The organism is Streptomyces sp. NBC_01214 (assembly GCF_026340975.1).
Classification (GTDB): domain Bacteria; phylum Actinomycetota; class Actinomycetes; order Streptomycetales; family Streptomycetaceae; genus Streptomyces.
In genome coordinates this window covers 2,117,350-2,172,415 of sequence record NZ_JAPEOS010000002.1, presented here as the reverse complement: position 1 = coordinate 2,172,415, position 55,066 = coordinate 2,117,350, and the positions used below count along the sequence as shown (strand labels likewise).

Annotated in this window: 55 protein-coding genes and 1 pseudogene (2 of these 56 running past the window's edge); 21 read left to right on the top strand and 35 right to left on the bottom strand. The window is 71.2% G+C overall.

Annotation, left to right across the window (positions count from 1 at the left end):
* From OG594_RS34575 to OG594_RS34565, 3 genes and pseudogenes are all read right to left on the bottom strand, one after another.
* Nucleotides 1-67 carry the 5' portion of an IS701 family transposase gene (locus tag OG594_RS34575; RefSeq protein WP_266601835.1) on the bottom strand. Its footprint begins 1,199 nt before the window's first position, so 67 of the gene's 1,266 nt are visible here — the first part of the coding sequence; its start codon is at nucleotides 65-67; the stop codon falls past the left edge of the window.
* An 86-nt stretch (nucleotides 68-153) separates the two neighbouring features.
* Nucleotides 154-982, bottom strand: a pseudogene (locus tag OG594_RS34570) (IS5 family transposase).
* Nucleotides 983-1,027: 45 nt separating this feature from the next.
* Nucleotides 1,028-1,279, bottom strand: a complete 252-nt coding sequence (locus OG594_RS34565; RefSeq protein WP_266606319.1) for a helix-turn-helix domain-containing protein — start codon at nucleotides 1,277-1,279, stop codon at nucleotides 1,028-1,030.
* 64 nt (nucleotides 1,280-1,343) lie between these two features.
* Between OG594_RS34565 and map the strand changes: the two genes are divergently transcribed.
* Complete coding sequence (map, locus tag OG594_RS34560) at nucleotides 1,344-2,111, top strand: type I methionyl aminopeptidase (RefSeq protein ID WP_266606318.1); 768 nt, start codon at nucleotides 1,344-1,346, stop codon at nucleotides 2,109-2,111.
* Between the two features lie 20 nt (nucleotides 2,112-2,131).
* On the opposite strand, the gene ggt is transcribed toward map, so the two are convergent.
* Complete coding sequence (gene ggt / locus OG594_RS34555; RefSeq protein ID WP_266606317.1) at nucleotides 2,132-3,931, bottom strand: gamma-glutamyltransferase; 1,800 nt, start codon at nucleotides 3,929-3,931, stop codon at nucleotides 2,132-2,134.
* A 101-nt stretch (nucleotides 3,932-4,032) separates the two neighbouring features.
* Here ggt and OG594_RS34550 point away from each other — a divergent pair, with 101 nt between their 5' ends.
* The gene (locus tag OG594_RS34550) at nucleotides 4,033-4,758 is read left to right on the top strand and encodes a hypothetical protein (RefSeq protein WP_266606316.1); all 726 of its coding nucleotides are present in this window, start codon (nucleotides 4,033-4,035) and stop codon (nucleotides 4,756-4,758) included.
* Here OG594_RS34550 and OG594_RS34545 read toward each other — a convergent pair.
* The 6 genes from OG594_RS34545 to OG594_RS34520 form a co-directional block, all read right to left on the bottom strand.
* Nucleotides 4,718-5,977, bottom strand: a complete 1,260-nt coding sequence (locus OG594_RS34545) for a cytochrome P450 (protein ID WP_266606315.1) — start codon at nucleotides 5,975-5,977, stop codon at nucleotides 4,718-4,720. The genes OG594_RS34550 and OG594_RS34545 overlap by 41 nt on opposite strands.
* 69 nt (nucleotides 5,978-6,046) lie before the next feature.
* Complete coding sequence (locus tag OG594_RS34540; RefSeq protein ID WP_266606314.1) at nucleotides 6,047-6,586, bottom strand: hypothetical protein; 540 nt, start codon at nucleotides 6,584-6,586, stop codon at nucleotides 6,047-6,049.
* Complete coding sequence (locus OG594_RS34535) at nucleotides 6,583-8,028, bottom strand: HAMP domain-containing sensor histidine kinase (RefSeq protein ID WP_266606313.1); 1,446 nt, start codon at nucleotides 8,026-8,028, stop codon at nucleotides 6,583-6,585. Before OG594_RS34535 ends, OG594_RS34540 begins: the two co-directional genes overlap by 4 nt.
* A gap of 6 nt (nucleotides 8,029-8,034) precedes the next feature.
* Nucleotides 8,035-8,718, bottom strand: coding sequence for a response regulator transcription factor (locus tag OG594_RS34530; protein ID WP_266606312.1), 684 nt, complete (start codon nucleotides 8,716-8,718; stop codon nucleotides 8,035-8,037).
* A gap of 30 nt (nucleotides 8,719-8,748) precedes the next feature.
* Nucleotides 8,749-10,359, bottom strand: coding sequence for a murein biosynthesis integral membrane protein MurJ (gene murJ / locus OG594_RS34525; protein WP_266606691.1), 1,611 nt, complete (start codon nucleotides 10,357-10,359; stop codon nucleotides 8,749-8,751).
* 95 nt (nucleotides 10,360-10,454) lie between these two features.
* Nucleotides 10,455-11,564 (bottom strand): peptidoglycan bridge formation glycyltransferase FemA/FemB family protein, encoded by a 1,110-nt coding sequence (locus OG594_RS34520; RefSeq protein WP_266606690.1) that lies wholly within the window; start codon nucleotides 11,562-11,564, stop codon nucleotides 10,455-10,457.
* A 283-nt stretch (nucleotides 11,565-11,847) separates the two neighbouring features.
* Here OG594_RS34520 and OG594_RS34515 point away from each other — a divergent pair, with 283 nt between their 5' ends.
* Nucleotides 11,848-13,041, top strand: a complete 1,194-nt coding sequence (locus OG594_RS34515; RefSeq protein ID WP_323185378.1) for an Ig-like domain-containing protein — start codon at nucleotides 11,848-11,850, stop codon at nucleotides 13,039-13,041.
* 151 nt (nucleotides 13,042-13,192) lie between these two features.
* Nucleotides 13,193-14,776: a CocE/NonD family hydrolase gene (locus OG594_RS34510; protein WP_266606311.1), complete on the top strand. Its 1,584-nt coding sequence runs from the start codon at nucleotides 13,193-13,195 to the stop codon at nucleotides 14,774-14,776.
* Between the two features lie 3 nt (nucleotides 14,777-14,779).
* On the opposite strand, the gene OG594_RS34505 is transcribed toward OG594_RS34510, so the two are convergent.
* From OG594_RS34505 to OG594_RS34465, 9 genes are all read right to left on the bottom strand, one after another.
* Complete coding sequence (locus OG594_RS34505; RefSeq protein WP_266606310.1) at nucleotides 14,780-15,523, bottom strand: amino acid ABC transporter ATP-binding protein; 744 nt, start codon at nucleotides 15,521-15,523, stop codon at nucleotides 14,780-14,782.
* A gap of 124 nt (nucleotides 15,524-15,647) precedes the next feature.
* Entirely contained in the window at nucleotides 15,648-16,088 is a 441-nt protein-coding gene (locus tag OG594_RS34500; protein WP_266606309.1) for a DUF6278 family protein, read from the bottom strand.
* 81 nt (nucleotides 16,089-16,169) lie between these two features.
* Nucleotides 16,170-16,955, bottom strand: coding sequence for an exodeoxyribonuclease III (locus OG594_RS34495; protein WP_266606308.1), 786 nt, complete (start codon nucleotides 16,953-16,955; stop codon nucleotides 16,170-16,172).
* A 30-nt stretch (nucleotides 16,956-16,985) separates the two neighbouring features.
* Nucleotides 16,986-17,618 carry an MBL fold metallo-hydrolase gene (locus OG594_RS34490; RefSeq protein WP_266606307.1) on the bottom strand — a complete coding sequence of 211 codons (633 nt, stop codon included), beginning with the start codon at nucleotides 17,616-17,618 and terminating at the stop codon, nucleotides 16,986-16,988.
* A 29-nt stretch (nucleotides 17,619-17,647) separates the two neighbouring features.
* Nucleotides 17,648-18,238 carry a hypothetical protein gene (locus OG594_RS34485; RefSeq protein WP_266606306.1) on the bottom strand — a complete coding sequence of 197 codons (591 nt, stop codon included), beginning with the start codon at nucleotides 18,236-18,238 and terminating at the stop codon, nucleotides 17,648-17,650.
* On the bottom strand, nucleotides 18,235-19,407 hold the full coding sequence (locus tag OG594_RS34480) for an ROK family glucokinase (protein ID WP_266606305.1): 1,173 nt from the start codon (nucleotides 19,405-19,407) through the stop codon (nucleotides 18,235-18,237). Before OG594_RS34480 ends, OG594_RS34485 begins: the two co-directional genes overlap by 4 nt.
* Entirely contained in the window at nucleotides 19,404-20,384 is a 981-nt protein-coding gene (locus tag OG594_RS34475) for an ATP-binding cassette domain-containing protein (RefSeq protein WP_266606304.1), read from the bottom strand. The genes OG594_RS34480 and OG594_RS34475 overlap by 4 nt, the downstream gene beginning before the upstream one ends.
* A complete protein-coding gene (locus tag OG594_RS34470) occupies nucleotides 20,351-21,394 on the bottom strand; it encodes an ABC transporter permease (protein WP_266606303.1) in 1,044 nt (347 codons plus the stop codon). The genes OG594_RS34475 and OG594_RS34470 overlap by 34 nt, the downstream gene beginning before the upstream one ends.
* Nucleotides 21,391-22,371, bottom strand: a complete 981-nt coding sequence (locus OG594_RS34465; RefSeq protein ID WP_266606302.1) for a substrate-binding domain-containing protein — start codon at nucleotides 22,369-22,371, stop codon at nucleotides 21,391-21,393. Before OG594_RS34465 ends, OG594_RS34470 begins: the two co-directional genes overlap by 4 nt.
* A 321-nt stretch (nucleotides 22,372-22,692) precedes the next feature.
* On the opposite strand from OG594_RS34465, the gene OG594_RS34460 reads away from it, so the two are divergent.
* On the top strand, nucleotides 22,693-23,706 hold the full coding sequence (locus tag OG594_RS34460; RefSeq protein WP_266606301.1) for a Gfo/Idh/MocA family oxidoreductase: 1,014 nt from the start codon (nucleotides 22,693-22,695) through the stop codon (nucleotides 23,704-23,706).
* 63 nt (nucleotides 23,707-23,769) lie between these two features.
* On the opposite strand, the gene OG594_RS34455 is transcribed toward OG594_RS34460, so the two are convergent.
* Entirely contained in the window at nucleotides 23,770-24,726 is a 957-nt protein-coding gene (locus OG594_RS34455) for a DMT family transporter (RefSeq protein WP_266606300.1), read from the bottom strand.
* 132 nt (nucleotides 24,727-24,858) lie between these two features.
* Here OG594_RS34455 and OG594_RS34450 point away from each other — a divergent pair, with 132 nt between their 5' ends.
* The gene (locus tag OG594_RS34450) at nucleotides 24,859-25,227 is read left to right on the top strand and encodes a hypothetical protein (RefSeq protein ID WP_266606299.1); all 369 of its coding nucleotides are present in this window, start codon (nucleotides 24,859-24,861) and stop codon (nucleotides 25,225-25,227) included.
* 25 nt (nucleotides 25,228-25,252) lie between these two features.
* Entirely contained in the window at nucleotides 25,253-25,705 is a 453-nt protein-coding gene (locus OG594_RS34445; protein ID WP_266606298.1) for a hypothetical protein, read from the top strand.
* Nucleotides 25,706-25,736: 31 nt separating this feature from the next.
* On the opposite strand, the gene OG594_RS34440 is transcribed toward OG594_RS34445, so the two are convergent.
* Both OG594_RS34440 and OG594_RS34435 read right to left on the bottom strand, forming a co-directional pair.
* A complete protein-coding gene (locus tag OG594_RS34440; RefSeq protein ID WP_266606297.1) occupies nucleotides 25,737-26,354 on the bottom strand; it encodes a dihydrofolate reductase family protein in 618 nt (205 codons plus the stop codon).
* 205 nt (nucleotides 26,355-26,559) lie between these two features.
* Complete coding sequence (locus OG594_RS34435) at nucleotides 26,560-27,051, bottom strand: hypothetical protein (protein ID WP_266606296.1); 492 nt, start codon at nucleotides 27,049-27,051, stop codon at nucleotides 26,560-26,562.
* 234 nt (nucleotides 27,052-27,285) lie between these two features.
* Here OG594_RS34435 and OG594_RS34430 point away from each other — a divergent pair, with 234 nt between their 5' ends.
* Nucleotides 27,286-28,023, top strand: coding sequence for a 3-oxoacyl-ACP reductase family protein (locus OG594_RS34430; RefSeq protein WP_266606295.1), 738 nt, complete (start codon nucleotides 27,286-27,288; stop codon nucleotides 28,021-28,023).
* 203 nt (nucleotides 28,024-28,226) lie between these two features.
* On the opposite strand, the gene alc is transcribed toward OG594_RS34430, so the two are convergent.
* Both alc and allB read right to left on the bottom strand, forming a co-directional pair.
* Nucleotides 28,227-29,345: an allantoicase gene (alc, locus tag OG594_RS34425; RefSeq protein ID WP_266606294.1), complete on the bottom strand. Its 1,119-nt coding sequence runs from the start codon at nucleotides 29,343-29,345 to the stop codon at nucleotides 28,227-28,229.
* 3 nt (nucleotides 29,346-29,348) lie between these two features.
* Complete coding sequence (gene allB, locus OG594_RS34420; protein WP_266606293.1) at nucleotides 29,349-30,692, bottom strand: allantoinase AllB; 1,344 nt, start codon at nucleotides 30,690-30,692, stop codon at nucleotides 29,349-29,351.
* A 328-nt stretch (nucleotides 30,693-31,020) separates the two neighbouring features.
* On the opposite strand from allB, the gene OG594_RS34415 reads away from it, so the two are divergent.
* Entirely contained in the window at nucleotides 31,021-31,824 is an 804-nt protein-coding gene (locus tag OG594_RS34415) for an IclR family transcriptional regulator (RefSeq protein WP_030010955.1), read from the top strand.
* Between the two features lie 164 nt (nucleotides 31,825-31,988).
* Here the strand turns inward: OG594_RS34415 and OG594_RS34410 are convergent, their stop codons facing one another.
* On the bottom strand, nucleotides 31,989-32,693 hold the full coding sequence (locus OG594_RS34410; protein WP_266606292.1) for an ABC transporter ATP-binding protein: 705 nt from the start codon (nucleotides 32,691-32,693) through the stop codon (nucleotides 31,989-31,991).
* Nucleotides 32,690-33,778 (bottom strand): ABC transporter permease, encoded by a 1,089-nt coding sequence (locus tag OG594_RS34405; protein ID WP_266606291.1) that lies wholly within the window; start codon nucleotides 33,776-33,778, stop codon nucleotides 32,690-32,692. The genes OG594_RS34410 and OG594_RS34405 overlap by 4 nt, the downstream gene beginning before the upstream one ends.
* 134 nt (nucleotides 33,779-33,912) lie before the next feature.
* On the opposite strand from OG594_RS34405, the gene OG594_RS34400 reads away from it, so the two are divergent.
* From OG594_RS34400 to OG594_RS34390, 3 genes are all read left to right on the top strand, one after another.
* Entirely contained in the window at nucleotides 33,913-35,172 is a 1,260-nt protein-coding gene (locus tag OG594_RS34400) for a sensor histidine kinase (protein WP_266606290.1), read from the top strand.
* The gene (locus tag OG594_RS34395) at nucleotides 35,169-35,804 is read left to right on the top strand and encodes a response regulator transcription factor (RefSeq protein ID WP_266606289.1); all 636 of its coding nucleotides are present in this window, start codon (nucleotides 35,169-35,171) and stop codon (nucleotides 35,802-35,804) included. Before OG594_RS34400 ends, OG594_RS34395 begins: the two co-directional genes overlap by 4 nt.
* 112 nt (nucleotides 35,805-35,916) lie before the next feature.
* Complete coding sequence (locus tag OG594_RS34390) at nucleotides 35,917-36,390, top strand: hypothetical protein (RefSeq protein WP_266606288.1); 474 nt, start codon at nucleotides 35,917-35,919, stop codon at nucleotides 36,388-36,390.
* Between the two features lie 40 nt (nucleotides 36,391-36,430).
* Here the strand turns inward: OG594_RS34390 and OG594_RS34385 are convergent, their stop codons facing one another.
* On the bottom strand, nucleotides 36,431-37,918 hold the full coding sequence (locus OG594_RS34385) for a PLP-dependent aminotransferase family protein (RefSeq protein WP_266606287.1): 1,488 nt from the start codon (nucleotides 37,916-37,918) through the stop codon (nucleotides 36,431-36,433).
* Between the two features lie 237 nt (nucleotides 37,919-38,155).
* Between OG594_RS34385 and OG594_RS34380 the strand changes: the two genes are divergently transcribed.
* The 4 genes from OG594_RS34380 (at nucleotide 38,156) to OG594_RS34365 (ending at nucleotide 42,805) form a co-directional block, all read left to right on the top strand.
* Nucleotides 38,156-38,791: an NTP transferase domain-containing protein gene (locus OG594_RS34380; protein ID WP_266606286.1), complete on the top strand. Its 636-nt coding sequence runs from the start codon at nucleotides 38,156-38,158 to the stop codon at nucleotides 38,789-38,791.
* A 252-nt stretch (nucleotides 38,792-39,043) separates the two neighbouring features.
* Entirely contained in the window at nucleotides 39,044-40,663 is a 1,620-nt protein-coding gene (gene aceB, locus OG594_RS34375; protein ID WP_266606285.1) for a malate synthase A, read from the top strand.
* A 190-nt stretch (nucleotides 40,664-40,853) separates the two neighbouring features.
* Nucleotides 40,854-42,131 carry a GDSL-type esterase/lipase family protein gene (locus tag OG594_RS34370; RefSeq protein WP_266606284.1) on the top strand — a complete coding sequence of 426 codons (1,278 nt, stop codon included), beginning with the start codon at nucleotides 40,854-40,856 and terminating at the stop codon, nucleotides 42,129-42,131.
* 176 nt (nucleotides 42,132-42,307) lie between these two features.
* Nucleotides 42,308-42,805, top strand: a complete 498-nt coding sequence (locus OG594_RS34365; protein WP_266606283.1) for an SRPBCC family protein — start codon at nucleotides 42,308-42,310, stop codon at nucleotides 42,803-42,805.
* Nucleotides 42,806-42,832: 27 nt separating this feature from the next.
* Here OG594_RS34365 and OG594_RS34360 read toward each other — a convergent pair whose 3' ends face one another.
* Nucleotides 42,833-43,222 (bottom strand): VOC family protein, encoded by a 390-nt coding sequence (locus OG594_RS34360; RefSeq protein ID WP_266606282.1) that lies wholly within the window; start codon nucleotides 43,220-43,222, stop codon nucleotides 42,833-42,835.
* 127 nt (nucleotides 43,223-43,349) lie between these two features.
* On the opposite strand from OG594_RS34360, the gene OG594_RS47180 reads away from it, so the two are divergent.
* Entirely contained in the window at nucleotides 43,350-44,321 is a 972-nt protein-coding gene (locus tag OG594_RS47180; RefSeq protein ID WP_323185377.1) for an MTH938/NDUFAF3 family protein, read from the top strand.
* Nucleotides 44,322-44,408: 87 nt separating this feature from the next.
* On the opposite strand, the gene OG594_RS34345 is transcribed toward OG594_RS47180, so the two are convergent.
* From OG594_RS34345 to OG594_RS34315, 7 genes are all read right to left on the bottom strand, one after another.
* Nucleotides 44,409-45,806: a nucleobase:cation symporter-2 family protein gene (locus OG594_RS34345; protein WP_266606687.1), complete on the bottom strand. Its 1,398-nt coding sequence runs from the start codon at nucleotides 45,804-45,806 to the stop codon at nucleotides 44,409-44,411.
* A gap of 381 nt (nucleotides 45,807-46,187) precedes the next feature.
* Complete coding sequence (locus tag OG594_RS34340) at nucleotides 46,188-47,591, bottom strand: 8-oxoguanine deaminase (protein WP_266606281.1); 1,404 nt, start codon at nucleotides 47,589-47,591, stop codon at nucleotides 46,188-46,190.
* Between the two features lie 190 nt (nucleotides 47,592-47,781).
* The gene (gene pucL / locus OG594_RS34335; protein WP_266606280.1) at nucleotides 47,782-48,705 is read right to left on the bottom strand and encodes a factor-independent urate hydroxylase; all 924 of its coding nucleotides are present in this window, start codon (nucleotides 48,703-48,705) and stop codon (nucleotides 47,782-47,784) included.
* Between the two features lies 1 nt (nucleotide 48,706).
* Nucleotides 48,707-49,096, bottom strand: coding sequence for a hydroxyisourate hydrolase (gene uraH / locus OG594_RS34330; RefSeq protein ID WP_266606279.1), 390 nt, complete (start codon nucleotides 49,094-49,096; stop codon nucleotides 48,707-48,709).
* Between the two features lie 2 nt (nucleotides 49,097-49,098).
* Nucleotides 49,099-49,620: a 2-oxo-4-hydroxy-4-carboxy-5-ureidoimidazoline decarboxylase gene (uraD, locus tag OG594_RS34325; protein ID WP_266606278.1), complete on the bottom strand. Its 522-nt coding sequence runs from the start codon at nucleotides 49,618-49,620 to the stop codon at nucleotides 49,099-49,101.
* 154 nt (nucleotides 49,621-49,774) lie between these two features.
* On the bottom strand, nucleotides 49,775-50,173 hold the full coding sequence (locus tag OG594_RS34320) for a helix-turn-helix domain-containing protein (protein WP_266606277.1): 399 nt from the start codon (nucleotides 50,171-50,173) through the stop codon (nucleotides 49,775-49,777).
* Nucleotides 50,170-50,421, bottom strand: coding sequence for a thiamine-binding protein (locus tag OG594_RS34315; RefSeq protein WP_078913322.1), 252 nt, complete (start codon nucleotides 50,419-50,421; stop codon nucleotides 50,170-50,172). The genes OG594_RS34320 and OG594_RS34315 overlap by 4 nt, the downstream gene beginning before the upstream one ends.
* A 125-nt stretch (nucleotides 50,422-50,546) precedes the next feature.
* Between OG594_RS34315 and OG594_RS34310 the strand changes: the two genes are divergently transcribed.
* The 4 genes from OG594_RS34310 to OG594_RS34295 form a co-directional block, all read left to right on the top strand.
* The gene (locus OG594_RS34310; protein WP_266606276.1) at nucleotides 50,547-51,380 is read left to right on the top strand and encodes a TIM barrel protein; all 834 of its coding nucleotides are present in this window, start codon (nucleotides 50,547-50,549) and stop codon (nucleotides 51,378-51,380) included.
* A gap of 75 nt (nucleotides 51,381-51,455) precedes the next feature.
* Complete coding sequence (locus OG594_RS34305) at nucleotides 51,456-52,355, top strand: 2-hydroxy-3-oxopropionate reductase (protein WP_266606275.1); 900 nt, start codon at nucleotides 51,456-51,458, stop codon at nucleotides 52,353-52,355.
* Between the two features lie 217 nt (nucleotides 52,356-52,572).
* Nucleotides 52,573-54,030, top strand: coding sequence for a catalase (locus OG594_RS34300; RefSeq protein WP_266606274.1), 1,458 nt, complete (start codon nucleotides 52,573-52,575; stop codon nucleotides 54,028-54,030).
* 494 nt (nucleotides 54,031-54,524) lie between these two features.
* A protein-coding gene (locus tag OG594_RS34295) for an SAM-dependent methyltransferase (RefSeq protein ID WP_266606273.1) crosses the window boundary here: on the top strand, nucleotides 54,525-55,066 show its 5' end (the start). It continues 592 nt past the right edge of the window; only the first 542 of its 1,134 coding nucleotides appear in the window; its start codon is at nucleotides 54,525-54,527; its stop codon lies off the right edge, out of view.

The following is a 55,066-nucleotide window of genomic DNA, read 5'->3' as shown; positions in this document are numbered from 1 at the left end:
GCTCGAAAACCTCCGCCGCAAAGTCCTCCAACTCGCCACGTACAGATGCAATTTCCTCCGGCGTCACACGTCTAGAACGACACACCGAGCCCTTAGGACACGCAACGCCAGCCCCAACCTGACCAAGCCCTACTAGGAGTTGTCGTCAAAGTGTCACGCCCACATCAGGAGCGAGGCGAGGGTGACGGCTGCTTGGTAGGCCTGGGCGGTCTTGTCGTATCTGGTCGCGATGCCGCGCCATTGCTTGAGTCGGTTGAAGCACCGTTCCACCACGTTGCGGTGCTTGTAGACCTGCTTGTCGAAGGCCGGCGGCCGGCCGCCCCGGCTGCCGCGCCGCGCACGGTTGCGGACCTGATCGGACCGTTCCGGGATCGTGTGCGTGATGCCGCGGCGCCGCAGCCAAGTACGGATGGCCTTCGAGCTGTAGCCCTTGTCGCCGATGACGTGGTCGGGCCGGATGCGCGGTCGGCCCGGTCCGGTCCGGGGCACTCGTATCGCGTCCATCACGGCGGTGAACTGGGTGCAGTCGTTCGTGTTCCCACCGGTCAGGACGAACGCGAGGGGTCTGCCCGTGCCGTCGCAGGCCAGGTGGATCTTGCTGGTCAGTCCGCCGCGGGACCGGCCGAGGGCCGGGCTGCGGAGCCCCTTTTCGGGCCCCGGCCGCGTGCTGGTGGGCACGGACAACGGTGGAGTCCACCGAGACCAGCCACTCGATGTCGCCTGCCGCGTCTGCTTGCGCCTGCGCGGCCTGGAGCATCCGATCGAAGGTTCCGTCAGCTGCCCACCTGCGGAAACGGGTGTGGAGGCTGGCCCACGACCCGTACCGGTCAGGCACGTCCCGCCAGGCGACCCCGGTCCGGAACTTCCACACGATCCCGTTCAGGATCGTCCGGTCGTCCAGCCGCGGCCGCCCCAGCACAGGCCGAGGCAGCAACGGCTGCACCAGTTCCCACTCGGCGTCCGACAGTTCATGGCGACGTATCACCCAACCATGATCCACAATGCAAGATCACTTTGACGACAGACCCTAGGCCGGGACGGCGGCGCAGCGGCGCAGCAGATCGTCCAGGGAGAGGCCGAGCGCTGCGGCGAGGGCGGCGACCGTGAAGAAGGCGGGGGTGGGTGCCCGGCCGGTCTCGATCTTGCGCAGGGTCTCGGCGGAGAGTCCGGCGCCGGCCGCGACCTCGACCATGCTCCGGTCGCCGCGGGCCTCGCGCAACAGGACGCCGAGCCGCTCGCCGCGCTCGCGCTCTTCGGGGGTGAGGGGGGTACGGACCATGCCGCCATCCTACCCCGCGCACCAATAACTATCCCGTTATTTTTATACCGGTATAGTTATTGGCATGGTGAAACTGAAGACGGATCGAGAGATCGACGAGATGCGGGCCGCGGGCCGGGTGGTCGCCCGCGCCCTGGCCGCCGTACGGGAGGCCGCCGACGTGGGGGTGTCCCTGCGGGACCTGGACCGGGTGGCCCGGGAGGTGCTCCGCGAGGCCGGCGCCACCTCGCCCTTCCTGGGCTACCGGCCACCGTTCGCACCCGTACCCTTCCCCGCCGTGGTGTGCGTCTCGGTGAACGACGCGATCGTGCACGGCATCCCCGACGACTACCGGCTGCGGGACGGCGACCTGGTCAGCGCCGACTGCGGGGCGGAGCTCGGCGGCTGGACCGGGGACGCGGCGGTCAGCTTCACCGTCGGTCCCGCCCGGCCCGCCGACCTCCGGCTGATCGAAACCTCCGAGGCGGCCCTCGCCGCCGGCATCGCCGCCGCCGTGCCCGGCAACCGGATCGGCGACATCGCCCACGCGATCGGCACCACCTGCCGCGCCGCCGGGTACGGGGTGCCGGACGGCTTCGGCGGCCACGGCATCGGCCGCACCATGCACGAGGACCCGGGCGTGCCCAACGAGGGCCCGCCGGGACGCGGCATGAAGCTGCGCCCCGGCCTGGTCCTCGCCATCGAGCCGATGCTGATCGCGGGCGGTACGGACGACTACGCGTGCGACGCGGACGGCTGGACCCTGCGCACCGTCGACGGCAGCCGCGCCGCCCACTCGGAGCACACGGTCGCGATCACCGCCGACGGCCCGCGGATCCTCACCGCGCTCTAGACACCCCCCGGGGAGTGGCGCTACGGCTTCCCGTGCGGGTGGACCACCATCGCCGAGCCGCCTCCCCGGCGGCTGGTCTCGGCCGCCGCCAGCCAGCGCCCGTCCGGCAGCCGCTGCACGCCGGTGGCCGCACCGATCTCCGGGTTCTGCCGGAAGCCGTGGCCGATCGCCTCCAGCTGCGCGCGCAGCGGGCTGTTCCACAGGCCCGGCTCCAGCTCGGTGGTGGTCTGGTTGCGCTGGCTGGCCCGCGGCGCGGCGATCGCGTCGACCAGCGGCAGACCCCGGTCCAGATGGCCGATCAGGGTCTGGAGCACGGTGGTGATGATGGTGGCGCCGCCCGGGGAGCCCACCGCGAGCACCGGGCGGCCGTCCTCCAGCACGATCGTCGGGGACATGGAGGAGCGCGGCCGCTTGCCGGGGCCGGGCAGGTTCGGGTCCGGGACCCCGGGCGCGGCCGGGGCGAAGGAGAAGTCGGTCAGCTCGTTGTTGAGCAGGAAGCCGCGTCCGGGAACGGTGATGGCGCTCCCGCCGGTGGACTCGATGGTCAGGGTGTACGAGACCACGTTGCCCCAGCGGTCGGCGACCGTCAGGTGCGTGGTGTTCTCCCCTTCGTACGGGGTCGGGGCGGCCTGACCGGAGCCGCCGCAGGCCACCGGGTGGCGCGGGTCACCGGGGGCCAGCGGGCTGGTCAGCGTACGGTCCGGCGCGATCAGGCAGCCGCGCGAGTCGGCGAACCGCTGCGAGAGCAGCTCGCGCGTGGGCACGTCCACCGCGGCCGGGTCGCCGACCCAGCGGCCCCGGTCGGCGAAGGAGATCCGCGAGGACTCGATGAAGCGGTGCAGGTACTGCGTCTCGGACAGCTTCGAGAGGTCGGTCCGCTCCAGGATGTTCAGCGCCTCGCCGACCGTGGTGCCGCCGGAGGAGGAGGGCGCCATGCTGTAGACGTCCAGGCCGCGGTAGTGCACCTGGGTCGGGTCCTGCCGCTTGGTCGCGTACGCGCGCAGGTCGGCGGTGGTCAGGTCGCCGGGGCGGACCTTGCGGGTGGCCGCCGGGTCCACCGGGGGTGTGCGCACGGCCCGGACGATGTCCTCGGCGAGGGGTCCGCGGTAGAGGGCGCCGGTCCCCTTGCGGCCGAGTTCGGCGTAGGTGGCGGCCAGGTCCGGGTTCTTGAAGGTGGAGCCGACCACCGGCAGGGCGCCGCCGGGCAGGAAGAGCTTCGAGGTGGCCGGGAAGTCCTTGAAACGGTCCTGGTTGAGCTCGGTCTGGGCCCGGAAGGTGCCGTCCACCGTGAAGCCTTCGCGGGCCAGTTTCTCGGCGGGTTTCAGCAGTGCGTCGAGCGGACGGGTGCCCCAGGCGTCGAGGGCGCTCTTCCAGGTGGCGGGGGTGCCGGGCACGCCGACGCCGAGGCCGCTGGTCTGGCCCTCCGCGAAGGGGATGGGGAGGCCGTTCTCCTGGAAGAGGGTCTCGGTGGCCGTGGCGGGGGCGGTCTCGCGGCCGTCGATCGTGTGCACCCGGCGCGAGCGGGCGTCGTAGTGGACGAAGTAGCCGCCTCCGCCGATGCCCGCCGAGTAGGGCTCGGTCACCCCGAGCGCGGCGGCGGTGGCGATCGCCGCGTCCACGGCGTTGCCGCCGGAGCGCAGGACGGCGATGCCCGCGGCGGAGGCGTCGGCGTCCACGCTGGCGACCGCCCCGCCGTAGCCGGCGGCGACCGGTACCTTGGCCGGTGGGGCGACCGCGGTGGGCGGGGCCGCGGCCCCGGTGGAGACGAGCGCCCCGGCGAGGGCGACGAGCGCTAACTGACGTGCGGCGCGAGCACGCATCCGGTTCCTCCGGTCAACGGCCTGTCAGGTCTGGTTCGCGCAGCGTAACTTCACCGCACCCCCCGCGTCAGGAAGGCGGCCCGGCCGCTACCATCCGCCGCATGAACGACGACGTGCGCAACATCGTGCTCGGGGTGATAGCCACCGCCCTCAGCGGCGGCTTCGGCTGGTTCGCCCGGACCTATCTGTGGCGCCGCACGCTGCGCCGCAAACAGGCGTTCTTCGGACTGCCGGCCGGCGCCGAGTGCCTGTTCGTGGTCAACCGGCAGATGGGCGGCAAGGAATCGTCGGTGCACCGCAACGACGCGTTCGCGCTGCTGGAGATCTCCGCGCTGATCAAGGACTGCGGGGCGAACGTCCAGATCGTCACGCACGACGAGGCGCGCCAGGGCTTCGGTGACCGCGCCGAGTTCTGCGTCGGCGGCCCGACGTCCAACACCCGTACGGTGGCGCACCTGGCCTCGATGCTGCCCGGGGTACGGGTGAACGTCGACACCCAGGAGCACGAGGACCGGGGCGCGATCCAGGTGGGCGGCGAGAGCTACCGGTGGGCCAAGGGGCAGGTGGAGTACGTACTGCTGGCCAGGCTGACGGGCGCACAGGGCGGCCGACCCGTCTTCCTGCTCTCCGGGCAGACCGCGGTCAGCAACCAAGCCGCCGCCCGCTATCTCGCCCGTCACCACGAGCGGCTGGCCCGCACGTACGGGAAGGATCCCTTCTGCCTGGTGCTGAAGGTGGTCAACTCCGACGCTTACGGCCCCGATGTGACCGAGCTCGCGGCCGATGTCACCCGGGCCGCCCTGACACCCGAACCGGTAGCCGTGTGATCCCGTTGATGAAGTTGGAGACCAGCCGGCGCGGCGGTCCCGCCAGTTCCGGCACGGGCATGGCCGCGCACCACTCCTCGTAGAGGATCCGCAGCTGGAGCCGGGCGAAGTGGGCGCCGAGGCAGACGTGCGGGCCGTCCCCGAAGGAGACGTGCGGGTTGGGCGTCCGCGCCAGGTCGAGGCGGCCGGGGTCGGTGAAGACGCGCTCGTCGTGGTTGGCGGAGGCGTGGAAGACCACCACCTTGTCGCCGGCGCGGAGGGACCGCCCGGCCAGTTCGGTGTCGACGGCGGCCGTGCGGCGGAAGCTGAGCACCGGCGGGTGGACGCGCAGGAGTTCGTCGACGGCCCGGTCGAACGGGACGGATCCCTGCGCGAGCCGGCGGTAGGCGTCCGGGGCCCCGGCCAGTGCGAGCAGGCCGCCGGGGGCGGCGCTGCGTACGGTGTCGTTGCCCGCGACGGTGAGCAGGAAGAAGAACATCTCCAGTTCGGCCGGGTCGAGCCCGGCCCCGGCCAGTGCGGTCAGCACGTCGTCGCCGGGGTGGGTGCGCTTGTGGTCGGCCAGTTCGCGGGCGTACGCGAACATCTCGCCGAGCAGGGCCGGGGAGCGCGGGTTGAGCGGGGTGCCGTCCGGGCCGATCAGCGGCGCCGGGGCGTCGTCGGGGTCCTGGTACCCGATGATCCGTACGGTCCACTCCAGCAGCAGGGCCCGGTCGGCGGCCGGGATGCCCAGCAGGTCGGTGAGGTTCAGCAGCGCGTACTCGTCGGTGACGGCGCGTACGAGGTCGACGGCGCCGTCCTCGGCGTCCTGGCGGGCTGCGGCGAGCAGGGCGCGGGCGCGCTCCCGTACCCGTCCGGCGAAGGCGTCGACGCGGGCGGGGGTGAAGGCGCGGGACACCAGCCGCCGCAGCCGGCCGTGTTTGGGCGGGTCCTGGTTGAGCATGGTGCGGCGCAGGAAGGGCAGGTCGGCCGGGTCGGGGTCGCGGATCTGGGTGGCGCCCAGCCAGGAGGAGTACGTGCGGTGGTCGCGCAGGACCCGTACGACGTCGGCGTGCCGGGTGACGGCCCAGAAGCCGGGGCCGGCGGGCCAGCCCTGGATCTCCGGCTCCGCCTGCCGGGCCACGGGGTGCCGCTCGCGCAGCAGCCGGTAGCGCTCGTGCGGGATGCCTGCGGCGTAGATCCGGGGGTCGAAGACGTCGGGGACGTCTGCGGCGTGGTCCATGGGGCCACCGTGACGGGTGCGCGGCCCTGACCGCAAGGTCGCGGTCAGGGCCAGTGGACGCTGCGCCCGTCAGCGCTTCAGATCACATTCGGCCGGGGCGAGGGTGGTGTCGGTGCCCTTCAGGGTGACGGGGCTGAGGGTGTCCTTCTTGGCGGAGATGCCGATGGTGCACACGAGCTGCATGCGGGCCAGTGCCGACAGGTTGCCGACGGCGAACGGCACCCAGACCGTCATCCCCTCGTCCGAGTGCGGGCTTACCGCGAGCTGCTCCGTCTGACCGGCGGGCAGCCGGGGCAGTCCCGTGGTGAGCCCGGCCTCGCCGGCCCGGCCGCGTGGGCCGTCCATCAGCAGGCGCAGCAGCACCACGGGATTGAGGTCGGAGTCCAGCGCCAGGCTGAACGGGGCCGGGACGAGCCGGTCGCCCTCCTTGGAGAGGAAGTAGAGGTAGGTGTTGTTCTTGCCGTCGGCGACCTTGATGGTGGCGGCGTGGCCGCTGTCGATCACCCCGGTGCGTTTGATCCCGCATCCGGTGAGCAGTAGCGCACAGCTCACCAGCGCCGCCGTGGCCGCGGCCGCCCGGGACCTCGTCCTCGCCTTGCGCCCCGTCATCCGCGGGCCTCCAGCGGCATGTCGAGGGTGAAGACCGCTCCCCCGGAGGGCCCGTTGGCCGCGCGCAGGGTTCCGCCGTGCAGGCGGACGTTCTCCAGGGTGATGGCGAGGCCGAGACCGCTGCCGGCGGAACGGGTCCTGGCCGCGTCGGCCTTGAAGAAGCGGTCGAAGATGTGCGGCAGCACCTCGGGAGCGATGCCGGGCCCGCTGTCCGCGACGTCGATCAGCAGCCGTTCGCCTTCCTCGCCCGGTGCGGTCCGTACGGTGATGCGTACGGGGGCGCTGCCGTGCCGCAGGGCGTTGCCGACGAGGTTGGCGAGGACGACGTCGAAGCGGCGCGGGTCGAGCCGGGCGCGCACCCGGTCCGGCAGCTCGGCGACGATGCGGTCGTCGACCCAGTGGCGGCGTTCCAGGGTCTTGCGGACGGCTTCGGCGATGTCCACGTCGTCGAGGTTGAGCTCGGCCGCCCGGGCGTCGAAGCGGGAGATCTCCATCAGGTCCTCGACGAGGACGGCGAGCTTGCCCGTCTCGGTGCTGACCAGGCGCAGGGCCTTGGCGGTGTCGGCGTCGAGGCGTTCGGCGTCCTCGTCGAGGACCTCGGTGACGGCGAGCATCCCTGCGAGGGGGGTGCGCAGTTCGTGGGACACGTCGGAGGCGAAGCGGCGGGCACGGACCTCCGCGTCCTGGAGCTCGCGCACGGACTGTTCCAGGGCGCGTGCGGTCTCGTTGAAGGTGCGGGCGAGTCCGGCGAGCTCGTCGGCGCCCCGGACCTCGATCCGGGTGTCGAGGCGGCCGCGGCCGAGGTGCTGGGCGGCCCGGCGCATGTCGCGGACCGGCCGCAGCACGCTGCGGGCGGCCAGCAGCGCGGGCACGATGGCGATGGCCAGGCCCGGGACGGCGCCCTGCTTGGCGGCGTCGACCATGGCCTCCACGGTCTGCTTCTCGGTGGAGAGCGGGACGCTGGCGTAGAAGACGGCTCCGGTGGATTCGGTGAAGCCGTTGTGCTCGAAGAGGGCGGGGACGCCGATGGTGAGCCACGGGTTGCCGCGCGCGTCCTCGACCCGCTGGAAGGCGGTGTAGTCGTGGCGGCGGACCTTCTCCCGCAGGTTGTCGGTGATCACGCTGGAGGTCGGCGTGCCGGGGTTGGTGGAGACCCGCACGCTGCCGTACTCGCCGAAGATGATCCACGGGTGCGGTTTGCCGCGCTTGCCGAGTTCGATGACGATGCGCTGGAGCTCCTGCTGGTCCAGCGGAAGTCGGAACTCCTGCTGCTCGACCTGGTCCCGCAGGGTGCTGACCGCGGTGTCCTGGGTCTGCTTGAGGATCGCGTTGCGCGCCTGCTGGTAGGTGAGGGCGGCGGTGGTCACCGCGCTGATCGCGGCGACCAGCAGGAAGGCCGCGATCAGTCGGGTGCGCAGGCCCAGCGGCGCGATGCGTCTCACGGTCGCCTACAGGGGACCGAAGCGGTAGCCGAAGCCGCGCACGGTCTGTATGTAGCGGGGGCTCGCGTCGGGGTCCTCGACCTTGGTGCGCAGCCGGCGCACGCAGGCGTCCACGAGCCGGGCGTCGGCGTGGTAGCTGTGGTCCCAGACGTATTCGAGGAGTTGCTGGCGGGAGAAGACCTGCTCGGGCGAGGCCGACAGGTGCAGCAGGAGCTTGATCTCGCTGGGGGCGAGGGGCACGCGCTCGCCGTTCTTGGCGACGCTCAGCCCGGCGCGGTCGATGGTCAGCTCACCGTGGCGCTCGACCCCGGAGCGCGTGCCCACGGGGTCGCTGAGCCGGCGCAGGACGGCCTTGATGCGGGCCTCGATCACCTCGGTGCGGGCGGGTTTGACGATGTAGTCGTCGGCGCCGGCCTCCAGGCCGACGACGACGTCGAAGTCGTCACCGCGGGCGGTGAGCATGATGATCGGCACCTGGCTGGTCTCGCGGATGCGGCGGCAGACCTGGACGCCGTTGATCCCCGGCAGCATCAGGTCGAGCAGGACGAGCTCGGGGCGGAAGCCGCCCATCAGCGCCAACCCTTCCTCGCCGGTCTCGGCGGAACGCACGTCGTGGCCCCGGCGGCGCAGGCCGAGGCCGACCCCCTCGCGGATGGAAGGGTCGTCCTCGATCAGCAGTACGCGTGGCATCCGGTCAGTATCCCAAAGGCGTTGCGGGGCTTACACCCCCGAGCGGCCGATCCTGCGCCACAGGGAGTTCAGCATGTCGGTGATCTCCGTCAGGCGCAGCGGCCCGGCGAGGATGACGACGACGAGGGCCAGGGCGACGGTTCCCGACCCGAGCGCGGCGAGGTTGCCGAACCCCTCGGCGGCGCGGGCGGCCGCGTACCCGACGGCGGCCGCCGGTGCGCAGGCGACGAGCAGCCGCAGGTGGGTCCGTACGGCGGTCGCGCGCCGCTCCGTACGGGTGCCCGCGCGCGGGCCGAGTCGGCGGGCGAGGGTGTGGGCGGTGACGGCGGCGCCCGCGAGGAAGGCGACGGAGGAGGCCGCGGCCATGCCGGTGACGGCCCAGCGCGGGGACAGCAGGAAGTAGGCGGCGACGGACAGTCCGGCGGTGAGCGCGGCGATGACCAGGTTGAGGAAGAAGGGGGTCCGGGTGTCGGACAGGGCGTAGAAGCCGCGCGAGAGGACGTACTGCGCGGAGTAGGCGATCAGGCCGGGCGCGAAGGCGATGAGGATGCCCGCCATGACTTCGATGTCGGCGGCGCCGGTGCGGCCGTACTCGAAGACGCTGCCCATCACCCAGGGGGCGAGGGCGGCGAAGAGCGCGGCGGCGGGCACGACGAGGGCGGCGCTGGAGCGCAGGGCGTAGGAGATGTCGCGGCGCACGGCGCCGAGGTCGCCCTCGGTGGCGGCCTCGCTCATCCGTGGCATCAGGGCGGTCACGAGGGAGACGGTGATGATGCCCTGGGGGACGATCCACAGCTGGTAGGCGTTGCTGTAGGCGGTGTAGCCGGCACCGCCCGCGAGTCCGGCGTCCACGGCGTGCTGTCCGGTGGTGGTGGAGAGCCGGGTGACGACCCAGTAGGCGATCTGGTTGGTGAGGACGAGCATGACCAGCCAGCCCGCGTTGCGCAGCGGGCGACCGAGGCCGCTGCCGCGCCAGTCGAAGCGCGGGCGCCAGCGGAAGCGGGCGGAGCGCAGCGAGGGGACGAGGGCGAGGGCCTGGACGACGATGCCGAGGGTGGTGCCGAGGCCCAGGAGCCGGGTCTCGGCGGCGGTGAGGCCGTCCGCCGCATCGTGGGAGACGTAGAGGAAGAGCCCGAAGACGCCGATGACGACGAGGTTGTTGAGGACCGGGGTCCACATCATCGCGCCGAACCGGCCGCGGGCGTTCAGCGCCTGACCGAGCAGGGTGAAGAGTCCGTAGAAGAGGATCTGCGGCAGGCAGTAGCGGGCCAGGGCCACGGTGGTGCTCGCCTGGGCGCCGTCGTAGTCGGTGTACACCGAGACGAACAGCGGGGCGGCGAGGACCGCGACGGTGGTGAGCGCCACGAGGGCGACGGTGCAGGCGGTGAGCAGCCGGTCGGTGTAGGCGGTTCCGCCGTCCGCGTGCTCCTTGGCGGCCCGGACCAGCTCGGGTACGAAGACGGCGTTGAGCGCGCCTCCGATGAGCAGGATGTAGATGATGTTCGGGACCGTGTTGGCGACGGCGTAGCCGTCGCCGAGGAGTCCGGTGCCCAGCGCCGCGACGACGACGGCGGAGCGGATGAAGCCGGTGGCGCGGGAGACGATCGAACCGGCGGCCATGAGCGCGCCGCTGCGCAGCACCGAGGTCTTCCCGGACGGCGCGTCTGCGGCTCCGGGGGCGACGGCCCCTCGGGTGTCGGTGCCGGTGTGGGTGCCGCTCTCGGTGTCGGTGGCCGTCACCGGCGGGCCAGGTAGGCCTGGAACGCCTTGTAGAGCGCCGCGTTGGCGACTCCGTCCATCGGTATCTCCCACTCTCCGAGCGTCTCGACGACCTGTCCGCCGGTGCCGAGCTTCCAGCGCAGCAGTCCGAAAGAGCGTTCGTCGGGGTCGAGGGTGGAGGGTACCCCGCGCATGTCGTATTCCTCCGCCCCGAGGGCGTGCGCGTCACACATCATGCGCCACTGTAGGGCGTTGCTGGGCCGTACCTCGCGGCGGTGGTCGGCGGAGGCGCCCGTCTGGTACCAGACCCGGTTCCCGGCGGTGATCATCGTGTGGGCGGCGAGGATCTCCCCCCGGTGGACGCCCAGGTAGAGCCGCATGCGGCCGGGCTGTTCCTCGTTCAGGACCCGGTACTGCTGCTCGTAGTACGCGAGGGAGCGGCCGAGGCGGAAGCCGTCGCGCTCCTCGGTGATGCGCAGCAGCCGGTAGAACTCGGGGAGGTCGGCGTAGGTGCCGATGACCGTCTCCACGCCGGCCTTCGTGGCCTTGCGCACGTTGCGCCGCCATTCCTGGTTGAGACCCGACCACACCTCGTCGAGGGTGCGGCCGGCCAGCGGCACGCGGAAGACGTGGCGGGGCTGGGCGTCGCCGTCGTCCTCGCCGCCGCACCGCTTCCAGCCGCGGGTGCGCAGCCGGTCGGCGAGGGCGGCGCCCACCGGGTCGACTTCGGTGGCGAGCACGTCGGAGATCTGCCGTCCGGGCCCGGTCGCGGCCTTGGCGGTGGCCGCGTCCCAGCGGCGGTAGACGGGGGTGGGACCGATGCGGACGGCGAAGGCGCCGGAGGCGCGCAGGTGGCGCAGGAGCGGGTTCAGCCAGCGGTCGAGGTGCGGATCGGACCAGTCGACGACGGGCCCTTCCGGGAGATAGGCGAAGTATTTTCGCGTCCCGGGGAATTGCCGGTAGAGAACGAGTCCGGCTCCCTGAATCTCTCCGTCCGGATAGTGCCATCCGACCCTTTCCGAGCGCCAGAGGTCCTTTACCCGCGCCCAGGAGGGGTACTGGAGAAAGCTCGCACCTCCGTTCCAGTGGAGGAAGGTCTGGTATTCGGTGACGGACAGGGCGCGCACCCGGAGCTGCCCGTCCTGGTCATGGTCCTGCTGGGCGGGGTTCACGAGCAGTGCACACACGGCCGACAGCCTTCCTGTTCGTCCTGACGGTCTCTCACAGGACTCTCACAGCCGACCGTGACCGAACTGCGCGGCGTTTGTGACCGGATGATGACCGTTTCGCTGCGGTCGACGTCACAAGCGAGAGCGCGAGCTTTTCTGCCGAATGCGGAACCTAAAGTCGCCTCGTTGGCATCTCCTTTTGCGAAACGTTCATCGCCACCACCACTCGAAGGGCCCTTCGTTGAGCCGTATACGCCGCACCGCCATGGCGGGCACCGCACTTCTGGCCGCCTCGCTCACCGCCTGTTCGGGCGGGAGCGACGGTGGCGGCGACGACAAGGGCAAGACCGAGCTGAAGCCGAAGACGGCCATGGCGGTCTCGGTGAACCTCACCGGCGACCAGGTCAAGGCGGGCCAGCCGGTGACGGTGACCGTCGCCGAGGGCAAGTTGGCCCAGGTGAAGGTGACCGACGCCAAGGGCGCGGAGCTGCCGGGGAAGATCTCCGACGACGGGAAGACCTGGACCTCGGAGCGCAATGCCCCGCCCGGTGCGGAGTACAAGGTCGAGGCGCAGAACACCGACAGCCAGAGCGCCACCACGCAGTTCAAGACCGGCCCCGCCGACAAGGTGAACAAGGTCTCGATCAACATCTCCAAGGGCGGCACCGTGGGCGTGGCGATGCCGGTGTCCCTCGTCTTCGACAACCCGGTGACGAACAAGGCCGACGTGGAGAAGCAGCTCAAGGTCACCACCTCGGACAACACCGAGGGTTCCTGGGGCTGGATGAAGGACCACGACGGCAAGGACCGCGTCGACTGGCGGCCCAAGGACTACTGGAAGTCCGGCACGGACGTGAAGGTCGACATGCACCTGAACGGCGTGGACTCCGGCAAGGGCGGCGGGCTGTTCGCCCGCGACTACAACACCGAGTTCAAGATCGGCAAGGACCGCCGGATCCAGGTCAGCCTCGACACCAAGAAGATGTCGGTCACCCAGGACGGTCAGGCGCTCAGGACGATCCCGATCTCGGCCGGCACTCCCGGCGGCAAGAAGGCCTCCTGGTCCGGGAAGATGGTGATCATGACCAAGGAGGGCACCATCCGGATGGACTCCCAGACGGTGGGCCTGGACAACGCCTACGACAAGATGGTCGATTACTCGATGCGGCTGACCTGGTCGGGCATGTACGCGCACGCCGCCCCGTGGAACGAGGGCAACTTCGGCCGCACCAACAGCAGCTCCGGCTGCGTGGGCATGAGCGACGCCGACGCCAAGGAGTTCTTCGGGCAGTCCCAGGTCGGCGACCTCTTCGAGGTGGTCGGCGAGGGCTCGAAGGGCCAGGCGCCGATCGGCAACGGCTACGGCGAGTGGAACCTCTCCTGGGACGAGTGGAAGGCCAAGAGCGCCCTGTCCGGCGCCCCGCAGAACGGCTGACGGCCGGACCGTAGCTGACCCTCCGCAGCCGGTCCGCCACCACTGACCAATCGTTACCGGCACGTAACTTACCCATGGGTTACTTTCGGTAACACGCTCCCGTTACCGTCGGGTCACTTTGACAACCCGGCGCACGCGCGAGGAGCGAGAGATGCGACGCACCACCACCGCCGCGGCCGTAGCGACCCTGCTGGCCGTAGCCGCCCTGGGCCTGGGGCCCCACCAGGCCCAGGCGGCTCCCACCACCGCGGCGGCCGGCGCCGACGCATCCTCGCAGATCCGCTTCCACGACATCCCCGGCTCCGGCGGAATCACCCTCAAGGGCAACGTCTTCACCCCGGCCGGGGCCTCGAGCGGCCGGACCTACCCGCTGATCGTGTTCCCCACCAGCTGGGGCCTGCCGCAGGTCGAATACATCGCCCAGGCCAAGAAGCTCGCCGACTCCGGTTACGTCGTGGTCAGTTACACCTCCCGCGGCTTCTGGCTCTCCGGCGGCAGCATCGAGGTGGCCGGCCCGCCGGACATCGCCGACGTCAGCGCCGTCATCGACTGGGCCCTCGCCAACTCCCCCGCCGACGCGGACCGCATCGGCCTCGGCGGGGTCTCGTACGCCGCCGGCATCACCCTGCTGGCCTCCGCGCACGACCCGCGCATCAAGGCCGTGGTCGCGATGAGCGGCTGGGCCGACCTCATCGACTCCATCTACTCCGGCCGCACCCAGCACCTCCAGGCCGCCGGCATGCTCGGCGCCGCCGGATACCTCACCGGCCGACCCGGACCCGAACTCACGACGCTCCTCGGCAACTTCCTCGGCTCCCGGCTGGACCAGGAGCAGCAGATGATCGAGTGGGGCAAGAAGCGTTCGGCCTCCGAGCAGGTGGACCGGATCAACGCCAACGGCGCCGCGATCATGCTCGGCAACGCCTGGGGCGACACCATCTTCCCGCCCAACCAGTACGCGAAGTTCTACGAGCGGCTGACCGGCCCCAAACGCCTGGAGTTCCGGCCCGGGGACCACGCCACCGCCGAGGGCACCGGCCTGCTGGGGTTGCCCAACGACACCTGGACCAACGCGCACCGCTGGTTCGACCGCTACCTCAAGGGCGAGCGCAACGGCATCGACACCGAAGCCCCGGTACAGATCAAGTCCCGTAGCGACGACGGGTACGAGGGCTACGCCGACTGGAAGTCGGTCGGCTCCGGGGGCACCGAGAAGCTGGCGCTCTCCGACAGCGAGCACCTCTTCGCCAACGTCGACTCCGGCGCCAACGGCGGCATCCTCCTCCTGTCCAGCGCCCTCGACCAGTTCGTGAAGGCGCCCCCGATCGCCTCCGTCCCGCTGCTCCCCCGGGCCTTCGCGGCCGTCTGGCAGTCGCAGCGCTACGACGGGGCGCGCCGGATCCGCGGCACCGTGAAGCTGCACACCACCGTCACCCCCACCAAGGGCGACGGCACCTTCGTGGCGTACCTCTACGACGTGGGCCCGCTCGGCATCGGCAAGCTCGTCAGCAATGCCCCGTACACCTTCCACGGAAAGGCTCCCGGCCGGGCCTTCGGCGTGGACCTGGAGCTGTTCTCCACCGCCTACGACGTTCCGGCCGGCCACCGGCTGGCCCTCGTCATCGACACCGTCGACCCGCTCTACATCGAGCACAACCCCATCGGCGCGCAGCTGACCTTCTCCTCGCCGCGCACCGATCCCAGCTACGTGTCGGTGCCGCTGCGCGAGCAGTGACCGTCAGTGCTTGAGGATCTTGGAGAGGAAGTCCTTGGCCCGGTCGCTCTCGGGGGCGGTGAAGAACTGCTCCGGGGTGCGGTCCTCGACGATCTGCCCGTCGGCCATGAAGACCACGCGGTTCGCGGCGGAGCGCGCGAAGCCCATCTCGTGGGTGACCACGACCATGGTCATGCCCTCGCGGGCGAGCTGCCGCATGACCTCCAGCACCTCGTTGATCATCTCCGGGTCGAGCGCGGAGGTGGGTTCGTCGAAGAGCAGGGCCTTGGGGTCCATGGCGAGGGCGCGGGCGATCGCCACGCGCTGCTGCTGACCGCCGGAGAGCTGGGCCGGGAACTTCGCGGCCTGGTCGGCGAGGCCCACCCGCTCCAGGAGCTCCCGGGAGCGCCGGTCCGCCTCGCCCCGCTTGCGGCCGCGGACCTTGACCTGCGCGAGCGAGACGTTGGCGAGGACGGTCTTGTGCTCGAACAGGTTGAAGGACTGGAAGACCATCCCCACCTCGGCGCGCAGCCGGGCCAGCTCCTTGCCCTCGGCGGGCAGCGCCTCCCCGTCGATCCGGATCGTGCCCGACTCGACGGTCTCCAGCCGGTTGATCGCGCGGCACAGGGTGGACTTGCCGGAGCCGGAGGGGCCGATGACCACCACCACCTCCCCGCGGCCGACGGTGAGGTTGACGTCCCGCAGCACGTGCAACGCTCCGAAGTGCTTGTTGACGTCCCGCAGCTCGATCAACGGTTCGACGGCCATCTGCTGCCCTGCCCACGTGTCGGAGTCGGTCCCGGTGCCCGCCCCGGTGTGCCGGGGCCAGCGCAAACTATCCGGCTACGGAAGGGCACTTCGCACGGGAGGGGGGCCGCGACACGCCGGGGCGTCAGCCCTCGGAGGCCTCGGCGTACGCCTGGCTGAGCTCGGGGGATCCGGTCATCGCCCAGGACAGGCCCGACTCGATCACGTTCAGCTCCCGGCCCGAGGCCAACCGGATCACCGGCTGGCCGTTGGGCCACACCCGCCACTCGGCCCCCGGAACGGTCCGGATGATCACGGTCCCGAGGTAGAAGCCGGCGTCGTTGCCGAGCCAGGGCACCGCCTCGGGGTCCCGCCGCCAGCGCGGCATCAGCTGGTCCAGGGACTCCAACGAGCCCTGGCTCTCGTCGAGTTCGAGCCCGGCAGCCCTCGCCTGGACGCGCAGCATCTCGCACTCCGAGAACAACTCGGCGACACCCTCGGGGTCGTCCGCGAGGGCGGCGGCGATTCCCGTGCCCTGTTCCGTTTCGGTTCGGTTCAGCCAGTTGCCCAGGAAAGGGATGTTCATACCGCCCAGCGTCGCACCAGGATCCGCCGCTGACCACAGGGCGCGCCTGGATCCGTCGGCCCGGATGGCACCGGCCATCGGCTACCGGGTGAGGTCCAGGTCCACGACGACGGGAGCGTGGTCGGACGCGCCCTTGCCCTTGCGCTCCTCGCGGTCGACGTAGGAGTCGGTGACGGCCTTGGTGAAGGGCTCGTTCCCGTAGACCAGGTCGATGCGCATGCCCTTGTTCTTGGGGAAGGCGAGCATCCGGTAGTCCCAGAAGGTGTACGGACGGTCGTACTTCAGCGCGCGGGGGAACACGTCCGAGAGCCCTGCGGCGCGCAGCGCCTCCAGGGCGGCCCGCTCGGCGGGGGTGACATGGGTGAGGCCCTCGAAGACGGCCGGGTCGTAGACGTCCTCGTCGGTCGGGGCCACGTTGAAGTCGCCGAGCACCGCGAACGGCCGCGGACCTGCCGCGTCGGCAGCTACGGCCGCAGTCAGGGCGCGGAACCAGTCCAGCTTGTAGCCGTAGTGGTCGTGCTCGACCTCGCGCCCGTTGGGCACGTACACCGACCAGACCCGGACCCCGCCGCAGGTGGCGGAGATCGCGCGGGGCTCCTGGAGGCCCTCGTAGTCGGGCCCGCCGGGCAGCCCGAGGACCACGTCCTCCAGGCCGACCTTGGAGAGCAGGGCCACGCCGTTCCAGCGGCCGGTGGCGTTGACCGCCGACTCGTAGCCCAGCTCGCGCAGCGCGTCGTGCGGGAACTGCTCCGCCGAGCACTTGGTCTCCTGGATGCACAGGACGTCCGTGCCGGAGCTCTCCAGCCAGGCCAGCAGCCGCGGCAGCCGGGCGGTGATGGAGTTGACGTTGTAGGTGGCGATACGCATACGTGCCAACCTACCGCCCGGCACCGACAGTCACAGTTCGGCGGAGTCCCCCGCGGTGAGTCGCCCGTGGTCGGTGCCCCCGAGGGCGCCCAGGGCGCCGTCGTAGATCGGCCGGGCGAGGTCGGAGAGGTAGGCGTCGTGGATGTCGAGGGCCCGGCGGGGCTTGACCTCGCGCAGGTAGTCGATCACCTCGGAGACCTTGTTCCAGGGGGCGTGCACCGGGACCATCAGCGTGTCCACGGGGACCCCGGGAACGGTCAGCGCGTCCCCGGGGTGGAAGAGGGAACCCTCCACGAGGAAGCCGACGTTCGTGACGCGCGGGATGTCCGGGTGGATCACCGCGTGCAGCTCCCCGTGCACCTGGACCTCGAACCCGGCCGCGGTGAAGGCGTCGCCGTGGCCGACGGTGTGCACCCGGCCCGGATAGGCCGGGGCGAGCTTCTCGGCGACGCTGCGCAGGGTCCACAGCCGGACCGCCGGATCGGCGTCGAGGGCGGCCCGCAGCCGGCCCTCCTCGAAGTGGTCGGGGTGTTCGTGCGTGACCAGCAGGGCGTCCGCCCCCAGTCCCGCGTCCGGTTCGCTGAAGGCGCCCGGGTCGATGACGAGCGTGCGCCCGTCCTTCTCCAACTGGACGCAGGAATGCAGCCGCTTGGTGAGCTTCATGATCCCAGGCTAGCGGGCACCGGGGCGGGTCACGGGGTGGTGGAGGAGACGACGTACACCTTGGAGACCTTGGGATCGGTGAGGTCGACGGTGACGTCCCGGGTGGGCCGCGGGTCGTCCTGTTCGAGGGTGGTGCCCAGCCACGAGGTCTCCGGCTTCCAGTGCCAGCCGGCGATCGAGGTGTCGTGCGCGGAGACCGAGACCCCGGGGGTCAGGTCCTCCCGGGCGATGCCGAGGGAGGACAGGAAGCCGTCCAGTTCCGGCGGGGTGACCGCGAACTGGACGTACAGCCGGCTGGTGCGCCAGTTGTTGGTCTCCAGGAACCCGACGCGCCAGGCCTTGTCCGGGACGGGGACCTCGTAGATGCTGCGCTGCACCTTGGAGGGCCAGCCGGGGCGCACCTTGGACGCGCCGACCTTGGCGGCCTTGTCGCGGCCGCTCTCGCGGCTCTGCTGGGTGGAGATCGCCAGGTAGCCCGCGGGCACGCCGACCAGCAGCAGGATGATGATCGCGGTGATCCAGCGGCGCTTGACGACGTGCCTGCGGTCCTCGACGGTGGGCGTCGGGGTGCCTTCGGCGTCGGGGGCGGAGGCCTGGTGGGGCAGGGTGGGCGGGGTCACTGTTTTTCCTGGTCCTCGGGGACTGCGGGCTCGCGCCGGCCCAGCTGCTGGGCGTAGCGCTCGTACCGCTCGTAGCGCTCGACCCGGCGGCGGGTGGCGCGGCGGAAGCGGCGGGCGACGAGCCGGGCGAGGTCGGCGGCGCCGACCATACCCGCCTCGGGCCCGAGCTGGGCCTTGGCGATGCGGGCCTCGGGGCGGTAGCCGCGGCCGGTGAGGTGGCGGCGGAAGGCGTCCCGGGCGGGGCCGATCAGCAGGTCGTCGGCGGCGCTGACCCCACCGCCGATGACGAAGCAGGACGGGTCGAGGGCGGCGGCGAGGTTGGCGATGCCGACGCCCAGCCACTGGCCGATGTCCTGGAGCAGTTCGACGCACATGGCGTCGCCCTCGCGGGCCAGCTCGGTGATCAGCGGTCCGGTGATCTCGTGGACGTTGCCGCCGACCCGGGCGATGATGTTGTGCGCGACCGGCGAGTCGGCGGCGGCCAGCTCGCGGGCCTCGCGGACCAGGGCGTTCCCGGAGCTGTACTGCTCCCAGCAGCCGCGGTTGCCGCAGGGGCAGCGGTGGCCGCCGGGGACGACCTGCATGTGGCCGAATTCGCCCGCGACCCCGTACCGGCCGCGCTTGACCTGGCCGCCTTCGAGGATGGCCCCGCCGATCCCGGTGCCGAGCGTGATCATGACGAGGTGGTCCTCGCCGCGTCCGGCGCCGAAGCGCCATTCCGCCCAGGCGGCGGTGTTGGCGTCGTTGTCGACCATGACCGGGACCGCGAGCCGGGACTGGAGCGCGTCGCGCAGGGGCTCGTCGCGCCAGGCCAGGTGGGGTGCGAACAGCACGCGGGAGCGGTCGGCATCGACCCAGCCGGCCGCCCCGATGCCGACCGCGTGCACGTCGTGCCGGTCGGAGAGGTCCAGCACCAGTTCGACGATGGTGTCCTCGACGACCTTGGGGCTCTTGGACTTGTCCGGGGTCTCCGTGCGGATCTTCTCCAGGATGATCCCGTCGGCGTCGACGACGCCGGCCATCACCTTGGTGCCGCCGATGTCGATGCCGACCGTGGGGACGCGCGGGGCCGTCAGGTGCGACCGGCGCTCGCGGGTCCCGATGGTCCGCAGGACGGTGCCTCGCGCCGACCCCCGGTGGGTGAGCGTGAAGTCCCGGTACGTGCTCATCGAGTCGTGTCGTCCCTCTTGGGTGCGGTGGTTCGTGGGGTCCGCTCGGCCTCGTCGGCCGGACCGCTCCGACCGGCTGAGCCGTCCGTCGCGGCCGTGGCGCGTGGGGCGCCTTCCCCCGATTCTGCCACTCGCTCCAGTTCGTGGCTCAGTTCCTCCAGCTCGGAGCCGCCCGCCATCTGCCGGGTGAGCTCGTCGAGCGTGATCGACTCCCGGGTGTGGCTGCCCGCCATGGTGCCGCGCTTGAGGAGGACGAAACGGTCCCCGACCAGGTACGCGTGGTGCGGGTTGTGGGTGATCAGGACCACGCCGAGGCCCGCGTCCCGGGCGGCGGCGACGTACTTGAGGACCACTCCGGACTGCTTGACGCCGAGGGCCGCGGTGGGCTCGTCGAGCACGAGGACCTTCGCTCCGAAGTACACGGCGCGGGCGATGGCCACGCACTGGCGCTCACCGCCGGACAGGGTGCCGATGGGCTGGTCCACGTCGCGCAGGTCGATGCCCATGCGCAGCAGCTCGGTACGGGTGGTCTCGCGCATGAGCTCCACGTCGAGGCGGCGCAAGGGGCCGCGGCCCTTGGTGGGCTCGGAGCCGAGGAAGAAGTTCCGCCAGACGGGCATGAGCGGGACGACGGCGAGGTCCTGGTAGACGGTGGCGATGCCGTGGTCGAGGGCCGCCCGGGGGTTGGCGAGCACGGTCTCCTCCCCCTCGATCTCGAAGGTGCCGGCGTCGTGCCGGTGCAGCCCCGCGATGATCTTGATCAGGGTGGACTTGCCGGCGCCGTTGTCGCCGAGGACACAGGTGATCTCGCCCGCCGCGACCTCCAGGGAGACCCCTTGGAGGGCGCGGATGTTCCCGTAGTACTTGCTGACGTCGGTCAGCCTCACCAGGGCGGTGGCCCCTCCGGGCGCGGTCGCGGGCTGCTCGGTCTTGTCGGTCGTACTCACTTGGTCGCCTCCGCCCGCTTGCGGACCCATGCGTTGAGCAGCGTGGCCAGCAGGAGCATCGCGCCGAGGAAGAACTTGAACCAGTCCGGATTCCACTGGGCGTACACGATGCCGTTGCTGGTCATGCCGAAGATGAAGGCGCCGACCGCCGAGCCGATGGCGGAGCCGTAGCCGCCGGTCATCAGACAGCCGCCAATGACGGCCGCGATGATGTAGAGGAACTCGTTGCCCACGCCCTCGCCCGACTGGACCACGTCGAACGAGAAGAGGATGTGCTGCCCGGAGATCCAGGCGCACAGGGCGACGCCCATGTAGAGGCCGATACGGGTCTTCACGACGGGCACGCCGGTGGCGCGGGCCGCGTCGGCCCCGCCGCCCACGGCGAAGATCCAGTTGCCGGCGCGGGTGCGCAGCAGGATCCAGGTGGCGACGGCGACGATGGCGAACCACCACAGGATGGTGACCTTGAGGGTGACCGAGCCGATGGTCCACTGCGAGGCGAAGAGGGCGCGGGCGGAGGAGAAGCCCTCCATGTCGGCGATGGTCTTGGTGGAGACCGTGCCGGTGATCAGCTTGGTGAAGCCGAGGTTCAGGCCGGTCAGCATCAGGAAGGTGCCGAGCGTGATGATGAAGCTGGGCAGCTTCGTGCGGGTCAGCATGAACCCGTTGAAGAAGCCGATGGCCAGGGTGACCAGCAGGGACACGCCGACGCCGACCCAGACGTTGGCGGTCATCTGGTAGCTGAACATCGAGCTGACCAGCGCCGAAGTCGTGACCATGACGCCCGCGGAGAGGTCGAACTCGCCGCCGATCATCAGCAGGGCCACCGGGGCGGCCATGATCCCGATGGTGGAGGCCGAGTACAGGATCGTGCTGAGGCTGGAGGCCTGTAGGAAGGTCGGGGCGGCGATGGAGAAGAAGACGAAGACGGCGACGGCGCCGACCACCGAGCCCAGCTCGGGGCGGGCGAGCAGCTTGCGCAGGGTGGAGGTGGGGGCGAGCCGTTCGTCGCGCCCCTGGGCGGGTGCGGCCGCGCTCATCGGCTGCCCCGCTTGATGTACTCCTCCAGCTTGCCCGCCTCGTCGGCGGTCACGATCTGCGGTCCGGTGAGCACGGGGCGGCCGCCGCCGAGGACGTTCGCGTTGTAGCGGTAGAGCCAGAGCAGGTCGATGGCCTCGTAGCCCTGCAAGTAGGGCTGCTGGTCGACGGCGAAGCCGAGGGCTCCGGACTTCAGGTCGCGGGCGACCGATTCATTGAGGTCGAAGGTGTCCACCTCGGCCTTGCTGCCGGCCGCCTCCTTCGCCTTGACCGCGGTGGGCGCGAAGGGTGCGCCGAGGGTGAGGATGGCGTCGACGGAGGGGTCGGCCTGGAGCTGGGCCTGGATCGCCGCCTGGACGGAGGGCATGTTGGTGCCCTCGACGTACAGGTTCTCCATCGTCCCGGAGAAGGTCTTCTTCGCACCGGCGCAGCGCTGCTCGTGGCCGACGTTGCCCTGCTCGTGCAGGACGCAGACGGCCTTCTTGCGGCCGCGCTTGTTCAGCTCGGTACCGACGGCCTCGCCCGCGATCTCCTCGTCCTGGCCGATGTGGGTCAGCGCCCCGTACGCGGCGGACTGGGCGGAGCCGGAGTTGACCGTGATCACCGGGATGCCGGCCTTGACGGCCTTGGCGAGGACGTCCTTGAGGGCCTCGGGCTTGGCCAGGCTGACGACGATCCCGTCGACCTTCTGGTCGATGGCGTTCTGTACGAACTGCGCCTGCTGCTGAGCCTGGTCGTCGTGGGCGTAGACGAAGTTGATGTTGTCCTTCGCCGCGGCCTCCTTGGCGCCCTTCTGCACGATGTCCCAGAAGGTGTCGCCGTCGCCCGCGTGCGTGATCATCGCGAAGGTCCAGCGCGGGGTGGAGACGGCCGGCCGACCCGCCGCGGCGGCCTTCGCGCGCTCCTCGGCGCGCTTGCCGCCCGTACTGCTACAGCCCGCGAGCGAGGCCCCCAGTACCACCGCGAGCACGGCGCCCACGACGCGTACCCCTGTCCGAACCCTAGCCACGTCGCCGCGCCCTTCCCTCGTCACCAATTCGGTCCGTCGTCGAGCCGGCCGCCGGTCCGGCCGCCGGTCCGATCACCGGTCCGGCCGCCGGTCCGATCACCGGTCCGATCACCGGTCCGATCACCGAGCCGGGCATCAAGCCGGTCATCAATCCGGTCATTCCGGCTCCATTCCGGTCCAGCCGTTCAGTATCCGCCACAGTCGACCATGAAGGGTCATCGGGGCACGCACGGGCAGGTTGACATGCGCGGGCGGATTGACAGGTTCCGCCGACGGGGTCAGGTTGAGTGCATGCGCATCGGGCTCATCGGAACGGGCCGGATCGGGTCCTTCCACGCCGCGGCACTGGTCCGCCATCCGGAAGCCGGCTCGCTCCTGCTGGCGGACGCCGACCCCGCGCGGGCGGCGCGCCTCGCCGACCGGCTCGGGGCCACCGCCGCGCCCTCCGTGGAGCAGGTCTTCACCTGGGGCGTGGACGCGGTGGTGGTGGCTTCGGCCACCGAGGCGCACGCGGACCTCGTCGTACGGGCGGTCCGGGGCGGGCTGCCGGTGTTCTGCGAGAAGCCGCTGGCCCCGGACCTGAACCGGACCCTCGCCGCGCTGCGGGAGGTCTCGGCCTCGGGCGGACTGCTCCAAGTGGGCTTCATGCGCCGCTTCGACGCGGGCTACGGCACGGCGCGCGGGCTGGTCCGTTCGGGCGCCCTGGGGCGGCTGCACACCGTCCGGACGACGACGGCCGATCCGGCGCCACCGGCGGCCGCGTACCTGGCGACCTCCGGCGGGCTGTACCGGGACTGCCTGGTGCACGACTTCGACATGGTCCGCTGGGTGACCGGGCGCGAGGTGGTCGAGGTGTACGCGGCCGGGTCGGACGCCGGTCCGGCACTGTTCCGGGAGACGGGCGACATCGACACGGCGGCCGCCGTGCTGACGCTGGACGACGGGACCCTGGTCACGGCCACCGGGACCCGGTGCAACGGCGCCGGGTACGACGTGCGGATGGAGCTGGCCGGGGAGCTGGACCAGGTCTCCGTCGGGCTGGACGACAGGACCCCGATCGCCTCGACCGAACCGCACGGCCCGCCCCCGGCGAGCAAGCCGTGGACGGGCTTCCTGGAACGTTTCGCCCCGGCCTACGAGGCCGAGCTCGCGGCCTTCGTCCAGCTGGTGCGGGGCGAGGGTGCCAACCCGTGCGACGGCCGGGAAGCGCTGGCGGCGTTCCGGATCGCGGAGGCCTGCACGCTCTCGCGCCGTGAGCGGCGCCCGGTACGGCTGGAGGAACTCCCGGACCTGCCGGCTCTGTAAGGGGGGCACGGACCCACAGTACGGCCGGTGATCACCATCGGCTGCGGCGGTTTTCGGACACGCTCAGGGGCTGGTCGGGGTGGTCGGGGTGGACGGGGCGGCCGGGGCAGAGGTCACGGCGCGCCGCCCCCAGGCGGTGCCGACGAGGACCAGGAGGGCTCCCGCGTAGCCGAGGAGCCCCGGCTCCTCCCCGCCGATGGCGATGCCGGCGACGGCGGCCCACAGGGGTTCGGTGCCCAGCAGCAGGCTGACCCGGGAGGGCGAGGTGCGGCGCACGGCCCACATCTGCACGAAGAAGGCGAAGAGGGTGCAGAAGACGGAGAGGAAGGCGAGCCCGGCCCACTCGGCGGCCCCGAAGTCCGCGGCGGCGGCCCAGGGGCTGTCACCGGTCCCGGGCACGGCGGCCAGCAGCGCGAAGACGAGCACGGCGGCGCCGAGCTGCACGGTGGTCAGGGACAGCGAGTCGGCGTCCTGGACGGCCTCGATGCGGGCCATGAGCAGGACGTGCAGGGTCCGGGCGAGGGCGGCGCCGAGGATGAGCAGGTCCCCGAGGCTGGGGGCGGTGAAGCCGGCGCCCTGGGTGAGGAGCACGACCCCGGCGACGGAGACGGCGGCGGCCCCGAGGAAGCCGGCGGAGGGCGCCTGCCGCCTCACCGCGGCTTCGGCGAGGGGAGTGAAGATCATCGTCAGGCTGATGATCAGCCCTGCGTTGGTGGCGGAGGTGTGGACGACCCCGTAGGTCTCCAGGAGGAAGATCCCGCCGAGTACGAGGCCCAGCAGCCCGGCGCCGCGCAGCTGGACGGAGCTCAGGGCGCGCAGCCGCGCCCACCCGGCGACGACGAGCACGGGCAGCACGAGCGCGAACCGGAGCACGAGCACGGCGACGACGGTGTGGGTGGTGGTGACGCCCTTGGCCGCGAGGTAGCTCCCGCCCCAGACGACGGCGACGGCCAGCACGGGCAGATCGGCGAACCGGGCCCGGCGCGGGGCGGCTTCGAGGGCGGGCGAGATCACGGTCAACGGAGGTCTCCACGGCTCATCGGGGGTGGAGACGTCGGCGGCTCGCACGGGTGCGGGCACACCGTACCGGAGCCGATCATGCCGGGCGACCCGTTTCCGGGCCTGCGACCCCGGGCCCGTAGCATCGGTGGCATGGCTGATCTCTACGCCCTGGACCTGGCGTTCGACCTGCTCGACACCACGCCCGACGACGTGCTCGCGGAGGTGCGGCGCCACCTGACGGGCGAGGGACTGCTCTCGACCCGGGGCCCGGCGTGGCGCGTCGGCGGCATGCTCGTCGGCGAGTTCGGCCCGACCGACCGCGGCGGCTGGGCACTGACCGTCCGCCAGGAGGTCCACGAGGAACAGCTCCCGGACCTGGAGGACCTCCTGCTGCTCCTGGCCCCCCACGTCCGCCCGCCGGGCCCGGTCGGCCGCCTGCGCCACTACGAACACGAGTCCCCGGACCTGCTGGTCCTGCGCGAGGGCCGGGTGGTCCAGCTGGCCCTGGACCCGCGGTAGGGGGTGCCGCTGTAGCCTGCCCGGCATGGCTGAGACCTGGGACGAGCAGCGGCTGATCGCGGGCGGATTCCGGCGCGCGTACGCCGAATTCGAGTGGCACGACGGACCGCGCGCGGGCCTCGCCGACGTCGACGGCAGGCCGCACTACTTCCAGGGCCATGACGACGACCACGCCGACGAGTCCGACGATTACCTCGTATGGCCGGCGAGCGAGGCCGCGGTGGTGCTGGAGCGCGAGCAGTGGGCGATCTTCGTCAGGTGGAACCGGCGCAGCGAAGCCGGGGAGGCCGGTCCGGAGAGTCATCCGGCCCTTGGTCGCGTCGACGCCCGCTACGACGAGCTGACCCAGCTGCTCGCCCCGCACCGGCAGCCGGCGGAGGGCGCGCGGCGGCTGGTCGGCGAGCTGGCGTTCGACGCCGGCGACCGCTACCGGGCCGACGGGCCCGACTACTGGTTCCGGTGGCATCCGGGCAGATGACGACCCGCCCGGTGCGCGGCGCAGCTCGAAGTCAGTCGCCGATCGTGCCGAAGGCGGCCCGCCCCGTCGGCCGGTAGGTGTGGACGGCGGTCCCGGCCGGTGTCGTAGCGGAGTGCGTCATCTCATAGGCGGTCGGCAGCCCGCCGGTCGGGAAGAGCCTGCGCCCGGCCCCGAGGACCACGGGGAAGACCAGCAGGTTCAGCTCGTCCACGAGGTCCCGGGCCAGCAGCCACTGCGCGAGCTGCCCACTGCCGTGCACCTGTAGCTCGCCTTCCAACGCGTCCTTGACCCGGACGATCTCGCCTTGGAGGTGCTCCCCGTCGAGCACGGTGACCGGCCCCCAGGCCGGCTTCGAGAGCGTGGTCGAGGCCACGTACTTGGGCAGCCGGTTCAGGTTGCCCGGGACGGGGTCGGCAGGGTCGTCGTGCAGCGGCCAGTACGAGGCGAAGATCTCGTACGTCTTGCGCCCGAGCAGGAACGCCTCGGCCCGCCCGAACACCTCGGTGATGAACTCCCCCATCCCCTCGTCGGCGAACGGCGCGACCCACCCCCCGTACTCGAACCCGCCGCTGCGGTCCTCGTCGGGCCCCCCGGGCGCCTGCATCACGCCGTCCAGCGTCACGAAGGTGGTCAGTGTCAGCTTCCCCATGGCTCTGCGCTCCTCGCTCGATGGCTCTACGGGTTCAGACTCCCGCCCCCGTCAAAACTCATCGCGCCGCCACGCAAGCCCCTCACCGGTTTCCGCCACCCAGCCCCCTTCGTCCGGCAAGCCCGTGCGGCTTCGGCCCTCGGCCCGGGCCGGGCGCGACCGGAACGCGGGAGGGCCGCTGCACGACCAGGTGACGTCCGGACCCCTATGCGTGGGCTCCGATGATCTCAATCTGCCGACCGATGGCGGCAACGCACTGATGGCTGTTCCGCTCGTCCTCCAGCGTGATGCGACCCCTCAGATGCGACATCAGAACGGATTCGTAGCAAGACGAAAGGATCTCCATCGCGTCCTCGGCGGACAGGAGGTTCGGCGGAGCCTCGAAGAGTCGCACCAGCGTCATGAAGAAGGGCCCAACAGCAGGCCTGACGTGCGCATCTGGCAGATCGTCATAGCGCGCCAGAAAATCCTTGGCGGAACGGGAATCGAACTGCCAATCCGTCGGGTGATCGCGACGGAACGCGATGGCAATCTCAATGAGCGCAGCGTGATCCGGAGGGAAGAACCCTTCGAACGGAGGACCGATCAGCGGAATTGCAGCCTCGATTGCATCGAACGCGAGGTTCGACAGTGTCACCGCGTCCAAGCGTTCAAGCGTGTGCCGGTAGGGCTCGACTTCCCGGTCCCAGAGTTCCATGTCCACCTTTCCCTCGCGCCACTGGGGCGCGTCGCGCAGGTCCCGGACGTACCGGTCGAACCGTGCAGCGTCGTTGTCGTGCGGCGTCGTTGTCGTGCGACTGCTCGTCCGGAGTGAATCCTGCCCGCCGCGCGACCGCGGTGGACGGGGAACGCGAGGTCGGATTGCTGCCAGCGGGGTGGGTCCCGGGCGGATTTGATTGAACCCGCAACCAACCGATGTGGGAGGAACGACATGGACAGCAAGAACACCGTGGCGCTGGTGACCGGTGGGAGCCGGGGGATCGGTGCGGCCGTCGCGCTGCGGCTCGCCGAGGACGGGGCCGACGTGGCGATCACCTACGTCCACGACGCCGAGGCTGCGGCCGAGGTCGTCGGGAAGGTGGACGCGCTCGGGCGACGGGCCCTGGCCGTGCGAGCCGACGTCGGGGATCCCGCGGCCGCCGGTGCGGCGGTCGAGCGGGTCGTGGCGGAGTTCGGGCGGCTCGACGTGCTGGTGAACAACGCCGGTGTGGGCGTGCTCGGGCCGCTGGCGGAGCTGGCCCCGGCCGACGTGGAGCGCGTACTCGCGGTCAACGTGCGCGGGGTGTTCCTCACGACGCAGGCGGCGGCCGGGCACCTGGACTCCGGCGGGCGGGTCATCACCATCGGCAGCTGCATGACCCAGCGGGTGCCGGAGCCGGGCGGGACGCTCTACGCGATGAGCAAGTCGGCGCTGACCGGGTTCAACAGGGCCCTGGCCCGGGAGTTGGGCGGGCGCGGGATCACCGCGAACATCGTGCACCCGGGGCCGGTGGACACGGACATGAACCCGGCGGACGGACCGTACGCGGGGCCGCGGGCGGCCATGACGGCGCTCGGGCGGTTCGGCGCGCCGCGGGAGGTGGCGGCCGTCGTGTCCTTCCTCGCGGGCGAGGAGGCCGCGTACGTGACGGGGGCGGAGTTCGCCGTCGACGGCGGGCACGCCGCGTAGCCCTCCGGCCGGGCGTGCGGGCGGGTCCCGGGTCGGCGCACGCCGGTGGGCGGGTGCGGGCCGAGCGCACGGGGCTCCGCCCCGGACCCCGCGCCTCAAACGCCGGCGGGGCTGGATTCGGGCACGCGCCTCAAACGCCGGCGGGGCTGGAATGCGCAGCGCGCCCCGGGGGTGTCGGCCCCCGGGGCGCGCGTTGCACGGGGCTAGCCGCCCAGTTCCTGGTGGCGGGCGGTCAGCGCCGCCGTGCCGGCCTCCGTCAGGGAGCCGAACAGGCGCAGGCGGGAGAAGCCGCCGTCCGGGAAGATGTCGATCCGGACGTGCGTGCCGACCGCCGGGGCGTCCAGCACGAAGCGGTGGTTGGTGTCGGGCTGCAGGCGGGTGCGCGGCAGGAACTCCGTCCACTCGCCCTCCTCGCCGGTCTTGACCGACAGGGAGGCCCAGCCGGCCGAGTTGCCCTTGAGGTACGCGGTGTCGATCTCGACGGCGCGGATCTCGGACTCGGCGACGAGCTGGTAGCGGATCCAGTCGTTGCCGTTGTCACGGCGGCGCGCGGTCTCCCAGCCGTCGTCCATCTTGCGGGAGCGGCCCGGGTTGATGGTGTTGGTCGGCGGGGAGTAGAAGCGGTTGGAGGCGTCCTGGACGGAGCCGCCGTTCTCCAGGGCCGCCACGTCGAAGGAGCCGAGCGCGTCGAGCCACTTCGGGTCGGGCAGGACCTCGCCGTGGACCCGCAGGCGGGCGATGCCGCCGTCGGGGTGCTGGTTGACGCGCAGGTGGGTGAAGCGCTGCGGGGCGTCCACCTCGAAGCCGTTCGCGGCGTGGCCGCCGACCGCCGTGCGGGGCACGATGGTCGTCCACTTCACGTCGTCGCCCTGGAGCTCCTCCGGGGTCGGCGCGAGGGCGCCCGCCCAGTTGGTGGCCTCGACGGAGACGGCCTGCGGCATGTTGCCGCGGAAGTGGGCGGTGTCGACGACGATGCCGCGGATGACGCCGGGGGCGCCCAGGCGTACGAGCGCCCAGTCGTGGTCCTCGGGGGTCGGCCAGGGCTGGGTGGCCGAGACGCCGCGGCGGCGGCGGGTCTCCCAGCCGTCCATGACCTTGCCCTTGTGGCCGAAGTCCTCGGGGTCGAAGTGCGCGGCCTCGGAGATCAGCAGGTTCTCGCGCTGGGCGAAGAACTCGTCGTTGGCGGCGATGACACCGGCGCCCAGCTCACGGGCGGCGAGGTTCGCGTACTGGGTGAAGGGGAAGTCCGCGGTGCGGTAGTCCGCGTACGGGTCGCCGCCTCCGTACGGGTTCGCGTTGCCGGTGAAGGATTCAATCGCCACTGGTCAGTTCTGCCTTTCGAGGAGGAGGCCCGTGGGCTCGGTCGGGGTGCCGTGGTCGGCGATCTGCGTGCCGCGCAGCCAGGTGGACTTCACGACGCCGTGCAGGGTCTTGCCCGCGTACGCCGTGACCCGGTTGCGGTGGTGGAGCTCGGCCGGGTCCACAGTGAACGTTTCTTCAGGGGCCAGGACGGCGAAGTCGGCGTCGCGGCCGGCCTCGATGGCCCCCTTCTGGGTGAGGCCCGCGAGCTGCGCCGGGGCGGCGGACATCCAGCGGACGACGTCCTCCAGGGTCCGGCCGCGACGGCGCGCCTCGGTCCAGATGGCGGGCAGGCCCAGCTGGAGGGAGGAGATGCCGCCCCATGCCGTGGAGAAGTCGCTGGTCTTCAGGTCCGCGGTGGAGGGCGAGTGGTCGGAGACGATGCAGTCGATCGTGCCGTCGGCGAGCGCGTCCCACAGCAGGTCCTGGTTGGCGGCCTCGCGGATGGGCGGGCAGCACTTGAACTCGCTGGCACCGTCGGGCACTTCCTCGGCGGTGAGGGTGAGGTAGTGCGGGCAGGACTCGACGGTGATGCGGACGCCCTCGGCCTTGGCGGCGGCGATCAGCGGCAGTGCGTCGGAGGAGGACAGGTGCAGTACGTGGACCCGTGCGTTCAGCCGCTTGGCCTGGGCGATCAGGTTGCCGATCGCGGTGTTCTCGGCGTCGCGCGGCCGGGAGGCGAGGAAGTCGGCGTACTTGGGGCCCGGGACGACGGGAGCGGCGTCCAGGTGGTGCGGGTCCTCGGCGTGCACGATCAACAGGCCGCCGAAGCCGGTGATCTCGGCGAGGGAGGTGGCCAGCTGCTCCTGGTCGAGCTCGGGGAACTCGTCCACGCCCGAGGGCGACAGGAAGCACTTGAAGCCGTAGACCCCGGCGTCGTGCAGCGGCGCCAGGTCCTTGACGTTGTCGGGCAGGGCGCCGCCCCAGAAGCCGACGTCCACGTGCGCCTTGGCGCGGGCGACCTCCTGCTTGACGCGCAGGTTGTCGGTCGTCGTGGTGGGCGGCAGGGAGTTCAGCGGCATGTCGAGGATCGTGGTGATGCCGCCGGCCGCGGCGGCGCGGGTGGCCGTCCAGAAGCCCTCCCACTCGGTGCGGCCCGGGTCGTTCACGTGGACGTGGGTGTCGACCAGGCCGGGGAGCAGGACGTCGTCGCCGAAGTCCTCCAGCCGGGCTCCGGCCGGTACCTCGGCCTCGTACGCCAGCACGGCCGCGATCTTCCCGCCGGCGACGGCCACCGAAGCGGCACGCGTCCCCTCGGGGGTGATGACACGCGTCGAGCGCAGTACCAGTTCCACAGCCACGTCGGCCACCGAACCTCCCCATCCAACTTCCACAGAGCGAAATTCAACGTTCTGTTGACGGAGTCTTCCCGGCGATCCGTACCCAGTCAAGAGCGTCCGGACGGACCACTGACACACCGGAACCGCAATTGGATGTTTCCACAGGATGGAATTAAGATTTCGCCATACAGAATGTAGCTACCACCACCGGGAACCGGGCGGATAACTTCCCGAGGACGTCCGCCACCCGGACAAACCCTCTCTGACCGGCGGCGACGACCTCGACCCCGACACTGGGACCGACGCCGACCGCCGGGTAGGCTGCTCCCTTGCCTGCCAGCACCGAAAGGACCGCGCCGTGCCGACGTCCAGCGCCAGCACCACCGACGCTTCCTCGAAGACCCCCGCCGCCAGCGGTGGCGTCCAGTCCCTCGAGCGCGCCTTCGACCTGCTCGAACGCATGGCCGATGCCGGGGGCGAGGTCGGCCTCAGCGAGCTCTCCGCCGCCAGCGGTCTGCCCCTGCCCACGATCCACCGCCTGATGCGCACGCTGGTGGCGTGCGGTTACGTACGCCAGCAGCCCAACCGACGGTACTCCCTCGGACCCCGCCTGATCCGCCTCGGCGAGTCCGCGTCGCGCCTGCTGGGCACCTGGGCCCGCCCCTACCTCGCCCGCCTGGTCGAGGAGACCGGGGAGACGGCGAACATGGCCCTCCTCGACGGCGACGAGATCGTCTACGTCGCCCAGGTGCCGTCCAAGCACTCCATGCGCATGTTCACCGAGGTCGGCCGCCGGGTGCTGCCGCACTCCACCGGCGTGGGCAAGGCGCTCCTCGCCCACACCCCGGCCGACGAGGTACGGGCCCTGCTGGCCCGCACCGGGATGCCGGCGGCGACCGAGAAGACCATCACCACGCCCGAGGGTTTCCTCGAGGCGCTGGAGCAGGTCCGCAAGGTGGGCTACGCGGTCGACGACAACGAGCAGGAAATAGGAGTCCGCTGCCTCGCCGTGTCGGTGCCGAACTCGCCGACCGCCGCCGCGATCTCCATCTCCGGTCCGGCGGGCCGGGTCACGGAGGCCGTGGCCGAGTCGTTCGTCCCGATCCTCCAGGGCGTGGCCGCCGAGCTCTCGGTGGCCCTGGCCAACCAGAGCCCCGCCTAGGCCGTCCTCCGAAGGCCCCGGCCGCCCCCGCTTCGAAGCGGGGGCGGCCGGGGCCTTCGCACGTGCCTTCGCGCCGTCGCGCCTTCCCGCCTTCCCGCCTTCCCACCATCCCGCCTTCCCGTCTTGCTGCTTCCTGCTTCCTGCTTCCCGCCTTCGTACGCCGCTCAGGGCGCCGGCACGGTGGCCGGCTCCGGGGCCGGGCCCAGCGTCAGGCTGCCGTCCGTCATCGTCGCCGTACGGTCCATCCGCTCCAGGTGGGCGTGGTCGTGCGTGACCAGCACCGTGGCCGTGGAACGCTCCCGCGTCAGGGTGACCAGCAGGTCGAGGACGGCCGCGCCGCGCTCGTGGTCGAGCGCGCTGGTCGGCTCGTCGACCAGCAGCACGGCGGGCTCGTTCATCAGCGCGCGGGCGATGTTGATCCGCTGCCGCTGGCCGCCGGAGAGTTGGTGGGGGCGCTTGTCGGCCTTGTCGGCCAGGCCCACCGCGTCCAGCAGCTCCAGCGCCCGCCGGCGCAGCGCCCGCGCGGGGCGGCCGGAGAGGTGCGCCATGACCTGGAGCTGTTCGGCGGCGGTCAGCGAGGCCAGCAGGTTCGGCTGCTGGAAGACGATGCCGATCTTCTCCCGGCGCAGGGCCGACTTCTCGGCGGGGCCGAGCTCCGTGGTGTCCTGGCCCGCGACGACGACCCGGCCCGCATCCGGTGTGACGAGGGTGGCGGCGACCGCGAGCAGGCTGGACTTGCCGGAGCCGGACGGGCCGATGACCGCCGTCAGGGTGCCGGCGGGCACCTCCAGGCCGACCGCGTCGAGGGCCGTGAGCCGGCTCTCGCCGTCGGGGTAGGTCAGCGTGACGTCGTGGACGAGGAGGGTCATCGGGCGCTCCCGAGGGCGGTCAGCGGGTCGACGGCGGTGATCCGCCGGATGGACAGCGCAGCGCCCAGCGCGCCGAGCAGGATCATGATCACGGCGGGGACGAGCACGGTGGCGGCGTCGAGGACGAAGGGCACGGGGCCGCCGCTGATCAGCGCGCCGAAGCCGGCGGCGAGCGCCGTGCCCAGCCCGGTACCGATGGCGAGCATCACGACGGCCTGGCCGAGGGCGTCCTTCAGCAGGTACGGGGTGGAGGCGCCCAGTGCCTTCAGGACGGCGACGTCCCCGCTGCGCTGGATCGTCCACACCGTGAAGAAGGCGCCTATCACCAGGGCCGAAATGGCGAACAGGAAGCCGCGCATCAGCTGGAGCGAGCCGTTCTCGGCCTGGTACGAGCCTATGGCGCCCAGGGCCTCGTCCACGGTCTGCACCTTGGTCGCGGCAGCCCTATCCGCCGCGCCGAGGTCCGTGCCGCCGCCCCCGGAGACCGCGACGACGGTGGCGAGGGTGTCGATGGAGGTGCCGGGGTTGCCGATGCGCTGCCAGTCGTTGAGGTCCATCCAAACGACCGGGGTGTGGCTGTAGGCGGCGGTCCCGGACACGCCCGCCACGGTCAGTTCCAGCGGGCCGATCTTGAGCTTGGCCCCGGCGGTCAGGCCGCCCAGCTCCTTCGCGGCCTTCTCGGTCAGGACCACCTGGCCCTGGGTGAGGCCGGCGTTCCGGGGTGCGAGCCCCCCGGCGGGGTCCACCCCGAAGACCGAGACCGCGGCGGTGCGCTCACCCGAAACGGCGTTGGTGGTGCGGATGCCGAGCGGTTCCGCCGCCTCCACCCCGGCCTGCTCGCGCCAGGCCAGCCAGGCGGACTCGGGCACCTGGGAGTTGGTGAAGGACACCTTCTGGTCCCCGGTGGGCGCGGCGAAGGCCAGGTGCGTGGCGGGCAGACCGGTGATGGCCGAAATGTTCTCCCTGGCCAGTCCGGAGGTGAGCCCGGACAGCAGGCCCACCAGCAGGGTGATGAGCAGCACGACCGAGCCCATGAGGGCGAATCGGCCCTTGGCGAACCGTAGATCTCTCCATGCGACGAACATGTTCCCCACCTTGGTCTTCCGCGTGGACACAAGGCATCGCGCCACAGTAGTGATCCTCGTATCGAAGGGTGCGCCGGGACATCAAACTTTCGGTTGACCGGGTCCGGTCCGCCCCCACTTACGCTGGTCCGGACATGACTGCTCCCGTTTCCTCCGTTCTCCCCGCCACGCGTGCGCTGACGCCCGTGTCCAAAGTGCTGCGGCTGTGCCTGCACGCGCTGCTCTTCGGCCTGCTCGTGCTCGCCGCCGGGCGGGCCGTCACCGATTCCGCGCCCCGGGCGGGGTGGGTGATCGCCGCCTGCGCGCTGCTCGCCGTCGTCTACGCGGGCGGCGTACGGGCCCCCGCGGTGCACAGCTCGCCGCGCGCCGGGGCGCTGTGGCTGGCCGGGCTCGGCGCGGCCTGGGCGGCGCTGCTCGTGGTCTGCCCCGACGGGTTGTGGATCGCCTTCCCGCTGTACTTCCTGGAGCTGCACCTGCTGCGGCTGCGCTGGGGGGTCACGGCCGTCGCGGTGACCGCCTGCGCGGCGATCGCCGGTTTCCTCGCGCACAGCAGCGCGGTGACCCCCGGGGCCTTCCTCGGGCCGTTGCTGGGCGGGGCGGTGGCGGTGGCGACCGTACTGGGCTACCAGGCGCTGTACCGCGAGAGCGAGCGCCGCCGGGAGCTGATCGAGGAGCTGATCACCACCCGGGCCGAGCTGGCCGCGGCCGAGCGGGGTGCGGGGATCATGGCCGAGCGGGAGCGCCTCGCCCGGGAGATCCACGACACCCTCGCCCAGGGGCTGTCCTCCATCCAGTTGCTGCTGCGGGCCGCCGAGCGGGCGCTGCCCGAGGGGGCTCCGGCCCGGCCGCACATCGCCCGGGCCCGGGAGGCGGCCCAGGAGAACCTCGCCGAGGCGCGTCGCTTCGTACGGGCGCTCACCCCGCCGGACCTGGAGCACGGGTCGCTCGCGGCCGCACTGGAGCGGCTGTGCGCGGGGGTCCCGGGGCCGCGCGTGCGGTTCTCGCTGACCGGCAGCCCGCGGGTGCTGCCCACCCCGTACGAGGTGGCCCTGCTGCGGATCGCGCAGTCGGCGCTGGCCAATGTGGTGCGGCACGCGCGGGCCGGGCGCGCCGAGATCACCCTGACGTTCATGGACGCCTCGGTCACCCTGGACGTCGTCGACGACGGACACGGCTTCGACCCCTCGTCGGTCGCCTCCGGCTCGGGCGACGGCGGCTTCGGGCTGCCCGCCATGCGCTCGCGCGCCGAGACCCTGGGCGGGCTGTTCACCGTGGAGTCCGCCCCCGGGCAGGGCACCGCCGTGGCCGTCACCCTGCCGCTGCCCCTCGAAAACCTCGAACGCGTCGAGCCGACGGCACGCGCAGAACGTCCGGACGTCGTGGAGGCCCTGTGACCATCCGTCTCCTGCTCGCCGACGACCACCCCGTGGTCCGCGCCGGGCTGCGCGCGGTGCTGGACACCGAACCGGACTTCGCGGTGGTGGCCGAGGCGGCGACGGCGGAGCGGGCGGTGGAGCTGGCCGCCCGTGAACCGGTGGACGTGGTGCTGATGGACCTCCAGTTCGGTCCCGGTCCCGGTATGCACGGCTCCGACGCGACGGCCCTGATCACCGCCCGCCCGGGTGCGCCCCGGGTGCTGGTGCTGACCACGTACGACACCGACGCGGACATCCTGGCGGCGGTGGAGGCGGGCGCCTCGGGCTACCTGCTCAAGGACGCCCCGCCGGAGGAGCTCGCGGCGGCCGTCCGGACGGCCGCGGCGGGCCAGTCGGCGCTGGCCCCGGCGGTGGCGCTGCGCCTGATGGACCGGATGCGGACACCGGCGGAGGCGCTGACGAAGCGGGAGCTGGAGGTGCTGCAACTGGTCGCGGACGGCCTGTCGAACCAGCAGATCTCCAAGAAGCTCTTCCTCAGCCAGGCCACGGTCAAGTCCCACCTGGTGCACGTCTACGCCAAGCTCGGCGTCGACTCCCGCACCTCGGCGGTGGCTGCGGCCGCCACCCGCCGCCTGATCCGCACCCCGTAGGGGGCTGGCACCAGGGCGGACAGGCGGGGCTGCAGGCGGGTGCGCGGCGCGCGCCGGCGGGAGCATCGGGGGTGTCGAGCCTTCGGGTCCCCGGAACGAGAGCGAGCCCGCGATGCCTGCCACCTCCCTCCCCGCGCACCGTGCGGCCGGGCGCCGCGGCCCCGGCCCGGCGCCCGCCGCCGTCCGGGCCGCCTTCGCCCTCTGGGTCACGGCCGTGGCCGCGGGCGCCTTCGAGACCGCGCTGATGGTGGACCGGGCTCCGGCCGAAGGGATCGGTGCGGGTCTGGCGGTGCGCCTGGCCGTGTTCACCGCCGCCGTGCTGGTCGCCCTGCGCATGCGCCGCGGCGCCGGCTGGGCCCGCATCACCCTGGCGATCGGCCTCGGGGTCCTCGGCACCGCCTCGCTGGTGGTCGAACCGCTCGGGTACCTCCTCGACGGCGGGTCGCTCTCCGGCGCGCTGGCCCGTGCGGACGCCCTGGAGCGGGTCTTCGGCATCAGCAGGACGGTACATCTGGCGGCCGTGCTGACGGCGGTGGCGCTGATGTTCCGCCCGGCGGCGAACCGGTACTTCCGCAGGTCCGCTTAGGGGGTCCCCTGCGGAGCCGGCCGGGCCCGCACCGCACCCCCTACGCGACCCAGTGCGGCCGCTCCACCGCCGGCGGGAGCGGTACCCCGTCGCGGAAGGCGCTCGCGAGGCGGCGGACGCCCTCGTCCAGGCGCTCCGCGGGGAGCGTGTACGGGATCCGGAGCCGGTGCTCGAAGGTGCCCGGGTCGACCCCGAAGCGCGCGCCGCGGCCGATGTGGACCCCGGCCGCGGCGGCCCGCTCGGCCAGGGCGGAGCTGACCGGCTCGCCCAGGTCGACCCAGAGGGAGAGGCCGCCGGGCGGGACCTGCCAGGACCATTCGGGGGTGTACCGCTGGAGCGAGGCCACCAGGGCCTCGCGCTGGCTCCTCAGGTGCGCGAGGCGGGCGGGCAGTTCCCGTTCCATGCCGTCCAGCAGCGGGAGCGCGACCAGTTGGTCGAGCACCGAGCCGGTCATGTCGGCGGAGACCCGCACGGCCGTCAGCTCCGTGATCATCTTCGCGGTGGCCCGGACCCACCCCACCCGCAGCCCGCCCCAGTGCGTCTTGCTCAGTGAGCCGATGGTGATCACGTGGTCCGCGCCCCCGCGCGGGGCGAGGGAGGCCAGCGGCGCGGGGGCGGGCACGTCCAGCGCGATGTCGGCGATCGTCTCGTCGACGACCAGCCAGGTGCCGGTGGCACGGGTCGCCGCGAGCAGCCGCAGCCGCTGCTCCGGCGGCATCAGCGCGCCCGTCGGGTTGTGGAAGTCGGGGATCACGTACGCCAGCCTGGGCACGGTCTGGCGCAACGTGGACTCGGCTATTTCCATGTCCCAGCCCGCGTCGGAGACGGCGATGGATCCGGTGCGCAGTCGTGCGTGGCGCAGGGCGTCGAGGGCGTTGGCGTAGGTCGGGTTCTCCGTCACGACCCGGTCCCCGGCCCGGCAGAGCAGGCTGACGACCAGCGAGAAGGCCTGCTGGGCGCCGGCCGTCACCAGGATCTGCTCGGGGCGCGTGGGGAGCCCGCGCCGGGTGAACCGGTCGGCGACGGCGGTGCGGAGGTCGGGCAGGCCGAAGGGGTGGTAGCCGGGGCTGCGGGCGAACCGGGGCAGGAGGGGCGCCGCCCGGGCGAAGGCGTCGGCGAGGCTGCCCTCCGGTGCGCCCATGGCGGCGATGGCGAGGTCGACACCGGGGTCGCCGTCGGCGCTGTAGCCGCCGGCGCCGAGGAGGGCGTGGGCTCCGACCGGGCGGTGGCCGTCGGGCAGTTCCGTCCAGGTGCCGGAGCCGCGCCGGCTGCGGACGTAGCCGCTCTCGCGCAGCAGGTCGTAGGCGCCGGTGACGGTGGCCCGGCTGGCGCCGACCGCCTCGGCGAGTTCGCGTTCGGCGGGCAGCCGGACGTGCAGGGCGATGCGTCCGTCGAGGATCAGCGTGCGGACGGCGTCGGCGAGCGCCCGGTAGCCGGGGCGGGCCAGGACCTCGGCGGGCAGCAGGGCCGCGAGCTGACGGCTGCCGATGGTTCTGTCCGCTGTCTGGACCACTCGCCCGGTTGCCATGCCAACCTCCCCTGATTGGCTCTGACGGCCAGGCCAATCGAGGACCAGACTCGCTGTATTGGCCCTCGATTGGCAAGGAGATCCCGAGATGCTGACCGACCGTGACGAGCGTGTCCTGCTGGCCGCCACCGAGAACCGGATCGCCCGTCCGCTGCGCATCGGGGCCGCGCTGGCCTCGGTACGGCGCGCCCTGCTACGGCGGTCACCGGATCGCACGCAGCGGCGAGAATCGGTGACATGCCAGCCAACGACCACACACCGTCCGATCCACCCCTGATCCCGGCTTCCCCCCCGATCGCGGGCCTGCTCCTGGCCGCCGGCGGCGGCCGCCGGCTCGGCGGGCGGCCCAAGGCCCTGCTCCCCTACCGCGGCCGCCCGCTGGTCGAGAACGCCGTACGGGTCCTGCGCGAGGCGGGTTGCGGCCCGGTGCACGTGGTGCTCGGCGCCTCGGCGGCCGAGGTGCGCGAGCGCGCGGACCTGGCCGGCTGCGTGGTCGTGGACAACCCGGACTGGGCGCAGGGGATGGGCTCCTCGCTGCGGGTCGGCCTCACCTCCCTCGCCGGTACGGGCGCCCGCGCGGCCCTGGTCTCGCTGGTGGACCAGCCGGGCATCGGCCCGGCGGCGGTGGCCCGGGTGCTGGCGGCGTACCGCTCCCCCACCAGCCTGGTGGCGGCGGCGTACGACGGGGAGCGCGGCCATCCCGTGCTGTTCGGCGCGGACCGCTGGGCCGACATCGCCGCGACGGCGACCGGCGACAAGGGCGCGCGGGTGCATCTTGCGCGACATGCCGAGGAGCTCATGCTGGTGGAGTGTGCGGACATCGCGGAGGCCTTCGACATCGACACGCCGCCCGACCTGGCACGACTCCTCTGAGCACGGCGTGACCGCCTTGGCACTGAGGGCCACCGAGAAGCGGAATCTGTCGACTCAGAGAATCTCGACATCAACAAACCATTGAACTTCCACCATGAGGAAATTACTATCCACTGGTCAGAAGCGCCCTGAACCCCCAGACGGCGCCCGCGACCGTATTGCGGAACTCTCCACACCCGACGGCACTGCGTGCCGTCTCGCGCGAGCATTCCCCCGCGGCCGCCAGGCACCGCCGCTGAAGGAGTGACAGATATGTCCGCACCAGCGCCGTCCCCGCTGGCCATCGTCGACGCCGAGCCCCTGCCCCGGCAGGACGAAGTCCTCAACCCAGCGGCCCTCGCCTTCGTGGCCGAGCTCCACCGGCGGTTCGCCCCGCGCCGTGCCGAGCTCCTCGCCCGCCGCGCCGAGCGCCGTGCCGAGATCGCCCGGACCTCCACCCTCGACTTCCTCCCGGACACCGCACAGGTCCGCGAGGGCGACTGGAAGGTGGCGCCGGCCCCGGCCGCGCTGAACGACCGCCGTGTGGAGATCACCGGTCCGACGGACCGCAAGATGACCATCAACGCCCTGAACTCGGGCGCCAAGGTCTGGCTCGCCGACTTCGAGGACGCCTCCGCTCCCACCTGGGAGAACGTCGTCCTCGGCCAGCTCAACCTCATCGACGCCTACGAGCGTCGCATCGACTTCACCGACCCGCGCACCGGCAAGGCGTACGCGCTGAAGCCCGCCGACCAGCTCGCCACCGTCGTCATGCGGCCGCGCGGCTGGCACCTGGAGGAGCGTCACCTGCGGTTCGAGGGCGGCCCGACCTCCGGCGCGCTCGTCGACTTCGGCCTGTACTTCTTCCACAACGCCAAGCGCCTGATCGAGCTCGGCAAGGGCCCGTACTTCTACCTGCCGAAGACGGAGTCCCACCTGGAGGCCCGCCTCTGGAACGAGATCTTCGTCTTCGCCCAGGACTACGTCGGCATCCCGCAGGGCACCGTCCGCGCGACCGTCCTCATCGAGACGATCACCGCCGCGTACGAGATGGAGGAGATCCTCTACGAGCTGCGCGACCACGCGGCCGGCCTGAACGCGGGCCGCTGGGACTACCTCTTCTCCATCGTGAAGAACTTCCGTGACGGCGGCGAGAAGTTCGTCCTGCCGGACCGCAACGCGGTCACGATGACCGCCCCGTTCATGCGGGCGTACACCGAACTGCTGGTCCGCACCTGCCACAAGCGCGGCGCGCACGCCATCGGCGGCATGGCGGCCTTCATCCCCTCCCGCAAGGACGCCGAGGTCAACAAGGTCGCCTTCGAGAAGGTCAAGGCCGACAAGGACCGCGAGGCGGGCGACGGCTTCGACGGCTCCTGGGTCGCCCACCCCGACCTGGTGCCGATCGCGATGGCCTCCTTCGACGCGGTGCTCGGCGAGAAGCCGAACCAGAAGGACCGGCTGCGCGAGGACGTCTCGGTGGCACCGGGCGAGCTCATCGCGATCGACTCCCTGGACGCGCGGCCGACGTACGAGGGCCTGCGCAACGCGGTCCAGGTCGGCATCCGCTACATCGAGGCGTGGCTGCGCGGCCTCGGCGCCGTCGGCATCTTCGGTCTGATGGAGGACGCGGCCACTGCCGAGATCTCGCGCTCGCAGATCTGGCAGTGGATCAACGCGGGCGTCGTGTTCGAGAACGGCGAGACGGCCACGGCCGAACTGACCCGCAAGATCGCGGCCGAGGAACTGGCCGCCATCCGCGCCGAGGTCGGCGAGGAAGCCTTCACGTCCGGCAAGTGGAACCAGGCCCACGACCTCCTCCTCCAGGTGTCCCTGGATGCGGACTACGCGGACTTCCTGACCCTCCCCGCCTACGACCAGCTGGTCGGCTGATACCCGGATTCGACTGAAACGCACAGCGGTCGAAGCCTGCCGGCTCCGCCCCCGCCGCCTCACGGCGCGGGGGCGGAGCCGTTTGCGTTCCACAACAGGAAGAACCGGGTCCCGAACGACCGGTCGGTCGTTACTCGTTCGTAACGTGACTGTACCTAGCGGTAACAAGTGGGCCCGTGTCACCTTTCCGATGCCACCGGCCGGCGGTACCCCCACTTCCCAGCCACGCGACACAGTCGTCGCCGACTTCGGCGTGGCCGAACGCAGGAGTTCCGCCGTGATCGGATTCCGCAACGTCAGCAAGGACCGGGACCGCAGTCGGGTGCGACGGCTCGCCGGGGCCGCAATGGCCGTGCCGCTCGCCGCCGGCGCACTGTTGGCCGGCGGGGCGGGCACCTCCGCCGCCAGCCCGGGGACCGGGCCCACCGCCGTGGTGTCCATGGGCGACAGCTACATCTCCGGCGAGGCCGGGCGCTGGAAGGGCAACAGCCTGACCAACAGCGGCAGTCGGAACGGTACCGACCGGGGCTGGGTCAGCGGCAGCACCTACGACCCCGCCAAGGTCTACGGGACCACCGTCGGCGGATGCCACCGCTCCGACTCCGCCGAGGTGCGCAGCGCCGGGGCGATCGCCGACGTCGCCGTGAACCTCGCCTGTTCCGGGGCGGTTTCGGACAACGTGTTCCGCGCCTCCAACGGCGGCGTCGCCTACAAGGGCGAGGCCCCGCAGGCCGATCAGCTCGCCGCGGTGGCCGCGAGCCACAACGTCAAGGTCATCGCCCTGTCCATCGGCGGCAACGACCTCGGCTTCGCCGACATCATCACCGACTGCGCGCTCGACTTCGTCCTCTGGAACTCGTACTGCTACGACGACCAGCAGTCCGGCGTCGACCAGAAGATCGACGCGGTCATGGGCAAGGTCGGCAAGTCCGTGGACGAGATCCGGGCCGTGATGCGCACGGCCGGGTACGCGGACTCCTCGTACCGGATCGTGCTCCAGTCCTACCCGTCGCCGATCCCGCGCGGCGCGGAGAACCGGTACACGCAGAGCGACTGGAGCCGGCTCAACACCGGCGGATGCCCCTTCTGGAACCGGGACTCGGACTGGGCGCGGGACTCGCTCGTGCCGCAGATAGCGAACCGGATCAAGGGCGTCGCGGCGGCCAAGGGCGTGCAGTTCCTGGACCTGCGGGACATGATGCAGGGCCGCGAGGTGTGCGCGAAGGCGAGCAAGCAGGTGAGCTCCACCGTGCCGGCCTCGGCGAAGACGAGCGAGTGGGCGCGCTGGATCGACAACAACGAGTCGCAGGGGCTGATCCAGGAGTCCATGCACCCGAACTACTTCGGCCAGCTGGCCGCGGGGCGCTGCCTGGCCCTGGTCGTCGCCCAGCCCGCGAGCTCCGGCTTCAGCTGCAAGAACACCGCGGGCGGGGACCAGACGGGCATGTTCTTGACCCCGGCCTCCTGAAGGGGCCCGGCCGTCGGGGCTGCACCGGGCGACGCGGCCCGGTGCAGCCCCGTGGAGCCCGTTCGGGTCAGTGGGACTGCGCGAAGGGCCCGTCGGCCCGAGTCTGGGAGGGACGGACAGGGCGACGGACCGCGGGCCCGACGCGGCGCGCCGGATCCGGAAGGAGCGTGATCGGCGTGGCCCGCAACCGCCGCCTGATCCTGAGCACGCCGTCCGAGGTCTGGCGCCTGCTGTCCGACGGCCACCGCTACGGCGAATGGGTCACGGGAACCCAGCAGGTCCTCGCCGCGGATCCGCACTGGCCGGACGTGGGGGCCCGGCTGAAGGTCCGGGTCGGCTCCGGCCCGCTGACCCTCGACGACACGTGCGTCGTGCGCCGGTGCGAGCCGGAACGCCGTCTGGAGCTGGAAGCCAGGGCGGAACCCTTCGGCGCGGCCCGCATCGCCATGCGCCTGGAACCCTGGGGCGAGAACACCCTCTTCACGCTGGACTGGCATCCGCTGCGGGGACCGGGCACCCGGATGCACGGACTCCCCGTGGACTACATCGTCGCCATCCGCAACGGCATGATGCTGACGAAGCTCGCCAGGATCGCCGTCCGCGAGCACACCGACGCCGAGGGGGCGCAGGCGCCGCGGGGGCCGCAGGCACCGCGGGGGACGGCACGTCGCTGATGTCCCCGGCACGACGTGCCGTGCAGGTCACCGGTCGGGGGCCGTCAGCACCGACAGGATGTTGCCCGCCGGGTCCTTGAACCAGGCGATGGTGGGCGTGCCGTCCTCGCCGTGCACGATGCCCTTGGCGTCGGCCTCGAAGCCCTCGTAGCGCTCGAACGCGACGCCGCGCGCGGTGAGCTCGTCCACGGCCCGTTCGACGTCGTCCACGGGGAAGTTCAGGATCGTGTAGGTCGCGGGCCGGTGGTCCTCCTTCGGGTAGACCATGACCGAGGTGCCGCCCGCGAGGTCGAGGCGGAGCAGGCCCATCGCCTCGTCCCGGGACACGCTCAGGCCGAGGGTCGTGCCGTAGAACGCCTCGGCCCGCTCCAGGTCGTCGACGGCGAATCCGCTGAATGCCCTGCTGTTTTCGAACATGCCTGTTCCTTCGTTCCGGGGCACCCCCCTTCCCATGGTCCCCCCGGTCCGGCCGGGCGTCGATTCCGCGGGCCGGGGCCCCGGAAATCGGGTGATCGGCGCGAGGGGGGCTGGCATGCTCGGGCGCATGGCAGCCCGCAGCGCACGTCCCAGTCTCTACATCTCCGTCGACATCGAGGCCGACGGACCCATTCCCGGACCGTATTCGATGATCAGTTTCGGGGCCTCGGTCGCGGGCCGCCAGGACGGTGCCTCGTATACGGCCGCCGATCCGGAACGACTCACCTTCTACCGGGAGTTGCGGCCCATCAGCGAGGAGTTCGTGCCCGAGGCACTGGCCGTGAGCGGGCTGGACCGCGACCGCCTGGTGCGGGAGGGCGCCGATCCGGCGGTGGCCATGGCCGAGTTCCGCGCTTGGGTACGGGAGGTGTCCGCGGGGGCGCAGCCGGTGATGTGCGGCTACCCGGCCTCCTTCGACTGGACCTTCCTCTACTGGTACTTGATCCGGTTCGGCGGGGACAGCCCCTTCGGGCACTCCGGCTGTCTGGACATGAAGACCCTCTACGCCACGAAGGCGCGGGTGCCGCTGCGGGCGGCGGTGAAGGGCCGGATGCCGCGCGAACTGCTGTCGCGCCGCCGCCACACGCACCACGCCCTGGACGACGCGATCGAACAGGCCGAGCTGATGAGCAACTTGATGCTGTGGGCTCCTCCCCCGGTGCCCGCCCCGGCCGCCGACCGGTCCCCCCTCATCACCCACCTCTCGTGGGGCCGCATCGAGGCCGAAGGGCTCGCCCCCGGCAAGGACTTCAAGCTCTACCCGGGCGGTGGCCGCCCCTGGGACTGGTCCGAGCACGGTACGCGGCACGATCCCGGCATCTCCCCGGCGGAGGTCCGCGAGTTCCTCGACCTCGGGGTGTCGGCGGTCGTGCTCAGCCGGGGCATGGAAGGGCGTCTCGGGGTCGTACCGCAGACGCTGGAGGTGCTCCGGGCGGCCGGGGTCGAGGTGCACGTGGCGGAGACGACCGGGGCCGTGGAGATCTACAACCGGCTGGCCCGGGACGGCCGGGTCGGCGGCCTCTTCCACTCGACCTGCTGAGCGGGGCGCGCAGCGGCGGCGCGCACGCCACACCCGCAGTGGGTGGCGTGCGCGCCGCCGCTGCGTGCGTCCGGGCGGGGGCGGGTGTCAGTGCGCCGGTACCGGGTCGGCCGCGGCCCCCGAGGCCGCGCCCTTGCTGGCGCCGAGGTGGTTGAAGGCCAGGTTCAGCAGGATGGCCACCACGCACCCGGTGCTGATGCCGGAGTCGAGGACGACCAGGAGGTCCTTCGGGAAGGCGTGGTAGAAATCCGGCGCGGCGATCGGGATCAGTCCGATGCCCACGGAGGCGGCGACGATCAGGGCGTTCTCGCCCTTCTCCATGGCCGCCCCGGCCAGGGTCTGGATGCCGCTGGCCGCGACCGAGCCGAAGAGGACGATGCCGGCGCCCCCGAGGACCGGCAGCGGGACCACGCCGATGACGGAGGCCGCCATCGGGCACAGGCCGAGCAGGATGAGGATCCCGCCGCCCGCGGCGACGACGAAGCGGCTGCGCACCTTGGTCATGGCGACCAGCCCGATGTTCTGGGCGAAGGCGCTGCACATGAACCCGTTGAACAGCGGGCTGATCGCGCTGCCGAGGGTGTCGGCGCGCAGGCCGCCCTCGATGGTCTTCGCGTCCGCCGGACGGCCCACGATCTTGCCCAGCGCCAGGATGTCGGCGGTGGACTCGGTCATGCAGACCAGCATGACGATGCACATCGAGATGATGGCCGCGACCTGGAACTGCGGGGCGCCGAAGTGGAAGGGGCTCGGGAAGCCGACCACCGACGCGTTCTTGACGGCGTCGAAGCTGGTCATGCCGAGCGGGAGGGCGATGAGGGTGCCGGCGACCAGGCCGAGGAGGATGGATATCTGCTGGAGGAAGCCGCGCAGGAACTTGCGCATCAGCAGGACGATGACCAGGGTGGCGGCGGCCATGCCGATGTTCTGCACGGAGCCGTAGTCGGTGGAGGTGCGGTTCCCGCCCTGTGACCAGTTGAAGGCGACGGGCAGGAGCGAGACGCCGATGAGGGTGATGACCGTACCGGTCACGACCGGCGGGAAGAAGCGGACGAGTTTGCCGAAGTAGGGGGCGGCGAAGAAGCCGAGGATCCCGGCGACGATGATCGCGCCGAATATGACGGGGATGGCGTCGGCCCCCTCCCCCCTGCCGATCGCGATCATCGGGGTCACACCGGCGAAGGAAACGCCGTTGACGAAGGGGAGTTTGGCGCCGATCTTCCAGAACCCGAGGGTCTGGAGGAGGGTGGCGAGGCCTGCGGTGAAGAGCGAGGCGCCCATCAGGAAGGCCGTCTCGGTGGCGGAGAGCCCGACGGCCGGCCCGACGATCATGGGCGGGGCCACGACACCCGCGTACATGGCGGCCACGTGCTGGAGACCGCTCGTGAACATCTTCAGCGGAGGCAGGGTCTCATCGACCGGATGCTTTTCCTCCGGTACTGCGACTGCATCTGCATCTTTGCGAAACCTGGGCGCCTGGGCCACGGCTTCCTCCGTTCGGTTGAACACGCCGGCAGGGGGCGTGGTGTCTTGGAGGTGGTGCGAAAGCGGTGCGAGTCGAGCCTGTGTGCAGTTGTGGTGGTGCGATGACTTGTCCCAAGGGGTGCGGAAACGATTCGCCCGATCATCGGTTCCGCGCTGCGGTCCAGCTCGGGACCCGGTACGAGTACGAGCCGGACCCGATCGTGAGCTGGAGGTGCCGCGGCAACGGCGCGGTGCGCACGCCGCGGGCAGGTTGCACGAGTCACCGCCCCCGGGGCGCCTTCGGATTTCCTCAGGCGCTACCCGGGAACGGCTGCCCACGGACCCCGCTCGGGTCCGCGGCCGCCGGCCGGGGGCCGTCCCCCCCGGCCGGACTCCGTGGGATCAGGCCTGCGCGGAGATCCGCGCGAGGCGCTGGGCCTCTTCCCGCGTGGACACGGCGATGGCGTCCTCGTCGGCGAAGAGGAGGCGGTTGTTCTCGACGATCTGCTTGCCGCCCACGAACGACGCGGTGACCGGGGCCGCCGCACCGAAGACCAGCGCGGTGACCGGGTCGGCGATCGAGGAGTGCAGGAAGGTGTTCAGGTTCCACAGGACCAGGTCGGCGCACTTGCCGACCTCCAGCGAACCGATGTTGTCGGCACGACCGAGGACCTGGGCGCCGCCGTACGTACCGAGGCGCAGGGCCTGGCGCGCGTTCAGGGCGCGCTCGCGGTGGACCGGGTTCAGACGGTTGATCAGCAGCGCGTTGCGCAGTTCGGTGTGCAGCTCACCGGACTCGTTGGAGGCGGTGCCGTCCACGCCGAGGCCGACCGGGACACCGGCGGCGAGCATGTCCGGGACGCGGGCGATGCCGGCGGCCAGACGGGCGTTGGAGGACGGGCAGTGCGCCACACCGGTCTTGGTGCGGGCGAACGCGGCGATGTCGGAGTCGTTCATGTGGACGCTGTGCGCCATCCACACGTCCTCGCCGAGCCAGCCGGTCGACTCGAAGTAGTCGGTCGGGCCCATGCCGAAGAGCTCGTGGCAGAACTTCTCTTCCTCGACGGTCTCGGAGCCGTGCGTGTGCATGCGCACGCCGAGGCGACGGGCCAGCTCGGCGCCCTGCTTCAGCAGCTCGGTGGAGACCGAGAAGGGGGAGCACGGGGCGACGGCGACCTGGGTCATCGAGTCGAAGGAGGCGTCGTGGAACTTCTTGACGGTCGCCTCGGTGTCGGCGAGCGCGCCTTCGAGGGTCTCGACGGCGTGGTCCGGCGGAAGGCCGCCGTCCTTCTCGCTGCGGTCCATCGAGCCGCGGGCGAGGGTGAAGCGGACACCCATCTCGGACGCGGCGCGGATGATCGAGCCGGACAGGTCGCCGGAGCCCTTGGGGAAGACGTAGTGGTGGTCCATCGCGGTGGTGACGCCGCCCTTGGCCATCGCGGCGAGGGAGCCCTGCGCGGCCGTGTACGTCATCTGCTCGTCGATGCGCGCCCACGTCGGGTACAGCGCGACCAGCCAGTTGAAGAGGTTGTGGTCGGTGGCCAGACCACGCGTGATCCACTGGTAGAAGTGGTGGTGGGTGTTGACCAGACCGGGGGTCACGAGGTGCCCGGTGCCGTCGATGCGGCGGACTACGTCGTCGAGGTTCTCGGGGGCCTTGCCCGCACCGATGGACTCGATCCGGTTGCCGGCGATGACGATGTGACCCGAGGCGTACTCGGTGTCGTTCGCGTCGACGGTCGCGATCGCACAGTTCTCGATGACGATGCGCAGGGCGGCGCTGTCATGGGCTGCCGATGCTGCCATGGGACTTCCTCGTGCTTTCAGTGGCGGTGCGGGCACGGCAAGGCCCAGGAGATTTGAGTGCCGGAGCCGGGGGCCTTGACAGCTGACAGTACTGCCGCCCCGTGTGATACGCCGGGTGCCGATTCAGGAGGCTGTGGGGGTGTCGCGCGGTCCCGGGGCCACTGCGGAGCCCCGGGGCGCGCGTGCCGCGTCAGAGGTTGGTCATGTCCACGGGGATACGGGCGTCGACGCCGTCCCGGAGAACAGTGGCCTCGATCAGACCGTACGGACGGTCCGCGGCGAAGTACACCTCGTTGTCGTTCTTGAGGCCGAAGGGCTCCAGGTCGACCAGGAAGTGGTGCTTGTTCGGGAGCGAGAAGCGGACCTCGTCGATCTCCGAACGGTGGTTGATGATGCGCGAACCCATCTGGTACAGGGTCTGCTGCAGCGACAGGGAGTAGGTCTCCGCGAAGGCCTGCAGCATGTGCTTGCGGACCTCGGCGTAGGACTTCTCCCAGTTGGGCATCCGCTGCTCGTCGTCCGACCAGTTGAAGCGCCAGCGGGCCGACACCTGGGTGGCCAGGATCCGGTCGTAGGCCTCCTTCAGCGTCGTGTACTTGTCCTTCACGTAACCCCAGAACTCGGAGTTCGTGGAGTTCATGACGACGAGGTCCTTGAGGCCGGAGATGACCTCCCAGTTCGTACCGTCGTACGTGATCTGGGTGACGCGGGTCTCCACGCCCTGGCGGACGAAGGAGTGGTTCACCTCGTCGGAGCCGATGAACTTGGAGTTGGCGTCCGAGGTGGCGATCCGGTCCCAGGCGTACTCCTCGATCCGGATGCGCGCGCGCTTGATCGGCTCCTGGCTGGTGACGAACCAGCGCGCCAGGTGGATGCCGAACTGCTCGGCGGACTCGATGCCGTACTCCTTGGCGAACGCGTACACCGTGTTCTTGGTGGTGTCCGTCGGAAGGCAGTTGGCGTTCGAGCCGGAGTAGTGGACGTCGTCCATGTCGCCGGAGAGGGCGACCGAGACGTTCAGGTCCTTGATGTGGTGCGTGTCGCCGTCCCGCGTGATCTTGACGACGCGGTTCTCTGCTTTGCCGTACTGGTTCTGGCCCAGAATCGTGGCCATGCTAGCTCCCTCGGTAAACGGAGTAGCCGAACGGGTTGAGCAGCAGCGGTACGTGGTAATGCTCGCCCGGGTTCACCGCAAAGGTGAGGGTGACCTCGGGGAAGAACGCACCGCTGTCCCTTACGCGGGGGGCGTCCTGCTGCGCCTCGGCTTGCTTCTTCTCGAAGTACGTCTCGGTCTCGAAATCGAGACGCACGTGTGTGGTGCCCTCCGGCAGCGCCGGCAGGTCCTTGCAGCGCCCGTCCGCATCGGTGGCGGAGCCGCCCAGGGCCGCCCACTCGCCGCGCAGACCCGTACGGGCCGACAGGGAGATGGCGACGCCCTCGGCGGGCTTGCCGATGCTGGTGTCCAGGATGTGCGTGGACACCGACGCAGTGGTCTCGGTGCTCATGGTCACGCTCCTTCTGCTTCTGCGCGTTCGACGAGACGGGTGAGGCGGATCTTGTTGATCTTGACGAGCTCGCCGCGGGCGATCTCCCGCTCCTGCTCCGGCGAGTTGTCGATCCGGACCTTGACCGCGTCGCGCATGAACTCACCGGTCGCACCGGTGGCACAGATGAGGAAGACGTGGCCGAACTTGTCCTGGTAGACCAGGTTCAGTTCGAGGAGCTCGTTCTTGAGCTCCTCCGAGGCACCGGCCATGCCGCGCTGCTCGCGGGCGGAGGTCGGGTCTCCCGGCTTCGGCCGGCCGATCGGCGCGTGGCCTCCCATCGCTTCGCCCAGGTCGTCCGCGGTGAGCTCCGCCATGGCGGCTTCGTTCGCGGCGAACAGGGACCCTGCGGTGGCGAAGGGGCGCTGGGCGAGCATCTTGCTCCCCCACGCCGAGCTGGCGCACACCTCGTGCAGCTCGGCCGTGGCCTCGCTGTCGTCCAAGGCGTTGAACCGGGTGAGACCCGGGGTCGGACTCGAAGTCACGGTAGGCCTCCGTGGCCTGTTGTTGCTTTGACGGGCTGCGCATAGCTAACGCCCTCGACAACACGGCGTCAACACTTTGTTGAAACTTCCCGTACACAAAAGCCGCCGCCCGGGTGAATTGGGCGGCGGCTCGTCACCGCGAGTCAGCCAGCGTTCACTCCTGGCTGCTCTTGCCTGCCCCCTTCGGGGCGCCCGAATCCCGGTTCAGGTAGTTGTAGACGGTGAAGCGGCTGACGCCCAGGGCGCCCGCGACCGTTTCCACGCCGTGCCGCACGGAGAAGGCGCCCCGCGCCTCCAGTATCCGCACCACGTCCTGCTTGGACTTCCGGTCGAGCTGGGCCAACGGCACGCCGTACCGGCGCTCCAGGGCCGCCAGGATGTGGTCCAGCGAGTCCGAGAGCTGCGGCAGGCGCACGGCCAGCAGGTCCTGCCCCTCCCAGGTGAGCACGACGTCGTCGGGCTGCGCCAGGGCGGGATCCATCAGCTCGCCGCCCATGGCGTCCACCAGCGGCTTGACCGCGGTGACGAAGGGGTGGTCGCGGGGCTCGGTCATGACATCTCCTCCCCGATCACATTGACCTGGAGCGAGACGCGCGTGGCGCCGGCTTCCAGGGAGTCGCGCAGCAGCGCCCCCACCGCGGCCAGCACCCGGTCGGCCTCGCCCTCGGCGGTGTTGCCGAACGGGCCGACGTCCACCGCGTCCAGCTGGGCCTTCTGGATGACCTCGCGGGCCGCCACGGCATGGGCAGGAGCCTCTTCCAGATCGAAGGGCTCGGTCGTGAACTCCACTCTCAATCGCACGCCGTCAAGCTACCCCGCGGTCTCGATTTTTCGGCAGTCCGCACTTGACATCCACGCGGAACCCCATGCAGTCTTCCATCAAGCAGAAAATAACTTCCGCAATACGGAAGGAGCGCACACCCCTCATGGGATACACGGACCAGCGCTTCGATGTGAACCTGTCGATCCTCTTCACGGAACTCCCGCTCCTGGAGCGCCCCGCGGCCGCCGCCGCGGCGGGCTTCACGGCGGTCGAGCTGTGGTGGCCCTGGATCGAGACCCCCACCCCGGCACCGGAGGAGCTCGACGCCCTCAAGAAGGCTCTTGAGGACGCCGGCACCCAGCTCGTGGGACTGAACTTCTACGCCGGCCAGCTGCCGGGCCCGGACCGCGGTGCGGTCTCGGTGCCCGGTGCGGAGTCGGAGCGCTTCAACGCCAACATCAACGTGGCCGCGGACTTCGCGGCATCGGTCGGCTGCAAGGCGCTGAACGCCCTCTACGGCAACCGCGTCGAAGGCGTGGAGCCGTCCGTTCAGGACGAGCTCGCCCTGGAGAACCTGGTCGTGGCGGCTCGGGCCGCGGACCGCGTCGGCGCGATCCTCCTGATCGAGACCCTCAACAAGCCCGAGTCGCCGCTCTACCCCCTGGTGAGCGCGCCGGCCGGCATCGAGGTCGTGGACAAGGTGAACGAGGCCACCGGCCTCGGCAACGCCAAGTTCCTGCTCGACCTGTACCACCTGGCGATGAACGACGAGGACCTCTGCGAGGTCATCGAAAAGTACGCCGCCAAGACCGGGCACGTCCAGATCGCGGACAAGCCGGGACGCGGTGCCCCCGGCACCGGCGAGCTGCCCCTCGAGGAGCTGCTCGACCAGCTGAAGAAGGCCGGATACGAGGGCTACGTAGGCCTGGAGTACAAGGCCGCCGACGCTGCCGCTTCCTTCGCATGGCTGCCGGCCGAGGCCCGCGCCGCGCAGTAGGCGGACAAAGTCCGGGCGATCAGCCAGGCACCTCACGCACTTTTCGTACGAAGCATGAAGAGAAGGACCCTCACCATGAGCAACCCCACTGCGCTCCCGTCGATCGCCTGGATCGGGCTCGGCATCATGGGCTCCCCCATGGCCGAGAACCTCCTGAAGGCCGGCTACTCGGTCACCGGCTTCACCCTGGAGCAGGACAAGCTGGACCGCCTCGCCGCCGCCGGCGGCACCGCGGCCGGCTCGATCGCCGAGGCCGTGGCGGACGCCGACGTCATCATCACGATGGTTCCCGCCTCCCCGCAGGTCGAGGCCATCTCCTACGGTGAGAACGGCATCCTGGAGAACGCGAAGTCCGGCGCACTGATCATCGACATGTCGTCGATCACCCCGCAGACTTCGATCGACTTGGCATCGAACGCTGCCGCCAAGGGCATCCGCGTCATCGACGCCCCGGTGTCCGGCGGCGAGGCCGGCGCCATCGAGGCCGTCCTGTCGATCATGGTGGGTGGCGAGCAGGCCGACTTCGACGAGGCCCTGCCCGTCCTCGAGGCCCTCGGCAAGGTCATCGTCCTGTGCGGTCCGCACGGCTCCGGCCAGACCGTGAAGGCCGCCAACCAGCTCATCGTCGCGGTGAACATCCAGGCGTGCGCCGAGGCCGTCGTCTTCCTCGAGAAGTCCGGCGTGAACCTCCAGGCCGCCCTGGACGTACTCAACGGTGGTCTGGCCGGCTCCACGGTCCTGACCCGCAAGAAGGACAACTTCCTGAACCGCGACTTCAAGCCCGGCTTCCGGATCGACCTGCACCACAAGGACATGGGGATCGTCACCGACGCCGCCCGCAACGTCGGTGCGGCCCTGCCCGTCGGCGCGGTCGTCGCCCAGCTGGTCGCCTCGCTGCGCGCCCAGGGCGACGGCGGCCTGGACCACTCGGCCCTGCTCCGTGCCGTCGAGCGCCTCTCCGGCGCTCAGATCTGAGCACTCCCCCTCTCCCTCCTATAGGGGACCTGAGTTTCCGGATGGCGCCGGCGCTGACACCTGTCCTGTCGCGCCCAAGCGCCGGCGCCGTCCGGATCACCACTCACCCTTCAACTTCGTTCAACAAACTGTTGACGTTTAGTTCGTGCCGAATTTAGGCTGTTCCGCATGACGGAAGACGCTTTCCGTCAGCAGTTACCCCGTACGGAAGGTCACCATGTCGAAGCGCACGCTGACGACCGAGTCCGGCGCCCCGGTCGCCGACAATCAGAACTCCGCCACCGCCGGCGTCGGTGGCCCGCTCCTGGTCCAGGACCAGCAGCTCCTGGAGAAGCTCGCCCGCTTCAACCGTGAGCGCATCCCGGAGCGCGTGGTGCACGCCCGCGGCTCGGCCGCGTACGGCTACTTCGAGGTGACCGACGACGTCACCGCCTACACCAGCGCCGCGTTCCTGAACACGGTGGGCAAGAAGACCGAGACCTTCCTGCGGTTCTCCACCGTCGCCGACTCCCTCGGCGGCGCGGACGCCGTCCGCGACCCGCGCGGCTTCGCGCTCAAGTTCTACACCGAAGAGGGCAACTACGACCTCGTCGGCAACAACACCCCGGTGTTCTTCATCAAGGACCCGATCAAGTTCCCCGACTTCATCCACTCCCAGAAGCGCGACCCCTTCACGGGCAAGCAGGAGCCGGACAACGTCTGGGACTTCTGGGCGCACGCCCCCGAGGCCACGCACCAGATCACCTGGCTCATGGGCGACCGCGGCATCCCGGCGTCGTACCGTCATATGAACGGCTACGGCTCCCACACCTACCAGTGGACGAACGAGCAGGGCGAGGCCTTCTTCGTCAAGTACCACTTCAAGACGAACCAGGGCATCCGCAGCCTCTCGGGCGAGCAGGCCGCCGAACTCGTCGGCAAGGACGCGAACTCGCACCAGACCGACCTGCTGCAGGCCATCGAGCGCGGTGTGAACCCCTCGTGGACCCTGTACGTGCAGATCATGCCGGCCGCCGAGGCCGCGGACTACCGCTTCAACCCGTTCGACCTCACCAAGGTGTGGCCGCACGCCGACTACCCGCTGCAGCGCGTGGGCCGCCTGGTCCTCGACCGCAACCCGGACAACGTCTTCGCCGAGGTCGAGCAGTCCGCCTTCTCCCCGAACAACTTCGTCCCGGGCATCACCGCCTCGCCGGACAAGATGCTCCAGGGCCGTCTCTTCGCGTACGCCGACGCCCAGCGCTACCGCCTCGGCGTGAACCACACCCTGCTGCCGGTCAACGCCCCGAAGGCGACGAAGGCCGACAACTACGGCCGCGACGGCGTCATGGCGCTGCGCAACGGCTCGCGCCACGACAAGAACTACGAGCCCAACTCGTACCAGGGTCCGGCCGAGACCGGTCTGGCGCTGGGCGCCCCGAAGGCCGTCTCCGGCTACACGGGCACCCACGAGGCCCCGGCCCACACCAAGGACGACGACTTCTTCCAGGCCGGTGAGCTCTACCGCCTGATGTCGGAGGCCGAGAAGCAGCGTCTGGTGGCGAACATCGCCGGCGGCCTGTCGCAGGTCACCCTCGAGGACGTCATCGAGAAGAACCTGGCTCACTTCCACGCCGCCGACGCCGACTACGGCAAGCGCGTCGAGGAGGCCGTCCGCGCCCTGCGCGACGCCTGAGCCCCCCCAGTTGTACCGGGGGCCTGACGGGAGGTCAGGCCCCGGGTGCTCAGCCCGACCCGTGGACCCGGATGAGGGGTGGTACGCGGTGAGGGCAGGACGAGGACCGTGGCGAGCGAGCGAGCCAGTGCGGTGGTAATGGGTTCCGAGGCCCGTCTCTTGACCTGAGGGAGACGGCGCCGGAGTTCTCGTCGCCCGCCCGCCACGGTCCCAGCCCATCCTCTTCGTACAGGGGCTACGCACAGAGCCCCCTGCACGCGGAGGTACCCACCTCCCCACACACTCCGCCCGGCGGTGCGAACGTCCTGTCGCGCCAGCCTCGCACCGTCGGGCGGTAACACACCAGAGCGCCGAGTCACGGACGGTCCCGTGACTCGGCGCTTTGCCGTTCCCGCACTGCCGGTTGGCCCTGTCGGTGGAGGAACTCAGGGCCTGGGCGGAGGGCGACGCCCGGACGGCCTCGTACGGCGGTCGGCCCCTGGTTGAATGGCCGGATGGATCTCCAAGCGTTCCGCACCCTACTGACGGACGAGGGCAGGAGCCTGCTGGCGGCCCTACAGGAGGCCGACGCGGGCGGGGAAATGGAGGCCGCGGCGGCGGCCGCCCTGCGGCAGGGCCGTCCCGCCGCGTTGGTGGCGGCGGCCGAGGAACAGGTGCGGTTGCGGGGGCTGGCCGCCGCGAAGTTCGGGGAGTTCGCCCCGCGGATCTTCCTCACCCCCGACCTCGTCGAGCTCTCCTCCCACCTGGCCGTGTCCGACTACAAGCTGGACCGCGTCCTGGCCGCGATGGGCGTGGTGCTGATCGACGCGATGTGCCTGGGCAGCAGCGCCGACGGCCTCGTACTCAGCTGGTCGCACCACACGACGGCCGTCGACGCCGATCCGCTGACCGTGGAGATCGCCGCGGCCAACGCGCCGGTGGTGAACACCGGGTTGTTCTTCCCCGAGTGCGAGGACCCCGCCCGGTTCGACAGCCAGGGCGAGGCCGTCTTCATCGACCTGGTGCGGCGTCCCGGGCCGGACGGGGGTCACGACCC

What these genes read in the sequence shown, in the direction of transcription:
- map (WP_266606318.1), top strand. Translation starts at nt 1,344, where the DNA reads ATGGTGAAACTGAAGACGGATCGAGAGATCGACGAGATGCGGGCCGCG.
- OG594_RS34445 (WP_266606298.1), top strand. Translation starts at nt 25,253, where the DNA reads ATGGCTGAGACCTGGGACGAGCAGCGGCTGATCGCGGGCGGATTCCGG.
- OG594_RS34440 (WP_266606297.1), bottom strand. Translation starts at nt 26,354, where the DNA reads ATGGGGAAGCTGACACTGACCACCTTCGTGACGCTGGACGGCGTGATG.
- OG594_RS34435 (WP_266606296.1), bottom strand. Translation starts at nt 27,051, where the DNA reads ATGGAACTCTGGGACCGGGAAGTCGAGCCCTACCGGCACACGCTTGAA.
- OG594_RS34410 (WP_266606292.1), bottom strand. Translation starts at nt 32,693, where the DNA reads ATGACCCTCCTCGTCCACGACGTCACGCTGACCTACCCCGACGGCGAG.
- OG594_RS34480 (WP_266606305.1), bottom strand. Translation starts at nt 19,407, where the DNA reads ATGAGCACGTACCGGGACTTCACGCTCACCCACCGGGGGTCGGCGCGA.
- OG594_RS34405 (WP_266606291.1), bottom strand. Translation starts at nt 33,778, where the DNA reads ATGTTCGTCGCATGGAGAGATCTACGGTTCGCCAAGGGCCGATTCGCC.
- OG594_RS34490 (WP_266606307.1), bottom strand. Translation starts at nt 17,618, where the DNA reads ATGAAGCTCACCAAGCGGCTGCATTCCTGCGTCCAGTTGGAGAAGGAC.
- pucL (WP_266606280.1), bottom strand. Translation starts at nt 48,705, where the DNA reads ATGGCCACGATTCTGGGCCAGAACCAGTACGGCAAAGCAGAGAACCGC.
- OG594_RS34370 (WP_266606284.1), top strand. Translation starts at nt 40,854, where the DNA reads ATGCCACCGGCCGGCGGTACCCCCACTTCCCAGCCACGCGACACAGTC.
- uraH (WP_266606279.1), bottom strand. Translation starts at nt 49,096, where the DNA reads ATGAGCACCGAGACCACTGCGTCGGTGTCCACGCACATCCTGGACACC.
- OG594_RS34495 (WP_266606308.1), bottom strand. Translation starts at nt 16,955, where the DNA reads ATGCGTATCGCCACCTACAACGTCAACTCCATCACCGCCCGGCTGCCG.
- OG594_RS34340 (WP_266606281.1), bottom strand. Translation starts at nt 47,591, where the DNA reads ATGGCAGCATCGGCAGCCCATGACAGCGCCGCCCTGCGCATCGTCATC.
- OG594_RS34475 (WP_266606304.1), bottom strand. Translation starts at nt 20,384, where the DNA reads ATGGGTCCGCAAGCGGGCGGAGGCGACCAAGTGAGTACGACCGACAAG.
- OG594_RS34360 (WP_266606282.1), bottom strand. Translation starts at nt 43,222, where the DNA reads ATGTTCGAAAACAGCAGGGCATTCAGCGGATTCGCCGTCGACGACCTG.
- OG594_RS34390 (WP_266606288.1), top strand. Translation starts at nt 35,917, where the DNA reads ATGCCTGCCACCTCCCTCCCCGCGCACCGTGCGGCCGGGCGCCGCGGC.
- OG594_RS34380 (WP_266606286.1), top strand. Translation starts at nt 38,156, where the DNA reads ATGCCAGCCAACGACCACACACCGTCCGATCCACCCCTGATCCCGGCT.
- OG594_RS34530 (WP_266606312.1), bottom strand. Translation starts at nt 8,718, where the DNA reads ATGCCACGCGTACTGCTGATCGAGGACGACCCTTCCATCCGCGAGGGG.
- OG594_RS34565 (WP_266606319.1), bottom strand. Translation starts at nt 1,279, where the DNA reads ATGGTCCGTACCCCCCTCACCCCCGAAGAGCGCGAGCGCGGCGAGCGG.
- OG594_RS34310 (WP_266606276.1), top strand. Translation starts at nt 50,547, where the DNA reads ATGGGATACACGGACCAGCGCTTCGATGTGAACCTGTCGATCCTCTTC.
- ggt (WP_266606317.1), bottom strand. Translation starts at nt 3,931, where the DNA reads ATGCGTGCTCGCGCCGCACGTCAGTTAGCGCTCGTCGCCCTCGCCGGG.
- aceB (WP_266606285.1), top strand. Translation starts at nt 39,044, where the DNA reads ATGTCCGCACCAGCGCCGTCCCCGCTGGCCATCGTCGACGCCGAGCCC.
- OG594_RS34320 (WP_266606277.1), bottom strand. Translation starts at nt 50,173, where the DNA reads ATGACCGAGCCCCGCGACCACCCCTTCGTCACCGCGGTCAAGCCGCTG.
- OG594_RS34450 (WP_266606299.1), top strand. Translation starts at nt 24,859, where the DNA reads ATGGCTGATCTCTACGCCCTGGACCTGGCGTTCGACCTGCTCGACACC.
- OG594_RS34505 (WP_266606310.1), bottom strand. Translation starts at nt 15,523, where the DNA reads ATGGCCGTCGAACCGTTGATCGAGCTGCGGGACGTCAACAAGCACTTC.
- OG594_RS47180 (WP_323185377.1), top strand. Translation starts at nt 43,350, where the DNA reads ATGGCAGCCCGCAGCGCACGTCCCAGTCTCTACATCTCCGTCGACATC.
- OG594_RS34430 (WP_266606295.1), top strand. Translation starts at nt 27,286, where the DNA reads ATGGACAGCAAGAACACCGTGGCGCTGGTGACCGGTGGGAGCCGGGGG.
- OG594_RS34540 (WP_266606314.1), bottom strand. Translation starts at nt 6,586, where the DNA reads ATGACGGGGCGCAAGGCGAGGACGAGGTCCCGGGCGGCCGCGGCCACG.
- OG594_RS34385 (WP_266606287.1), bottom strand. Translation starts at nt 37,918, where the DNA reads ATGGCAACCGGGCGAGTGGTCCAGACAGCGGACAGAACCATCGGCAGC.
- OG594_RS34545 (WP_266606315.1), bottom strand. Translation starts at nt 5,977, where the DNA reads ATGGACCACGCCGCAGACGTCCCCGACGTCTTCGACCCCCGGATCTAC.
- OG594_RS34300 (WP_266606274.1), top strand. Translation starts at nt 52,573, where the DNA reads ATGTCGAAGCGCACGCTGACGACCGAGTCCGGCGCCCCGGTCGCCGAC.
- OG594_RS34460 (WP_266606301.1), top strand. Translation starts at nt 22,693, where the DNA reads ATGCGCATCGGGCTCATCGGAACGGGCCGGATCGGGTCCTTCCACGCC.
- OG594_RS34305 (WP_266606275.1), top strand. Translation starts at nt 51,456, where the DNA reads ATGAGCAACCCCACTGCGCTCCCGTCGATCGCCTGGATCGGGCTCGGC.
- OG594_RS34500 (WP_266606309.1), bottom strand. Translation starts at nt 16,088, where the DNA reads ATGAACATCCCTTTCCTGGGCAACTGGCTGAACCGAACCGAAACGGAA.
- OG594_RS34550 (WP_266606316.1), top strand. Translation starts at nt 4,033, where the DNA reads ATGAACGACGACGTGCGCAACATCGTGCTCGGGGTGATAGCCACCGCC.
- OG594_RS34510 (WP_266606311.1), top strand. Translation starts at nt 13,193, where the DNA reads ATGCGACGCACCACCACCGCCGCGGCCGTAGCGACCCTGCTGGCCGTA.
- OG594_RS34400 (WP_266606290.1), top strand. Translation starts at nt 33,913, where the DNA reads ATGACTGCTCCCGTTTCCTCCGTTCTCCCCGCCACGCGTGCGCTGACG.
- OG594_RS34470 (WP_266606303.1), bottom strand. Translation starts at nt 21,394, where the DNA reads ATGAGCGCGGCCGCACCCGCCCAGGGGCGCGACGAACGGCTCGCCCCC.